Source organism: Myceligenerans cantabricum, from assembly GCF_054777735.1.
In genome coordinates, this window is the sequence record NZ_BAAHAJ010000009.1 from 912,869 (window position 1) to 970,539 (window position 57,671).

A 57,671-nucleotide genomic window follows, 5' to 3' on the forward strand; every position below is an offset into this window, starting at 1 on the left:
CGTCGGCCAGCCGGATCAGGTAGGTGCGTTCCGCCCTGCCGCGGCCGAGGTCCAGCTTCTGCATGGCCGGCGCGCGCTCGACACCCGGCTGCGGGACGGTCTCGGCCGGCGTGAGGCCCTCCGCGACGAGCTCCCGCGGGCCGGACTTGTCCGCCCCTGGCGGAGCCGGTGGTGGGACAGCGACGGCCGCGGGCGCGAACGCCGCGGCCAAGGCTGTGACAGCCGCTGTGGCGAACAGGGGCATTCTGGACCGGTGTGACATCTACGGCTCCCTTGGTGGGCAGCGACGGAACGTTCACGTACAGGTGCCCGCTATTCCTTGCGCAGGTCAAAGGGGTGCGTCAATGCTTTCGCGCTAGTTTCACCCGCGGCTCCTGCTTCCGTGCGGGAGGCGCGCCGGAACACGAGAGCGACGAGAATGGCCGGATGATCGAGCTCGACGGCACCGCGAGGCCGGCGGACGTGGCCGCCGTCGCCGCCGGTGCGACCGCACACGTACCTGACGACGCCGTCGGCAAGGTGGCCCGGGCGCACACCCTGGCAGGGCGGCTGAGCGCGGACGTGCCCACCTACGGCCGGACGACGGGCGTGGGGGCGAACAAGGGCGCCGTCGTCGGCGACGACGAGCACGGCCTCCGGCTCCTGCGCAGCCATGCCACGGACGCCGGGCCCCCGATGCCCGCCCGTGCGGTGCGCGCGATGCTCGCGGTACGGCTCAACCAGCTCTGCGCGGCCGGGTCGGGAGTGGACCCCGTGGTGCTGCGCGCGGTCGAACGCATGCTGAACGACGACGCCCTGCCCGCCGTCCGCACGTACGCCTCCGTCGGGACCGGCGACCTGAGTGCCCTCGCCGGCACCGCCCTGACGCTCATGGGTGAGCGCCCCGCCACCCGGCCGCTCGCGCCGACGGCACCGTGGGGCACGGACAGCGCGCTACCGTTCATCAGCTCGAGCGCGCTCACCATCGGCCGTGCCTGCCTCGCGGCCGACGAGCTCGACCGGCTCGACCGCGCCGCCGCCGTCGTGTACGCGCTCGGCCTCCGAGGGCTCGACGGGAACCCGTCGCCCCTCTCGCCCGCGGCCGTGCGGGCCGCTGCCTCACCCGGGGTCGGCGTCGTGGCGGAGCGTGTGCGGCGGCTGCTGGGGGCTCCGGAGCCGGGGACGCCGGAGCCGGAAGGGCCGGAGGGGCCGGAGCCGAGTGCGCCGGAGCGTGCCGAGGTGTGCCCGGAGTGGCACCCGGCGTGGCACCCGGCGAGGATCCAGGACTCCTTCGGCCTGCGGACGTTCCCTGTCGGTCAGGGAGCCGTCACGCACGCGCTCGACGTGCTGACGGGACAGGCCGGCCGCCTGATGGGCGCCGCGCAGGAGAACCCGCTGTTCGACCTCTCCGGTGCGGAGGTGGTCCACCACGGCGGCTTCCACCAGGTGGCGCTCGGGCTCGCGCTCGACGCGTGCAACCTGGCGGTCGCCCAGAGCGGCCCCCTCGTGACGGCCCGGATCGGGATGTTCAACGAACCCGGCCTCACCGGGCTCCGACCCTTCCTCGCGACCGGTCCGGAGGGCGCGTCCGGGCTGATGGCGGTCGAGTTCGTGGCCGCCGGCGCGCTCGCCGAGCTGCGGGCGTCCGCCCAGCCCGCGTCTCTCGGGTCCGCGGTGCTCTCCCGGGGCACGGAGGAGGACGCCAGCTTCGCGCCCCAGGCCGTCGTCCAGGCCGAGCGGGCCGTCGCGGCCTACCGCACGCTGCTGGCCTGCGAGCTCGTCGGGGCGGTACGGCTGCTGCGCCGGCGAGGCCTCGACCTGCCGGCGGGCCCGCTGCGCGACGCGCTGGCCCTGGCCGACGCCCTCCCGGACGACGACGCGGACCGCGACCTGCGCGACGACCTCGAGATCGCGCAGCACCTGCTCGACGGGCTCGCGCGGCTCGCACCGCCGCCGTCGCCGTCCGCGGGCTCCGGCTCCTAGTCCCGCGCCCGGACTGGTCATCGAGTCGGCCCGGCGAGGCAGACCAAGTCGGTGGACAGCGGGAACGCCATCGACACCGCAAGTTTCGCCGAACTGTCCACACAAGTGCAGTGGCACGGTCCCGTGGCCGCCACTCGTGGCGCCACCCCCTCTTCAGCGACGCGACTTCGGCTGCTTCGGCTGCTTCGGCTGCTTCGGCTGCTTCGGCTGCTTCGGCTGCTTCGGCTGCTTCGGACAGCAGACCGCGCGACGCCGCGCTTCCAGGAGTGATCATGAGACGTACCGCATTCTCGTCGGCACTGGTTCTCCTCGTTGCCGCGATGCTCCCCGCCAGCTCGGCGCCGCACCCGCCGGACGCGGGTGCGTGGGGCTCGATCCTCGCGGAGCGCGCGGCGGATTCCACCGACGTCTACCACCCCTTCCCGGAGTCACTGACCTCCGCGATGCCGTCGACCCGCTATCTCGCCGGCTCGGATGCCGGCATCACCCTGTCGCACGCCGTCGTCTCCGGCCGATTCGTCCACAGGGAGCCGGGGACCGCGGAGGTGTGGCCCGAAGGCTCCGACGCCGGCGTCCCCGTCGCCTGGGACGGCGAGGCCGACACCCGAACACTCGACCTCGTGTTCGACATCGATCACGTCCTGGACCTCCGTGCCGGTGTCTCGGTCGACGACACGACCACCGTCTCGATCCGTGTCGACGGGGACGAGTCGGCCGGGGCGGTCGCCGCCGGCCTCCTGCGACTCGGTGAGGGCGAGAGCTGCCTCGTGTTCCTGCGACCGGGCGTGGACGGCGGCTGGACCGTCGCTCTCGACTCGGCACTGATCGGCGTCGTCTCGGCAGACGGCTCCCTGCGGATGCCCGTCCTCGACGAAGCCGCGGAGTCGGATCCCGCGGGAGAGCTGGCCGCGATCGTCATCGATGCCACAACTCTTGGGGAGATCACGACCGCCGCCGCCGCCGACCGCGAGATCGACCTGCTCGCCGAGTAGTCCCCTCCAGTCCCGCACGGCCGACGCGGAGACCGTCACCGTCGACACGGGCGCCCCTGCGGGCGCCCTCTTGCGGGAGAGACGCCGACGGGACGCCTGTGGATAGATAGGTTATGAACAGATTCTGACATCAAATGGCATGTCGAACGAATGTTCGCTAGCGTCGGTCGTGGCGGCGCGGAGTGCGTCGGTTCCGGTCGGGAGGCACGAGGGCGGGGGTGAGTACGAATGCCGACGAGCTGGCGCACGGCGGCTGGCGGTGGCCGTCCCGTCGAAGGGCTGCTCGCCGACCTGGAGTCCCTGGCCACCGAGCTGATCGCGGTCGTGGGTCCCGAAGCCCTGGAGGCCGATCCTGCTCGCGGTGGTCCCGATGCCGTGGCGACGCTGGTGAACGCCTCAGTGCGCCTGCGGACGGTCAGCCACCGGCTGGATGTGCTGCGGACGACGTTCCTGCCCCTGATCGACGACGCCGGGCTGTGGGCCCTGACCGGTGCGCGCACGTTCGCGACCTGGCTGGCGGCGACCGAGCAGGTCGGCAGGGCGACTGCGCGGCGTGAGGTGCGCACGGCGACGGTGCTGCGCGACGTGCTGCCCGCAGCATGCGAGGCTGCGCTGGACGGCAGGATCGGGGCGGAACACCTCCGCGCGATGGTGGACGTCGCGCCCACCAGCCAGGCACGCAGGGACGCACTGGCCGCTCCCACCATCGATGAGCCGTTCGACGACGAGCGCGACGGTGGCGACGGCGGTGACCGCGACAGCGGGCACGACGACGGCCACGCCGAGAGGCACGACGAGAATCGCGACGAGAATCGCGACGGCGGCGAGAGCCGCGACGAGAATCGGCACGTCCAGGGCACGGACGCCACGGGTGGCACGAACACCGGAGCCGCCTCGGGCGGGGCCGCGGACCCGGACACGATCGGCGGTGACGACGTGGCGACCGGTCGTTCGCGCGTGCCCACGTGGGAAGACCAGCTACTCGCGTGGGCTGATGGGCGCCAGGCTGAGGACTTCCGCGGGCTGGTGCGGTACTTTGCGCATCGCGCCGACCCCGAGGCGGACGAGCGCGGACTGAGGAAGGCCCGGGACAAGGAGTACCTGAACGTCTCGCCGACGATGGACGGCTTCCACGTGGCGGGCTTCCTGACCCCGGAGCACGGTGAGCTGGTCACGACAGCCGTGGGCTCCGTGATGGGCGCGCCGGCGGCGCAGGACGACCGCACCCCCGGGCAGCGGCGCGCCCAGGGGCTGGCGGACCTCGCGAGGATCGCGCTGGACAACGGGCACACGGGAACGGGCGCGGCAGTACGTCCGCATCTGAACGTCGCCGTGTCCTGGACCGAGCTGCGGCGTCTGACCCACCCGACGGACCGGACGCCCGGCACGGCGGACGGCGCCCTCTTCGGCGCCCACGGGCAGATCGGCCCGCCGGAGCGGTGTCCGGGCGGTCCGGTGCCGACACCGGCGGTGGTCGCGGGCACCAACACCCCTGTGCCGACAAGCCTGCTGCGGCGGATCACCTGTGACTGCGAGGCCACTCGGATCGTGTTCGGTCCGGACGGAGCCGTGCTGGACGTCGGGCGTGCCCGGCGCACGGTGACCGGGCCGATGCGGCGCGCGGTCATCGCGCGCGACAAGCACTGCGTGTGGCCGGGCTGCGACCAGCCGCCCGCACGCTGCGAGGTCCACCACGCGGTCCGCCACTGGGCCGACGGCGGCCACACCTCGGCCGACAACGCCGCGCTCCTGTGCTGGCACCACCACGACCTCGTCGACGGTCAGCACATCACCATGCGCTGGGCCGGTGATGTGAGCGGCACCCGCCACTCGGGCTGGTCCCTGACCGACCGGAACGGCCGCGAGATCACCCTCGCGGGCCGGCAACCAGAACCTGCGGAAGAGAGCAGCGCCCGGCCACGAGACGCTTGCACCGACAGGCCCTCCGCCGAGCTGCCGCGCGGGAGCTCTCCCGGTACCGCCACGGCCGCCGGTCGGCGCGGCGCGAGTCGTCCCCGTGAGCTCGCCGCTTGACGTGCGGCGCGGTCCGCGGGCCTCACCGCCGCGGGCATCACCCCAGGAACGGGTTGGTCGCCAGCTCCCGCTCGACCGTCGTCGCCGGCCCGTGGCCCGGGACAACGGCGAGCCCGGGGTCCAGGTGCCCGACGACGTCGCGCAGCGTCGCACGCATCGTCGCGCCGTCGCCGCCGGGCAGGTCGGTGCGTCCGATCGACCCGGCGAACAAGACGTCGCCGACGAAGGCGATGCCCGACGGCGCACCGCTCGACCCGGCGCCCTGCGCAGCGGAACCCGGCGCCACAGGACTGGCCGGGCCACCGCCCGGCCACGGCACCTCCGCGCCCCGCCCCGGCACCTCCGCGCCCGGCCCCGGCACGTCCGCGCCCGGCCCCGGCAGTTCCGGCAGCCCCAGCAGATAGAGCGTGGATCCTTCCGTGTGACCCGGCGCGTGCACGGCCCGCAGGGTCAACACGCCGAACCTGAGGTCCACGGAGCCGCCGCTCGTCTCCAGGACCTCCACGCGCACGGGAGCCCGGTAGGTCTCCGGGGCGAACCCGAGACCGGCCAGCTCCTGACCGAGCGCGCTCGTCACGGCCGCCTCTCCCCCGCGGCCGACCAGGGTGCCGAACGGGTCGTCGATCCGGTACGCGTCGGCGGCGTGCAGCCGCAGCGGCACGCCGTACCGCTCGCACAGCTCGGCCGCGTCCCACGTGTGGTCCACGTGTCCGTGGGTGGCCAGGACCGCGCGAGGGCGGAGCCCTTGCTCCTCGACCACCCGCGCGACGCCGTCGGCCACGCCCGCTCCGGCGTCGACGATCACGCAGTCCCGCGGTCCGGCGTCCGCGTCACCGGCCGCCACGACGCAGCAGTTCGTCCCGAACACGGGCGCGACGACGACATGGACCTGGGCAGGGACGCTCATCGGGACACCGTACGACACCCTCGCGCAGCGGCCCGGGGATGCCCGTGCGCCCACCCGAAGATCACCCGGAGGTCCCCCGGAATCTGCCCGGTGACCTGCGAAGACGAGCGGGGGAGATTCTTGGTGCCGCCGCTGCGCGGTGAGACAATGACGTATGCGGATCGGAACGATCGACGAACTCTTCGACACCCTCGACCGGACCATCGCCGCGCACGAACGTGGCGACCGCACCCGCGCCGACGCCGCGGGATTCTGGGAGCGGCTCCTGCGCGACGAGGACCACCCGCTCCACACCGACCTTCCCGACGAGCCGCTCGTCGACTGGCACGAGCGCGGCCTGCTCGCCGACGTCGACGGCGCCCGGGTCCTCGACGTGGGCTGCGGCAACGGACGCAACGGGCGCTGGCTCGCCGAGCGCGGCGCGCACGTCGTCGGCGTCGACCTCGCCGCGGCCGTCCTCGACGAGGTGCGCCCGACGCTCCCGGACCGTATGGCGGTCCACGCCCTCGACATCCTGCGCGAACCGCTCCCGGGCGGGCCGTTCGACCTGATCTACGACTCCGGCTGCTTCCACCACCTCGCACCGCACCGCCGCATCACCTACCTCCAGCGGATCCTGCCGCTCCTGAGATTCGGCGGCCGCTACGCGATCGTCGCCTTCTCACAGGAGCGTCAGCCCAGCCCGGGCGACCGTGAGGTTCTCGCGACGGGCGACACCGCGGGCGGGACGGCGTTCACGCTGGAGGACCTGGAGCGGATCTTCGCGAACCTGCGGCCCGTCGAGGTACGCGCCGTACGGCCTGAGGTCAACGGCACGCTGGGCGCCGACTTCCTCAACGCCGGCCTGTTCCGCCGCTGACCCGCACGGCAGCCCGGCCCGATGTCGCAAAGTGGACGAATCGCGCCTAAATCTCGGTAGGCTCCCGCTCACAGCCGAGGAGCCGCCATGAGCATGCCGCGCGTCCTGGATCGCGCACCGTTCAGATACCTCAAGATCGTGGTGCGCTCGGTCACCTACACGATCGCCGCCGTCATGAGCTCGGCGTTCGTCGAGACGCTCAGCTCCGGGCAGTTCCTCACCGATGCCGCGTTCTGGCTCGCGGTACTCGCCGTCCTGGCCCCCGAGGTCCTCATCCAGCTCGGGCAGGGCAGCACGGCGAGAGCGCGCCTGCAGCAGACGCGCAGCGCCGTCGCGATCGTCTACGACACGCACGACCGGTACGTGGGGCTCGGCGTCGTCGTGACTCCCCGGCGCGTGCTGGTCCCCCGCCGCGTCACCTCGCCCGGCCCGGCCCCGCAGCCGCCCGGCCTCGCTCTGCAACCTTCCGTCCCGGCCCCGCGGGAGCCCGGACCGGCCGCGCAGCAGCCGGCCCCCTCCCCGCAGCAGCCGGCCCCCTCCCCGCAGCCTTCCGTGTTCCGGGTGGCCTTTCCCCTGATCGAGGCCGCCGCGAGCCCGTGGGACTTCCAGCGCACGGTCCGCCACGTCGGCGGCGACGACCACGGCATGATCGCGGCGCTCGACGTGCCCGACGGCGAGCGCCTCCCCCGCCGCGTCCTCCCGTTCCGCCTCACGACGCCGAGCGCGGGCACCGCCGTCCACGTGTTCGGCCGCCCGGGCGGCGGCACCCCGTGGGGGACGGCCGCGCTCAGCGGCCGTGTCGAGCTCAGCGACGACCGCGTCACGATCCTGGTCGCCCTGAACCCTGGCACGGCGGTCCCCGAGGACGCCGACTACGCGGGCGCGCCCGTCGTGGACGACGAGTCCGGCCGCCTGCTCGGCATCCTCGACGTCGCCCCCGCACCGGGCGCGACGGCGCTCGCCGGGCGCTCCGCGCCGAGCTTCGCCACCCTCAACGTGCCCGCGCCCCGGCTGGTGCGGGCCACCCGGACCGTCGTCTCCGGCGTCGACCTGTGGGCGACGCTCCGGGTCGCGCGCGTCCGCACGTGGGCGAACCGCAACCGCCGCGGCCTCACGACCGCGGCCGTCGTCGTGCTCACGGTGGCCGTCACCCTGTGGGGCGTGTCGGCGAGCCGGCTGCTCCCGCCCTGGCTCACCCCGGGCCCCGACGACTGCGTCGCCCTGAACGTCAGCAGCTCCACCGAGAAGGACGAGATCGTCGCCGAGCTGGCGGCCGAGTTCTCGCGATCCCGGTACGTCGGGCTCGGTTGTGTCGACGTCCGCGTCCACGGGCTCACCTCGGGCGCGACGACGGAGGCGCTGGCAGGGGGCTGGGACGGCCGGGTGATCCGGGAGCACGTCGGGCCGGGCCAGTCCGTGACGCCGCCGCAGCCGGACGTGTGGCTGCCGACGTCGTCCCTGTGGCACGGCCTGCTGGCCGACGAGCAGGCGCCCGAGTTCACCACGCTCGGGCCGGTGACCGCGAGCGTCATGGCGGTCGCCGTCCCCGAGTCACGGCTCGGCACGTGGCCCGAGGTGTCGTGGGCGGCGATCCACGAGAAGGCGGTCTCCGCGCGCGACGACGACGTCCTGCTCGGCCGGGACAACCCGCTCTGGTCGACCTCGGGCCTGGCCGAGACCGTCGCCGTGTACGACGCCGCCGTCGGCGCCACCCGGGGCCGCCGGCAGCCGGTGACGACGGACCTGCTCCGCGACCCCGACGCCATCGGGTGGGTGCGGTCGCTCGAAGGGTCCTCACGGATCCACAGCACCGAGGCCACCCTCTACCTGGAGAACCTCTACTGCGGCGCGGTGCCCCCGGTCGACGCCGTCGTGATCGAGGAACAGCTCGCCTTCCAGTACAACCGCGGCCGGCCTGCGGGCCGCCCCGCGCCGTGCCCCGGCACGCCCGCGCCGCCCGGCGCGGACGACCCGCTCGTCGCGCTCCAGCCGTCCGAGGGGACGGTGCGGCTGGACCACCCGTTCCTGGTGCGCACCGGGCTGAGCGCGGACCAACGGCGGGCCGCGGAGCGGTTCCACGCCTTCCTGGCGCACGAGGACCAGCAGGAAAGGTTCCACGCCGAGGGCTTCCGCGACCGGGACGACGCGACGGCGACGACCGCCACGCTGCGCGGCGCCGTCGGGGCGGAGCCGGCCCGGCTCGTCTCCCTGCCCACGACCGACGTCGTCCGGACCATGCGCTACGGCTGGAAGGGCTTCACCCAGCGGGCGCAGGTCGTCGTCCTGGTGGACGACTCCCCCTCCATGGCGGGTGCCCCGCTGGAGGGGGCCGTGGCCACGACCTGCCAGATCGTCGCACGCCTCGGTGCCGACGACGAGGTCGCCGTGTGGTCCCTCGCCGCGGCCCGCGCCGACCGCCCAGGCCTCGAACGGGCCGATGACGGCGGCGCGGGCGGCCTCTGCGACCCGGTCGGGGCCGCCCCGGACCCGGCCTGGCGGGACGCGCTGCCCGTGTCGACGGGCCGGGGGGACGGGACCGCGCTGCTCGACGCGATCGGCGACGCCCACGTCTACCTGGGCGAGCGGGTTCCCGCGACCGCCGAGGACGAGCGGGTCCAGGCGGTCGTCGTCATCACCGACGGGCACGAAGGCTCGCCTCCGGGGCGGCCGGTGGACGAGGTGACCGCGCGTGGGAGGGCCGTGGACGAGGCCCTGGACGCCCTCGCCGCGGTGGAGCGCCCGGTCCGGGTCTATCCCGTCGCGGCAGGTCACGAGCCGGACCACTGCCTGCTCGCCCGCATCGAGGACGAGACCAGGGCCCGTCCGTCGCTCGCGGCGTCCGGCGCGGGCGGGATCGACGACCTGATGCTCGCGGTCTTCAGCAACGTCGGCGGCCTCGGCAGCCCGGGCGACCTCCCCACGCTCCGCGACGACGCCCTGCCGGCGGCGACCCAGGCCTGCGCCGGCTGACCCCGCCACCGCGGCGACCCCGCCACCGCGGCGACGCGGCAGCCGCGCCCGTCCCGGCCCCGTCAGTCAGGGACGGGGCGTCAGCCGAGGGCGGCTGCGACCCGCTCACGCAGCTCGGGCACGACGTCGGTCAGGAACCACGGGTTGCGGGCCTGCCAGCGGAAGTTCAGCGGGGACGGGTGCACGACCGGGACGACCCCGGGCAGGTGGTCACGGAACGCGCGGACGGTGTCGGTGAGCGTGCGCCCGGCCCGGGCGCCGAGGTAGTGCGCCTGGGCATAGCTCCCGACCAGGACCGTGAGCCGGACGCCGGGCATGAGCTCCAGCAGCGGCGGGTGCCACCGCTCCGCGAAACCCTTGCGGGGCGGCAGGTCCCCGCTCGCCCCCTTGCCCGGGTAGAAGAAGTCCATCGGCAGCAGGGCGAACCGGTCCGGGTCCCGGAACTGCGGCTCGGTCACGCCGAGCCAGTCCATCAGCTTCTTGCCACTGGCGTCGTTCCAGGCCAGGCCACTCTCCTGCGCCTTCCGCCCCGGCGCCTGCCCGACCACGACGACCCGGGCCCCCGCACCCGCCTGGTACAGCGGCTCGTACCCGAGCTCGCGGGCCGCGGAGCTCTCGGCGTCGCCGACGATCGCCTGCCGGATGGACTCGAAGGTCGCGGCGCTCATGGGTGCCAGTATCCGGCCGACGTCACCAGGGAAGCGATCCGAGCCGCGATGCGCCGGGATCTTCTGGTGTGACGCCGTATCGGTGTGGGATGGAACCTATGGCCATCTGGCCGCGTGGTGTAGGACTGACCGGGTGAGACAGCTCCCGCCGGATGAGTACCACGCCAATCTCCCGCGAAAGCGGATCGGAGCCGGCGTCCTGCTGCGAGGCACTGGCGACAGGATCGTCGCGATCAAGCCTTCCTACAAGAGTGGTCTGGAGATACCCGGTGGGGTGGTGGAGTCCGGCGAGGCCCCCTGGGTCGCCGCGGAGCGAGAGCTCCGGGAGGAGCTCGGCATCGTCCGTCACGGCATGCCGCTGCTCGTGGTGGACTACGTCCCGGAGTCGGTGGAGGGCGTCCCGGAAGGGCTCCTGTGGATCTTCGACGGCGGCTGGCTCACCTCCACGGAAGAGGCTGACCTGCGGGGAACCGACGAGGAGGTGGAATCGGTCGCCCTCTACGAGGTCGACGACGCCACCCGCCGCATGACGCCTTGGCTCGGCCTCCGCGTCGGGCTCGCCGTCGGGACAGCCAGGTACGGGACCATCGCGCCCGTGGTGTCGGAGATGGGCCGCGAGCGGTACGTCCGGCCGCAAGGTCACCGGCCTCTCCCGAGAGCGGGACAGCGGAGCAGGTTGGACCGAAGAATGATCAGTGGGCTGTCGTAGCGGCCTTCGAAAACGAAGCAACACCGACATGTGTTACTTGAATGCGCTCTGGTAATTTAAGGTCAGCCTGTGCATATCGCAGCGACGCTTTCGGGAGACGCTCCCAACCAGGACCGGTACATCGTCGGCGAGGGTTTCGCCGCGGTGCTCGACGGATCGACGTCGGTCGCCGGAGACCGGTCCCACGACCCGGGATGGTATGCCGAGCAGCTGGGAGAAGCGCTGCAGCACCTCCTGCCCGGCGACGAGTCCGTCGCCGAGGCCGTCAGGAGAGCGATCGCCCAGGTGCAAGATTCCGCAGGGCTGGTCGCCGAGACGAGCCCCACCAGCACCGTCGCCGTGGCGCGCTGGAACGACAACGACGTCGAGACCTACACGCTGTGCGACAGCACCGTCGTGATCCTGAACAGTGATGGCAGCGAACGCGCGCACACCGACGACCGGGCCGCCGAGGCCGTCGCGGAGCATCGAGCCGCCTACAAGGCACATCTGGAAGCCGGCCACGGGTATGACGAGAGACTCCGGGAGATCCTGCTGGCCCTGCAGAAAGAACTCGCCCGCCGCCGCAACCAGCCCGACGGGTACTGGGTGGCCGGTGCGGACCCGGCGGCCGCGCTGCACGGAAAGGTCCGCGCCTACAAGCGGTCCGACGTCGACGGAGTGATCCTCGCGACCGACGGCGTCGCCCTGGAGCGGCACCCGTGGGTGGCAACCTGGCGCGGCCTCTACGCGGAGGCCCGCAGGCACGGCGCGGACAGCCTGCTGCGCGACCTGTACTCCGCGGAGAAGGACGACTCCGACGGGGTCCGGTGGTGGCGCTCGAAGCGCCACGACGACAAGACCCTCGTCGTCGTCCCCCTTCGCTGACGCGCTACCGCTCGGAGGACGGGGCGGGAGCACGACTGATGCCGATCGACGCCGCCTCCTCCCGGAGGCTCCGGGCCGTGGCCACACGACCGGCTTTCTCCAGGAGCACCGCGGCGCGCTCGAGGGCCGACCGGAACCCGCTCAGGAAGAGCAGCGATCTCATCCCCTCGGCACGGCGGCGCCGGTAGAGATCGAGGGACTCGGCGAAGACGTCGAGCGCGGCGGCGTCAAGCCCTTCGTCCGCCAGGGACGCCGCACTGCTGCCCAGGCTCCAGGCAAGATTCGGTTCGAATCGCCGGGCCGGGAAGTTCGTCACCAGCTCACGGTAGATGTTGACCGCCTCCCGATGGGCGGCCCGTGAGTCGTCGAACCGTCCGACGTGCGCATAGGACGTGGCGATGTTGGTCAGAGAGCGCGCGAGCCCGGACAGGTGCCGCTCGGGGACGCGGACGACGAGGCTTCGCCAGAGCGCCGTCGCTTCGTCATGGATGTCGAGCGCCTCGTCCGACCTCCCGAAACTCTCCGCGGACACACCGAGGTCCCCCAGCGCGTAAGCCAGGTCGGGCTCATAGCGGCTGGTCGTCCGTGCGTCCAGCCGGCGCCAGATCGACAGCGCCTCGAGGAAGGCCTCCCGAGCCGCGGGAAGGTCACCGAGATCCACGAGGCAACGCCCGACCGATCCGAGCGTCCGGGCCAGCTCCGCGGTGTGGAGCTCGCTCTGCTCCGCGAGGACGCGCCAGATGGCGAGCCCCTCACGGTGGGTGGTGAGGGCGAAGTCCGACTGCCCGCGGTCCCGGTAGGAGATCCCCAGGCTCCGCAACGAACGGGCGAGCTCGGGCCCGTACCGGTCCTGCGGCGCCCTGGCGCGGCCCTCCCACCGCCGTACCGCCTCCCGGCGCACCATGAGAGCCTCTTCGTAGCGACCGAGCGAGGCGTAGGAATCGCCCAGGCTGTCGAGGGAGCGCACGAGACGCGACCCGTATCGGCGCAGGTCCCGTGCGGCGAGCACACGATAGGCCTGCACGGCACGCTCCCGTGCGGTGAGCGCCTCGCGGAAGTGGCCCAGCGTGTGCTCCCAGTTCCCCAGGACGTAGTGGGCGTGCGCGGTGTGCTCGGGGGTCGTGATGCGAGAGCCCCAGGAGAGGCAGGCGTAGAGCCGCTCGGCGAGCCGGTGCCCCACCGCATGCAGCGAGCTCGGGGGATCAGGCCAAGGGACCACCTCGTGCACCGCGGCGATCAGGGACCGGCGTGCCGGGAGGCGTTCGACGAGCTCCAGGGCGAGCAGCGCGACGTCGTCGCCCCACCGTGGTTCACCCCCGCGCAGTGAGCGCGTGCCAGGCGTCCCGCCGCCGTGACGAGCCGGATCCGATGCCGCACGGGTCAGGATGATCATGGCCCGGACCGCCTGACGCGCGTTCAGACCCTGCAGCAGGACCGCACGCCGCTCGGCACTCGCGAACCGGCGGGCGTCGGCACCCGCGTCGGCCGCGGCGAGCGCCGAGACCGCCAGGTGCTCGGCGAGCCGGTCCGGATGGAGGCTGCCCAGCCAGCTGGGCGTACCGGGATGGTCGCCGGGATCGGGCGGCGGGTACTGCTCGCGCAGCCAGCGCGCGGCGGCAGCGGGGTCGGGTGCGGCGTCATGCGTGCACAGTCGTGCCACACGGCGTGCCAGATCCTCGGCCTCGGTCTGGTCGGCAGCCCCCAGGAGGCATCCTGCCGCGACCAGGGTGCGCAGAGTGTGGCTGTCGGTGCGGAGGCCGGCGCGACGCGCGGATCGCTCCCAGTCCCGTGCCTCGTGCCGCAGCAGCTCGTCGAAGACGGCGTGGATGGAGCGTCCGGTCCCGTCCGAGCCCGCCGGGCGTGACTCGCCCTGCTGGCGCAGGACCTGGATCAGGGCGATGGACAGGAGGTCGAGCATGCGAGCGCCCGGCACGGACTCGGGCAGAGGAACGGTCGGCACCGCGATGCCGAGGTGGCCCGAGAAGTCGCGGGCGGCAGCGCGGACGATCGCCTGCTGCTCCGCGAGCAGTCCACCCGCGGCATCCCTGGGCAGGACGCGGGGCGAGAGCTCCAGCGGATCGGCCGCCCCGGCGACGGCACCGACGCCGGGGAGCTGGCAGAGGTCGGTCCACCACTGGCCGCTCTGGCGGGCGAGCAGGAGGACGCGGACGGTTCCGGCGTCGTCGTTGGCGTGCTCCAGGAGGGTGGCGAGCCCGTCGTGGCGGTTCTCGGCGTAGTCCACGACGAACAGGACGGGTGCGTCGCCGTGCCCTTCCCGGAGCACTCCCATGGCCTCTGCCTCGACGCCGGTGCGCAGGTTCCGGCATTCCCAACCCTCGTGCCGCATCGTGGCCTGGAGCTCCTGCGCCAGGCGGGTCTTGCCCACGCCGCCCGGCCCCGTGACGAGTTGCACCCGCAGCGAGTGACCTCCGGGCACGACACCGTCCGTGCACCAGTCACGGAGGTCCCGGAACTCTCGTTCCCGGCCGAGAAAGGTGACGACCTGGCGGTCACCGTCACGGACCGGGGAGAGCAGACGTCCAGGGGCGTCTGCATCGCCCGGAGGACGCACCGCGAGGTTGACGGAGTCGTCCCGGGCCTTCTGATGCTGGACGGCGACGGCCCGGCGGCGGTCGTCGAGCGAGAACCAGCGTTCGACCAGGATGGCACCGAGGCAGCTGCCCACGATCCCCGCCGTGATGATGGTCTGCCGGACCCACTCGGGGACGGACGCGGGAAGGACCGTGGCGACGACGCCTACGACGATCGTCGCGGACCCTGCGAGCCCGTAGACCCACATGCGCCGCACGATGCCCCGGCCGACATCTCGACCGTTTTGCCGGTCCGTGTCCATATCGTGAAGTGTACCCGGAACGGACATTTCTCTGAGGAGAACCCTGCCCGGTTCCCGACCCGGGCCCGGCAGCCAGGCGTCGGCGACGGCCACGACGAGCAGGCGGCCGGGGCGCGGCGGTGCACCGGGGCGCAGCGCCCGGCGCACGATCTCGGACGCCCGACCGTCGCACGACGGCGCCCCTCAGACGTCCGGTTCGTCGTCGGACGGGCGCCGCCTGCCGCGGCGACCCTCCGAACCACCCTCCGAACCCGGGCCAGCCCCCGAACCGGGCTTCCCGTCCGGACCGGGCCCGCCGTACGGGCCCGGGCGACCGTGCGGACCGCCCCGCCCTCGGCGCCCGCCACGGCCGGGGCGTCCGCCCGGACCCCAGCCCCCCGAACCGAACCCGCCCGGGCCGAACCCACCCGGCCCGAACCCACCGCGGCGCCGCATCTCCTCGAACGCCTCGCGCCGCTCGCCGAACGCCTCGCCGAGCTCGCTCTCCGCGTGCTCCAGGATCCGGCCGAGGTAGGCGCTGAGCCGTGTCACCTCGTCGTCCTCGAGCACGTCGAGCAGCTCGTTCGCGGGGGTGTGCGCAGCGGTCTGCTCGGCGTCCCGGCCAGCCTCGGTGAGCCGGACGACGACGACACGCTTGTCGTCCGCCGACGGCTCCCGCTCGACCAGCCCTTGCTTCTCCAGCTTGGCCAGGAGCTCGGCCAGCGACTGCCGGGACATGCCCAGCAGGAAGGTGAGCTCCTTCTGCGTGGTCTCGGGCTGCAGCTTCAGCAGGGCCAGCACCCGGCCCTGCCCCTGGCTCGGGTCCTGCCACGGCATCCTGCGCCCCGGCATCCTCCCGCGCCACATCTGGTGCTTCTGCAGCATCCCGACGGCCACGAGCCTCTGCCCGGCCTCCTGCCGCACGTCGTGCTCCTCAGTCATGAGGACTTCCTCTCGGTGATCAAATCTGTCAGGTGCCTGACATCAACCACCGTGCACCCTCCTCTCGGCTTTGTCAAGCACTTGACTGTCCATGGCTTGACAAACGGCCGAGCATGCCTGCACCCAGCCAGAGCGCCCGGCCGTTCGCCCTGTCCGGCCTATGCCGACCGGCCGGCCGTCGCGAGGACGCGGTCGACGAGATCGGCGATGAACACCTCGTCGGCGGGCCGCGCCTGGAAGGCGATCCGGAACAGCACGCCCCCGTTCAGCAGGGCGAGCGCGGGGTCGACGGCGTCCGCGGGGAGGTGAGCACCGAGGATCGCCGCCATCGGGCCGGAGCCCTCGGCGACGAGCTGCCGGCGCACGTCGTCGACGCCGGGGTCGCTGCCGGCACGCTCCAGGATGCCACCGAAGATCCGGGCCAGCTGCCCCTCCGTGAGCGCGACGGCCAGCCCGGTGAGCTCGGCGATCAGGTCGGCACGGAGATCTCCGGTGGGTACAGGGTGCTGCGAGGTGGAGCAGATCCGCCCCACGGACGCCTCGACCAGGTCCAGCCGCGTCGGCCAGTGCGCGTAGACGGTCGCCTTCGAGTACCCGGCACGGCGAGCCACAGCGGCGTGGGTCACCCCGCCCCAGCCCTCGGCGCGCAGGAGGTCCGTCGTGGCGTCGACGACGTCGCGCCGCGTCCGGACGATCCGCGGATCGACAGCTTCCGTCTCGGGCTCCGCCATGTCGACCACCTTACGCGGCACTGAAAGGATCGAGAACTTCTGAACATCTTGTACAGTATCCTCCGACCCGATCATTAGATCAGCCACCGTCGTCTCACGAGGAGCAACGATGACCGCGACCGCAACGACCCGGACCACCACGCCCAGGGCCCTGAACGTGACGCTCTGGACCGCTCAGGCCCTGCTGGCCCTCATGCTGACCGGCAGCGGGCTGTTCAAGCTGCTCACGCCGATCGGCCAGCTCGCCGAGACCTTCCCGTGGGCCGGCGACGTCGCGCCGGGCGTCGTCTACGCGGCCGCCGTGTTCGACATCCTCGGCGGACTCGGAGTCCTGCTGCCGTCCCTCACTCGGGTGGCACCGTCGCTGACGGTGGTCGCCGCGCTCGGCTGCGTCGCCCTGCTGACCAGCGCGGCCGTGTTCCACTTCGCGCGCGGCGAGGGCGCCGACACGCCGATCAACGTCGTGCTCATCGCCCTGGCGGTGTTCATCGCGTGGGGCCGCCGGGCGAAGGCCCCCGTCGCGCCGCGCCGCCAGGCAGACTGATAGGACCGGCTGCCGGGCGCCCTCGCCCGGGTACTCGCCCGGCGCGCCGCCGGGTGCCCCTGCCCGGCGCCCTCCCCGCCCGGGCGAGGGGCGGTCCCGGTCAGGCCCGGTGCGCCGCGGCGTAGTCGGGAGCGCTCTTGTGCTGCGGCCACAGGGCGATGGCCAGGCCGGCCGCCGCGCTCAGGACGTGCAGCACGTTGTCCGCCGGGTTGATGTTGAGGATGTTGATCTCCGGGATGTTCACCGCGAAGAGGCCGAACGCGAAGGCCGCCCCGTACCCGACGGTGAGGAGCCAGCCGAAGGCGCGCGCCCGGGCCGGGCCGGCCCACAGGACGATCCCGACGATCCCGATCACCAGGTGGACGATGTTGTGCAAGGGGTTGACGGCGAACCCGAGCAGGGTCTGGTCGTGATCGTGCTCGGCGAACCCCTCGAATCCGGTCACCAGGAAACCCAGGACTCCCACGAGGAGATAGACGGCGGCGATCATGAGCGCGAGCCGCTGGTGGACTCCTCGGGCGCTCCGTACCGACATGGGCTGTGACATGGCGATGCTCCGTTCCGGTCAGTCGATCGTCTCGGCTCTCGAGACGTGAGCCCGCCGGAGAGCACCCCGAAGCGTGCCGCGGCAAGCGTCATATCGGTGATTCGTCACGGACGCGACATCGGATGGGTCGCCCTCGGCAGCTCCGACACCATCGCCACCCGGCCTCGGGGACCGGGCGGTCCGCGCGCTACGCGCTCCGCAGGATCGAGGTCATCTTCTTGCCGCGGGCGACCTCGTCGACCAGCTTGTCCATCCAGCGGATCTGCTGCATCAGCGGGTCCTCGATCTCCTCGACACGCACTCCGCAGACCACACCCTTGACGAGGGTGGCGTCCGGGTTCATCGCAGGAGCCTCGGCGAAGAAGGTCGTGAGGTCCACCTCGGTGGCGGCTGCCTTGTCGAGGCCGACGGCGTCGTAGCCGGTGAGCCAGCAGATGACCTGGTCCACCTCGGCCCTGGTGTGGCCCTTCCGCTCCACCTTGGCCACGTAGAGCCGGTGGATATCGGCGAAGCTCGTGCCGAAGATCCGGTGTTGCGCCATGTCGTGCCTCCTCCGTGACTCAGCAGCCTCCCTGCTGGAGGCCAGTGTCGCACCGCGGCCTGCGGCGCCCACCCTGCCGGGCACGCCAGCCGTGCGGGTTCGTCGTCACCGAGCCGTCGTCGACACGGAAGCTGCCGGCCGGCAGGTGCAGCCGCCTCGCCTCGTGCGCGGCTGACCGCAGCGTGCCAGGATCGCTCACCAGGACGGCTCCTCGATCCGGCGTCAGGCCGACGTGCGTCACCCGCCCGACCGGGCGCGCTCCCCCGATGAGCACCACGGCGTCGGAGACCGGATCGGCACCCAGGCTCGCGTAGCCGGCACCGTCTCCGGCACCGGCACTGTCGTCACCGCCACCACCGCCGCCGCCGCCGTCGCCGTCGGCACCGCCGTGGTCCGGAACGCCATAGGTGACCGTGATGCTCGCGCCCGAGCCGGGCGTCGTCGCCTCGAACGTGACCGGGTCACGGTAGTCGGCGTCCGCGCGCACGACGTCGAGCACCTCGCCCGCGACAGCCTGCGACTCCTCGGGCCCCGGCAACGGGGTGGCAAGCTCGACGACGATGCCGGCACCCGGGACGCTACGACCCGGGTCCTCGCCGAAGGGCCGCGCCGCGGCGACGCCGTCGACCCGCTCGATCTCCCCCAGCAGCGCGACGGGCTCGCGCATCACGGCGGCCTGATCCGACGACGACGGCGGCGACGAGACGGCGAAGGGCAGGTTCCGGACGTCCGCCGCGGACGCCAGCACGGCCTGCGCCACGGCGACGGTCGCGACCAGGACGACCAGCACCCCGCCCAGCCATGCGACGACGGTGGCGGGGCGCCAGGCGGCCGACTCGGCTTCCTGCGGCTCCGGTTCCCGCGGCACCGACTCTTGCCGCTGCAGATCCTGGAGCTGCGGATCCTGCGGCTCCGGTTGCTGGGGATCCGGCTCCTCGGGCGCCGAAGACCCTGACGGGCCGTACGGCCCTGGCGTCCCGGCCGGGCCCGCCACCGGCACCTCCGCCGAAGCGCCGGCGTCGGGGCCAGGCCCGTAGGCAGGGCCAGGCCCGTAGGCAGGGGTGGGCATGTAGGCAGGGGTGGGCATGTCCGGCGCATCTGGGGAGTCACTCACGTCGCGCACCCTGTCGAGGGGCCACGCCGGCAAGCGCCCGTTCGAACCCGGTCTCGCTCACCACCGTGATCCCGTACGCGTCGGCCCTGCGGGCCTTGCCCGACATCGAGTCCGGGTCGGCCGCGACGACGAGCCGCACCTTCCTGGTCACCACCGGGTGCGGGACGAGGCCGGCGGCGCGGGCTCTCCGCTCCCACACGTCGCGCGGTTCGCGCATCGCACCGGTGAAGACGACGAGGTCGCCGGGCGCGAGGTGCGCACGCCTGGCGCCGACGGCGGTACCGGTGGCGGCGGCACCAGTGGCGCTGGTGCCGGTAGAGGCGGTAGCAGTGGACGTGGTGACACTGGCGGAATGGGCGCCAGCAACGGCCGCCCCCACGGCCGCGCCCGTGCCACCCGCGCCCCGGTCCGTGCCGCCCACGCCCCCGCCTGGGCCGCCCGCGATCCCGTCCGCGCCACCCGCGCCCGTCGTCGTCCCTCGGCCTGCGGCGAGCAGCTCTTCCGCCTCCTGGGCGGGCACCTGGAGCATCGTGGCCACGGAGCGGAAGTCGGCCCGTTCGCCGGAGGTGAGGACGCCGTCGGCCCAGGCGGCGCCGGCCAGCGCCGCGAGATACTCCCGGTGCAGCGCGTCCGCCTCCGCCCGCCCGATCCCGGCCTCCACGCAGTGGGCGGCGAGCTGGTCGTGCTCACGGGCCGAGATGTGCCGGTCCAGGAGCGCCCGGTCCACCAGCTCCAGGTACTCCTCCTTCGCCCAGGTGGTGATCGGGCGGTTCCGGCTCGTCGCGAGCCGGGCGAGGAAGTGGGTGTCGCGCAGGGTCGCCACCCCGCGGGCGACCGGTGCCGCCGTCCCTGCCGGGACGACGGGCCACGGGGTGGTCTCCGCCAGGTCGACGACGTCGTCCCAGCCCGGCACCGTCCGCCTCGAACCCCGGTCGAGGAACACGCGCAGCAGCCCGGCGGCGGCCAGCGCGTCGGACAGCGCCTCGTGGGCGTTGCGCAGCTCGACCCCGTGGTGACCGCAGCTCCCGGCGAGCGACCGCGGCGCGTGCGGCGAGAGCAGTGATCCGGTGCGCATGGTGCACAGCGACGTCGGCTCGATCAGCGGGACGTCGACGCCCTGGCGGGCGAACTCCTGCCACACGAAGCGGCGGTCGAACTGCGCGTTGTGCGCGACGAACGCCCTGCCCCGCAGCAGCCCCGCGACGTGTCCGGCAACCTCGGCGAACGGCGGCGCGTGCCGCACGTCGACCGCCCTGATGCCGTGGATGTCCTGGCGTCCGAGGTCGCGTCCCGGGTTGACGAGCGTGGACCAGGTCTCCTCGACGGCGCCGTCCGGCGCCACCTGGACGACGGCGATCTCCACGACCCGGTCATGTGCCTCCGGGATCAGTCCCGTGGTCTCGACATCGACGACGGCATATCCACCCACTCCGGCCCCTCATCCCTGCTCAGCGGATCGAATGGGGGCAATCGTGGCACGTGGGGCGTGCGGCGGACAGCGGGGGCGCGGGTGAACCCGTACAGCGCACGACTACCTCGCGGCCCACACCGTGCTCGAGTCCAGCGCCGACGGGCGCGGCAGTGGCCCGTTCGTGCCGGAGGCCCGGAACGCCTCGACGGCCAGGGCGGCGAACCGCCGCGCCGCGCCGACCGTCCGGGTCGACGGGGTCGCGGCGAGCCCGCGGCCGGCCAGCAGCACGAGCACGAGGTCGTCGAGCACGAAGTCGCTGCGGAGCCCACCGGCGGCCTGAGCACGCCGGGCCAGGTCGGCGAGCATCGCCAGGAGCGCGGCGCGGTGTGCGGCGAACGAGTCGCTCTTCGGGTTCTCCGACATGAAGGCGTCGACGAAACCCTGGTTCCCGACATTGAGCACGCTGATCCGTTCGACGACCGAGCGGAACCCGCGCCACGGGTCAGGGTCCGCGCAGCCCTCCTCCACGATGCGGCGGCACGCGCGGAGCTCGTCCGCGAAGACCGCGTCGAGGAGCGCCTGGCGCGCCGGAAATCGGCGGTAGAGGGTCGCCGGCCCCACCCCCGCCCGGCGCGCGACCTGCCGCATCGTGACCTCGAGACCGTGCTCGGCGAACAGCTCCCGACCGGCCTCGAGGATTCTGTCGCGGTTGTCCCGCGCGTCGGAGCGCAAGTGGTGCAGTGCATCGGTCATGGCTCTCACTTCCCGGAAGTGGACGCATGCGTCCGTTAACGTCGCCACCGTAGCGCCCACCACAGCACGACGGAGACAGATGATGCGAGCAGTGACGATCGAGCAGTTCGGCGACCCGAGCGGCCTGGTGATGACCGACGCCCCAGCACCGGCGCCCGGCCCGGGACAGGTCGCCGTCGCGACCGACGCGATCGGCGTGGGCGGGGTCGACGCCGTCATCCGGCGCGGCACGCTCGGCGGGTACGGCTTCACCACGGGGCTGGTCCCGGGCAGCGAGGTCGCCGGCGAGGTCACGGCGGTGGGCGCCGGCGTCGACGAGTCGTGGGTGGGCCGTCGGGTATGGGCGTTCACCGGCCGGGGCGGCGGATACGTCGAGCAGGCGCTCGCACGGGTCGACGACGTCGTCCCGCTTCCCGAGGACCTGTCGTCGATCGACGCGGTGACCCTCGGCGGCTCGGTACCCGTCGCGCACTTCGCGCTCGCGCACGCGCACTTCGCTCCCGGGGAGTCCGTGCTCGTACGAGGCGCCGCCGGGAGCATCGGCATCGCCGCCGTGCAGCTCGCGGCACGCGGTGGTGCGAGCTCCGTCGCGGTGACGACGTCGTCGCCGGAACGCGGGCGCCGGCTCCGGGACATCGGCGCGACACAGGTGCTCGACCGGATGGGCGACGGCGGTCCGGAGGCTCCCGCGGCCTATGACGTGATCGTGGACATCGTCGGTGGCGCGGGCACCCCGGAGTTCGTCGACCGCCTCGCGCCCAACGGGCGCCTGGTGCTCGTCGGCGCGATCGCAGGGCTACCACCGGCAGACTTCGGCACACGCCTGCTGCGTGCGTTCCAGCAGTCGCGCTCGTTCGGGACGTTCAGCCTCGACTCCATCCCCGAGCCGGCCACGAACACCGTCCGAGCCGAGCAGTTCGCGGCCGCCGCACGCGGTGAGCTGCACGTCGTCGTGCACGACGTCCTGCCCCTCGACCAGGCCGCCGAGGCGCACCGCCAGATGGACGCAGGCACGGTGTTCGGGCGGATCGTGCTGGTGCCCTCCTGACCCTGCGGCAGTGCACGTACAGCGCGCAGGGCGCCGGCACCGGGCTCGTCGTCGGCCGCGAGCCCGTGCCGCCGAGCCCCGCAGGCTTGTCCGGGACGAGCAGGAGCAGGCAGAATGCCCCGTCGACCTGCGCGACCTCTTCGACCGCGCCGACACCGAGAGGCGACTTCATGACGACCTCGCACGTCTCGCCGACCCACCCGATCGTGTCCGCCGCATGGCGGATCGCCGTCGCCGTCCTCGCGCTCGCCGCAGGCCTCGTCCTCCTCATGGTGATCCTGCCCGCCGGACCCGATCCCTCCGACCCCAGGACCCTGGCGACGCGGATCAGCGGGGGCATCATGCTCACCGGCCTGGCGCTCAGTCTGACCACGCTCCTGGTCGGCCGGGCCGACCGCACGAGCCTGCGCGACGCCGGGCCAGGGGCCGGGAGCGCCCGCGACAACTGGCGGCTCGCCCTGTGGGGCGCACTCCTCTGGCTCGCCCCGTCGGCCGTCACGTTCGCCGTGCTCGCGCTCGTCGGCGCATCGATCTCCGTGACCGTGCCCGCACCGGAGCTCGTGCGGACCGTGGTGCTGCTCCTGCTGGCGGTGCTGCTCGCCGAGGCGATTCCCGAGGAGCTGGTGTTCCGCGGCTACGTCACGACCGTGCTGGGCTCGGTCACGCGCGGCTGGTGGGTCATCACGATCCAGGCCGTGCTGTTCACCCTGTTCGCGGGCGCGCTGCGGCAGCACTGGGACCCCGCGGACCTCTCCCTCTTCCTCGCGATGGGGATCGGGTTTGGCTACCTGCGCATGATCACGGGGTCCGTGTGGATGGCCGTCGGCTTCCACACGGCGTTCCAGACGGGCTCGCAGCTCGTCCTCACCCACGACGCCGTGGAGCTCGCCGGCGGCCGGCTCGCCGGGATGCTGGCCCTCGGCGCCATCCCCTTCGGCGTCGCCGCCGTCGTCGTCTCGAGTACCGGCATCCCCCGCTTCGTCGCCCCACCTCGGCCGCCGCACGACGGGTAGAGCGGGCTCGTCCGGATCGAGCCCGGTATCGCCGACCTGATCAGGTCACCGGCCTGGTCAGCCGGAACGCCGGGCACCCTGCCGCGGCCGTGGCGGCACGTCCGCCGTCACAGCCACCCGTTCTCGCGGGCGATCCGGACCGCCTCGGCCCGCGCGCGCCGGTCTTCCCGATCGACGACGACAGATGGTTGCGCACCGTCCCCTCCGACAGGTACGCCTCAGCGGCGATCCCCGCCGCGGTGCCGCCGTCGGCCGCGAGCGCCAGGACGTGCGCCTTGCGATCGGTCAGCGGGCTGGCGCCGACCGTGAGCGAGGCGACGGCGAGGTCGGGGTCCACGACGCGCAGGCCGGAGTGGACGCGGCGGACGGCGTCGGCGAGGCGTTCGGCGGGTGTGTCCTTGACGACCAGCGAGTCGGCGGCCGCCTCGACGCGGACGTGCCGGGCGCCGGCGTGCAGGCCGCCACGGCCTCTGCGGGCGCCTGGCCGAGGACCTCGATGCTGCCGGACGTGGGGCGGGGCGGCCCAGCAGTATGTCGATGGTGGTGGTCTTGCCGGCCCCGTTCGGGCCGAGGAAGGCCACCACCTCGCCGCGGGCGACCCGGAGGTCGACGGCGTCCACGGCGCGGATCGTTCCCGCGGGGGTACGGAAGTCCTTGACGAAGGAGCGGAGGTCGAGGGTCGGCGGGTCAGCAGTCGGTGCCGGCGGGTGTGGTGAGGTCATGGGTCCAGCGTCGGCGGGCGGCGCGGGCCGGGCCCGGGCCGTGCGTCTTCGACGGGACATGACATCCGTCATGGGTGAGGTGCGCAGCGTGCCGGCGACGGTGCGGACGGCCGGGGTCTGTCGTCGGCCACCTCACGGTACCGCCAGACCTTGCCGCCATTCGTCCTGGGACCGAGCTGCTCGACGTCACAGGCGGTCGTGCTTGGTGCTCCTCCCACGCGCCAGCTCGACCGGGTACTTCCGCTCGGTCACCGCGAGCTTGTCGAGCACGATCTGGTCGGTGTCGAGACCCAGCTCGTCGGCCAGCAGGATGCAGTAGGTGAGGACGTCGGCGAGCTCGCCCTGCACGTGGTCCGCGTCGGAGTCCGGTCCCCACTGGAAGCACTCGAGCAGCTCGGCCGCCTCGATGGAGATGCTCTTCGCCAGGTTCTCGGGGTTGTGGAACTGGTTCCACTCCCGCGCGGCCATGAACGCCCGGATCTCCTGTATGACCTGGTCAGAGGACATGCTGCGAAGTTACCACGGGCCAGGACCGCGCACCTGGGCGGCCACCGCCCCTCGCGCGGTAGACGACGTGCCCGCGCTCTGCGTTCCTGCACACCGGGCCACGAAAGCCATACACTCGACCCCGCCATCGCGGCATCGACGGACTTCCCCCGCACGACCCGGACAGGTCCCCCGCCGCACGATTCTTCGTGCTGCCCAGGGGACATCCGTGTCGGTCATCCGGTACTCCGCGGCGTCGCTGTCGACGTCGCTCAACTCAGATCCGTCGGTCGTGGAGAAGCATCTCGCGGACCAGCTCGCCCGCAGTGGCGTTCATGTCGGCGCGAGCGAGAGGCGCTCCTGGAGCAACAGCCTCCCGGCACTCGCCAGGGACCTCCATGACGCCGGCCTGGACCGGGTGGAGGTGATCCTGGAACACCGCATGCCGCTGACTTCCAAGCGCACCGACGCGGTCCTCGCCGGAGTACACCCGCGCACGGGCAAGCACTCCTTCGTGGTGGTCGAGCTCAAGCAATGGAGCGAAGCCCACCTGTGGGAGGACGACGACTCGATCATCGAGGTCGAGGGAGCTCGCTACAAGTCGTCCCACCCCAGCACCCAGGTCGCCGACTACGTCGACTACCTGCGCGACTTCACCCAGACCTTCGAAAGCTCCACGGGCGAGCTCCAGGGCGTCGCCTACCTTCACAACGCGACGGACTTCGCCGTCGGAGACCTGCTGGCCAGCCCGGAGGTCGCACGCGCGCCCATGTTCACCGGGGAACGGCGCGGGGAGTTCGTCAAGCACCTCCAGTCGCTCCTCGCGCAGGACGAACCTGGTGCCCCAGCCGCCGACCGGCTCCTCGGGTCCGCGATCTCACCATCGCGTCAGCTCATGACGGTGGCGGCCGACGAGATACGCACACGGGAGCAGTTCGTACTGCTCGATGAGCAGCGCACCGCACGCGACATGGTGCTCCACAAGGTCAGACAGGCTCGGACAGCGGACACGAAGTCCGTCGTCCTGGTCACCGGCGGCCCTGGGTCGGGCAAATCGGTGATCGCGCTCTCGCTCATGGGTGAGCTCGCACGCGAGGGGCGGGCCGCCGTTCACGCGACCGGCTCGCGGAGCTTCACGCAGACGCTCCGAAAGGTTGCCGGCAAGGGCTCCACCCGCACGAAGAACCTGTTCAAGTACTTCAACAACTTCATGGAGGCTGAGAAGAACGGCTTGGAGGTGCTGATCCTCGACGAGGCCCATCGCATCCGAGAGAACTCGGTCAACCGCTACACGAAGAGCACGCTCCGTGCGAGGGCGCGCTCACAGATCGACGAGCTGCTCGACGCCGCCCGCGTCCCCGTCTTCCTCCTGGACCAGCACCAGGTCGTCCGTCCCGGCGAGCTCGGAACCCCCGATGACATCAGACATGCCGCGCAAGCGCGCGGTTTCACGGTCGAGCACATCGACCTGACCGATCAGTTCCGCGCGGGAGGCAGCCTCGCATATGTCCAGTGGGTGGAACGACTGCTCGGCCTGCGCGACGCCGAGTCCGGCCCGCAGCCCTGGGACGGTACTGGCGAGAACTTCGAGGTCGCGGTGGTCGACTCAGCACAGGAGCTCCAGAACCGTCTTGAGACACAGTTGCCGAAGTACGGCGCCCGGATGACCGCCGGCTACTGCTGGCCCTGGTCCGACCCACGTCCCGACGGCTCGCTGGTCCCCGACGTGAAGATCGACTCGTGGGCACGCCCGTGGAACCTCAAGGAGAACCGCTCGGTGGGTGGCGCCCCTCCCTCGGCCCTGTGGGCGACCGACGCGGCGGGCTTTGGTCAGGTGGGGTGCGTCTACACGGCGCAGGGCTTCGAGTACGACTGGAACGGCGTGATCCTGGGCCCGGATCTCGTGTGGCGGCAGGCAGCCGACGGCGGGCGCGGCGCCTGGGTGGCGCAGCGGGAAGAGAGCCGGGACCCGGTGTTCACCAAGCGGGTATCCGACGTCGACGTGGACCGACTGATCAGGAACACCTACAAGGTGCTGCTCACTCGCGGGATGATCGGCACGCTGCTGTACTCCACCGACGCGGAGACGCAGGAGTTCCTGCGGGGTCTCGTCGCAGCGCCCGTCCTCGCGGACTCGGCCGCATAGCCTGCACCTCGGCCGAATCGGTCCGGACAGCCGCCGGTTGACGACCTGGGGCCGCCCCGCGCCGCTGCCACCACGGTCGTTCCGGCGCATCGAGGACGCGGCGCTCCTGACGAACGCTCGCCGCGGCCCCCCGCCCGTACCCGTCAGCAGGAGGCGGTCACCTTGCCGCCGGACCACCGGCACTTGTCGATCAGCTTCCCGTTGGAGGCCTTGAGCCGGGCGGTGTCGCCGTCGTTGTTCCATACGGCGGTGTTCCAGCGGGCGTACAGGTGCCCGGTGCGGTTGGCCCCCTTGCCGGAGTGGACGACGACCGTCTTGCCGGCGCCAAGGGCGTAGTACGGCAGGGTGTACCGGTGCCCGGCGGGGTCGGACAGCCGGACGTTCCGCAGGTTCTTCTTCGAGCCCGTCACGTTCTTGATGTAGACCTTCTCGGTGTTCGGGGCGTACCGCTCGTCCCCGCTCGGGTTGTAGACCACCTTGGTGATCCTGATCCCGCCGGTGATGGACGACGTCGCGGCCTGCGCGCCCGGTGCCGTCGACAGCGTCAGCGGGATCATCAGCGCGGCCAGCAGTCCGCCCAGGAGGGCCAGGGCGAGCAGCCGCCGGGGGTGCGTGACAGTCATCATGGGGTGGGTCCTTCGGGGCTGGGAGGGAGGAGTACGGAGCACGTCACGCTCGGCGCGTGCCGCGCCGTGGTTCCACGGCCCCGCCAGGACGACGTACCGGTGCGGCCAGACGACCCATCCTTCCCCGCAGGCGACCGGGCGTACCAGGGACCAACGGCCCGGACTTCGGGCCAAAGGTCCCGCCGGCGGACGGACGGGCGCCGGCCGCCTCGGGTCTCAGCGCGCAGCCGCGGTCGTCAGCCTCTCGATCAGAGCCCGCTCGTTCTCCGAGATCGCGACCCGCTTGCTGAAGAAGCCGCCCTCCTTGGTGATGGTGGCCTTGGCCACCTCCGTGGCGATCCCCACCAGCCACGCGCCGTAGGCGTCGACGTCCAGGTCGTCGGCCCGTCCCCGGAGCAGCGCGATCGACTCCTCGGTGCACTCGACCGCCCGAGCGGCCTCCCGCTCCGGGTCAGGATGCGTGAAGTCCTCCGACCCGGAGGCACCGGCGCCCTCGCCGCCCTCGCCGTCCTGCTCGTCGCGGCCCCGCGTATCCCGCTTGTGGTCACGCAACGCGAGCGCGAGCGCGCGCACGAACTCGTTCTCGTGGTCCTGGGCCAGCCGGAACACCTTGGCGGCCCGGGAGCCCGCCTTCATGAAGCTGACAGAGCCCGGGCGCCCGTCGGCGAGGATGACCGCCTTGAGCACCGCGCCCGGGGCCTCCAGGAGTCGGGCCAGCTCGGCATCGCTGAATTCGGTCAGGGTCGTCATGCGCACACCTTCTGTCGTCGCGGCGGAAGGAGGCACAACATACCGCCTGCTGAGAGCACCGTGGCGTGCGACGCACGGTTCCCGGCGAGCCGGCGGCCGCACCTGGCCGGGGACTCGCCACGGGCCGGCCTCGACGCCACGCCGGTCCTGTCGAGGGCCGGACGGCCGCGACCCTATGGAGTAGTTGAACTTTGAAAGTAAACGTTTTGCGAAGGTGGTCGCGCAGCCTGTCCGATCTGCGCACGGTAGGAGCGCCGCTCGATATCAGAACGGCGATCACGGTCCGCAGCACCCGTCATGCTCGAGGAAGAGGACGTGTCACCCATGAGGATCAAGTCATCGATGAGGCCGGCCGCCGCGCTGGCCACACTCACCCTGACGTCGGCCGTCGTGATCGGCGCGGGCGGCGCGGCCGACGCGGTGCCGAGCGCGACGCCGCCGGCCCTGAGCGGAACGTCGACGACGGCAGGGCGCTCCGCCCCGGCCGAGGTCACGATCGAGTGGGTCAACCAGGGTGCGTACGGCGGCGGCACCGAGGGTGTGACCCCCGAGGACGCGCCGTCGTTCCAGCCGCTCACCGTCACCGTGGGCCCCGCCGGGGCGGAGGGCAGCGTGCACTTCGTCGCGGTCGGGAGCGGGGTCGAGTTCGACCTCGGCCTGCAGCCGGTGGCCGACGGCGAGGCCGTCGCGCCGACCTGGGTGCTCCCGGGCGGCCGCGTCGAGGGCGACACCTCGTACGCGGAGTGGTACGGGATCAGCGCGGAGTTCGTCCCGGACGACCCGTCCGCGTTCCAGGGCGCGGTACCTGAGCGGGAGGTGTTCGGCTGGGTCCAGTTCGGCAACCGGGACCTGTGACGCGGTAGCCGCGCACCACCGGCAACGGCCGCGCGCCACCGACCGACGTCCTGCCGCCCCAGGAGCACCGGGGCGGCAGGACGTCGTCGTGTCGCGCCGGCGCTCCCTTGCCCCGGCCAACCGTCTGACAGGATGACGGCGTGACAGGAACGGACGGCGCAACGGCAGAAGCGCCCTTCAGCTTCCGGGACATCGCCCTCGTCGCCTACCTGCCGTCCGTCGTCAGCTCGATCGGGCACGGCGCAGTGCTCCCCGTCCTGGCGCTCCACGCGCGCGACCTGGGCGCGAGCACCGCGGTCGCGGCGTTCGTCGTCGCGCTCATGGGGATCGGGCAGCTCGTCAACTCGCTCCCGTCGGGCGCCGTCGTCGCCCGTCTCGGCGAGCGGCGCACCCTGGTGATCGCCGGGCTCGTGGACGCGGTCGCGATGCTGGCCGCGTTCTTCGTCCCGTCGGTCTGGGCGCTGTGCGTGTGCGTGGTCGTCAGCGGGATGAGCTGGACGGCGTTCCTGCTGGCGCGGCAGGGCTTCCTGATCGACGCGGTACCGGTCACCCACCGTGCGCGCGGGATGGCCCTGCTGGGTGGGTCGATGCGGGTCGGGATCCTGATCGGGCCGCTGCTGGGCGCGCTGCTGATCCACCTGCTCGAGACGCGCTCGGTGTTCGTGCTCGCGGCGGGCGCGTCGCTCGCCTCGGCCGTGATCGTGACCCGGATGCCGGACTTCGGCCGCGTGGCGCGCGACATCGTCCCGCAACCGGTGCACACGGTGCTGTGGGAGCACCGGCGCACGCTGCTCACGCTCGGGGTCGCCGTCGTCATCATCGGGGCCTCCCGGTCGGTGCGGACCGGGCTGCTGCCGCTGTGGGCCGACCACCTGCACATCGACGCGGCGGTCGTCTCGCTGCTCTTCGCGGTCGCGGCGACGATCGACATCCTGCTGACGCTGCCGGGCGGCTGGCTGCTGGACAAGCGCGGCCGACGGGTCGTGGCGGTGCCGGTGGTGCTCGCCGTCGGCGTCGGATGCCTGCTGCTGCCCCTGACGGACTCCGCGCTCGGCGTCGGCGCCGTCATGGCGCTCATCGCGCTGGGCAACGGGCTCGGTTCGGGGATCGTGATGACGCTGGGCGCCGACGCCGCGCCCGAGGAGGGCCGCTCGCAGTTCCTCGGCGGCTGGCGGCTGTGCGGGGACATCGGCAACACCGGCGGGCCGCTGCTCGTGTCCGCCGTGGCCGCCCTCGCGCCGCTGGCCGCCGCGCCGGTGCTGATCGGCGCGGCGGCGCTGGCGGGCGCGGTGTGGGTGGGCTACTGGACCGGGAAGGCCGACCGGCTCCGCCGGGGACGCTAGCGGAACCAGGGACGCCGGCGGGCTACCACGTCGACGCCGCGTATCTCGTGCCGTCGATCACCACGGCCACCGAGGTACCCGGGTGCCCGTAGAAGCATCTCAGCTGCGTCGTGCCGGACCCGCCGAAGCTGACGTCCTGTCCGGACCCGCCGGGGCTGGTCCGCCCGTCGACGATGTTGTGCCACCCGGGGGCGCTGCTGGGGTTGGTGCCGGACCAGCACTCCACCCGGTGGGTACCGCTCGGGAAGTCGCTGTAGTTCACCTTGTAGAAGGAGCACGACGGGTCGCTGCACTGCGAGTTGTTGACCGACGAGCCGCGCACCACCGTCGCCGCCGGGTTCGGCTTCGCCTTGGAGGTCCCCGAGGCGCAGGCCCGGGCCTCCTGCCCCTCGGAGTCCCGGACCACGACGCACGCCTGCTTGGTGTCGCTGTAGCCGGCCGAGACGCTCTTGGACCCGTTCTTGGCCGTGCTGGAGAACGCACCCGAGACCGTGACCGTGGTGGGACGGCCGTTGGTACCGCGGGCGTCCCACGTGAACGTCACCTGCTGGTCTCCGCCGCTGGCCGAGATCGACGGCGTGGGCGGCGGCCCGTAGGGCACCACGGCGCCCGACGCCGCGGACCATGCCGAGCACACGCCGTGGTCGTTGCAGGCACGCACCTGGAACGTGTAGCTGGTGCCGTTCTGCAGGCCCCGGTACGTGTACGACGTCGTGTTGCCGACGTTCCGGCTGCCTCCCGCGTCCGGGCTGGACGCCACCTCGTAGCTGCCGCCGCTGCCGCGGAAGTCGCCGATGGCGTTCCAGCTGACGTCCGCCTGCCCGCTCGTGGTGCTGCCGAGCCGGGCCGAGGGCGTCCCCGGGCGGTCCGGCGTGCCGTAGGGCTGCACCGCGTTGGACTGCGGGCTCGGGCTGGACGTGCCGGCCTTGTTCTCGGCGGCCACCTGGAAGGTGTAGCTCTTCTTGGTGCTCAGGCTCCCGAACTTCTGGCTCGTGCCGGTCACGGTCTGGGTCCTGACCTTCGAGCCGTCCTCGAACACGTCGATGTGGTAGCGCTTGACCGCGTCGCCGTTGTTGGCGGGCGCGTTCCAGGTCACGTCGATCTCGCCGCCCAGCGCGGTGTTCGCGCGCGTCGCGACCGGTGCGCCCGGAGTCTCCGGCGGGCCGGCGGGCACCTCGGGCGCCGACGGCTCGGACCATTCGGACGGGTCCGGGGCCTGGTTCTTCGCCTGCACGCTGACGCGGTAGGCGGTGCCGTTCTCCAGCCCGTCCCACGTGGTGCCGCTGCCCGCGACGCAGCTCTTCTGCGTGGCGCCGTTCGGCGGCGCGGGCGAGATCTGCAGGTTCACGCAGTCGATCGGTGAGCGGTCGGTGTAGTTCCGGTTGGTCCAGCTCACCTCGAGCGACGTGTCGCCGAACGTCAGCGTGGGGGGTGCGGGCCGGTCCGGCTTCTGGTCCGGGCGCGCCTCCTGGGACGGCTGGGACGCCTCCCCCGGGCCGACCTCGTTCTCCGCCTGGACGGTGAACGTGTAGGTGACGTTGTTGGTCAGACCCGTGACGGTGCACGTCGTCGACGGGCACGCGTGCTCGGTGCCGTCGGAGTCCTGCACGATGTAGCCCGTGATGGGCGCGCCGTTGTTGTTCGGCTCGTCCCACGTGAGGACCACGGTCTCGGACCGCACCTCTCCCACGCGCGGTGCCCGCGGGGCGTCCGGCTTGCCCAGCACGGTGAGGTCCACGACGCCGTCGACGTGCCGGTCCTCGTCCTGGGTGGCGTCCTGCACGGTGTACTTCACGCGCATCGCGCCGTGGAAGCCCTCGGCCGGCGTCACGACGACCCGGTCACCGCTGTAGTCCGCGGTGCCCTTGCCCGTCTCGACCACCGCCGTGCCGACGAGCTCGAGCGGTGTCTCCGGGAAGGGGTTGGTGTCGTTGGCCAGCACGTCGACGGTCTCGGCCACGCCCTCGTGGGCGCCGTCCACCTTGTCGTCGCCCGTTGCCGCCAGGGGCCGGGTCGAGGCGACGACCTGCACCTGGAGCTCCCCCTCGACCGGGTCGGTCTTGCCGTCGGTCACCGTGAAGGGGATCGTCCGCGTGGTGCCCTTGGGCACGGACGCGTCGGCCTGCGCGGTCACCGTGCTGCCCTGCGCCGAGGCGTTCAGCCCCTCGGCGCCGGCCTGCACCTTGAACGTCAGGTCGTCGTTCTCCGGATCGGTCACGTAGGCACCCAGGTCGACGGCACCCTCCTCGGCAGCGGGCACCTCCAGCACCGGGGACCCCTTGATCTGCGGAGGCTGGTTGTTCGTCGGCCGCACCTCGATGGGCAGCGTCAACGTCGCCTTGCGCCCCTCGGGGTCCTCCGGCCCGTCGCCGTCGGTCACCTCGAAGCTCACCGACGCCGGGCCGAAGTAGTCCTTCTCCGAGACGTACGTGAGGCTCGCGCTGCCCGTGACCTCCACCGCGCCCTCGACGGCGCTCACCGTGGACTCCGAGGTGATGCTCGGCTCCAGACCTTCCTCGACCACGACGTACTCGTTCAGGTCGATCTCCAGCGGCTCCCCGCTGAACGCCTCCAGCGGATCCAGACCCGGCTTCAGGTGCGGCGTCAACGAGTCACCGGGCACCCGCACGAACGCGCTGGACTCCAGCCCGTCCATGTCCGTGACCGTGTACGTGAGGATCTGCAGGTCAGACCGCACCTCGACCTGCACCTTCCTGTCCTCCGTCAGCGTCGCCCCCTCAGGCGTCCCGTCCAGGCTCACCTCGAGGTCCGCGCCCACCCCGTCCGGATCCACATCGTTGGCCAGCACATCGACCGTGACCGAGTCCTTGCCCACCACGTCCGGGACCGAGAGCACGTCGTCGTGCGCTACCGGCCGCAGCAGCGGCGCATCCCTGGCAACCTCCACCGTGATCGTGCCCTGCGCGCGCGCCTTGTAGACGTCCTGGATGCCGTAGTAGAAGGGATGCTGTCCCTCCTGCGACGGCGCGGTCACGACCACGTCGTCCTCCACGACCGCCGGCTCGAGGGCCGCGGTGCTGCTGAACAGGGACTCCACCAGGCCGATCTCGTCGCCGTCCGGGTCCGTGTCGTTGTCCAGCGCGGCGATCGCCACGGTACGGTCCGGCCGCACCAGCGTCTCGTCGTCCTGCGCGACAGGCTTCTGGTTCGTCGCCGGCAACGGCGCGACCCCCACCCGCACCGTCCCGATGCCCACCGCGCCACGGCTGTCCGTCGCGCTGTAGGTGAACGTGTCCGTCCCGACCGCGTCCGGTGACGCCTCGAAGTCGATGAACCCGTCCGTGATCCGGGCGCGACCCTTGGTCGGCGCGCCGGAGATGTCCGAGAGCATGACGTAGTCGCCGTCCGGGTCCACGCCGTCCAGCGGGACCTCGATCCTGACCGTTCCGCCCGAGAGCACGCGCGCCTCGACGTCCGGGAGCTGCGGCGCCGTGTTGTCCGCGTTGTCGCGGACGTTGATGGTGATCTGTGCGGAGTCGCGCTGCCGGTTCGGGTCCGCCACCTCATAGACAGCATGCGCCACACCCGCCTCGTCACCCGCCCTGAAACGAACGACCTCCTCCGACACGAACGCCTCACCGAGCCCGGCCTCCGGCTCCTCCACCAGCTCCTCAGCCAGCTCCACCGGCAGACCGTCCGGGTGAGAGTCGTTCTTCAGCACCGGGATCGTCACCGTGTCACCCACATGCACATCCACCTCGTCCGCACCCGCCTCCGGCGGCCGCAACCGCTCCGACGCCGGAATCGGCACCACATGCACCTGCCCCGTAGCCGTCGCCTCACCATTCGACACCGTGTACCCGATCGTCGCCGTCGACTCCAGACGCCGGTTCTCAGTGACCTTCAAAACATGATGGTCCAGCACCGCGACCGTCAGACCGGAGTCCTCCGGGACGTCGACCTCCTGCACCACCAGCACACCACCAGACGGATCGGTGTCGTTCGCCAACACGTCCACCAGACCCTCACCACCCTTGGGCAGCAACACCCGGTCCGACACCACGGTCGGCGTGCCCACGTCGCTCGGCGGCTCGATCACGTCCACCCGGACCAGCCCGGTCACCGCGGGGTTGGGCCCGTCCGTGACCTCGTAGGGGATGTCGTAGGAGCCAGCCTTCTCACTCAGGAGACGGAAGGTCCCGGCCGTGTGGTTCGGCGTGATCTCCGCCGGCCGGGCGCCGCCGACCCCCGCCAGCTGGATCTGGTCCCCGTTCGGGTCCGAGTCGTTCTCCAGCGGCTCCACGGTCACCGGCTCGCCCACGAGGGTCGTGACGTGGTCCTGCACCGGGATCGGCGGCTGGTCGTCCGCGACGACGTCCACCAGGACCCGGCCCTCGGCCACCGCACCCTGGCCGTCGGAGACCGTCACGTCCACGATCTTGCGGCCCGTGCCGCCTCCGCCGTCGAGGAACTCCAGCGTGCCGTCCGGACGGGAGCGCACCTCGTCGGACGGGTCCTGGGTGGTGGCCGTGGACAGGAACAGGTCGTCGCCGTCCGGGTCCTTGAAGTACGGCAGCACCTGGATCTTCGCCGTGCCGGCCTGGGCCACCTCGAGCACCGGCTCGGCGTCCGGGTCGGCCACCGCCGGCGGCTCGTTCTGGTCCGGCGGGCGGACCTTCAGCGTCACGTCCGCCGTCGCGGTCCCGCCCTCGCGGCCGTCGTCGACCTCGTACGTGAACGTGACGGTCCCCGTCGCGTCCTCCGGCACGTCCGCCTGCAGCGCCGCGCCGTCCAGCACGCGGTCCACGGCGATCCCCGAGCCCGTCTCCCGGCCGTCCGGCACGGACACCGTCATGACGTCCCCGTCCGGATCGACGTCGTTGCGCAGCACGTCCAGGACCGTGGTCCGGCCGGGGCGCACGCCCAGGTCGTCGGACTTCGGCTCCGGCGGGTTGTTCGGCTTGTCGCGGTCGGCGACCACCTGGTCCACCTGCTCGTAGACCGTCTCCTCGGACTCGGACCTCTCCCCCTCCTCGTCCTGGTTCTGCTTCAGGTCCCAGTCGTCGACGAGGCGGAACTCGTCCGTCGGCAGCCAGAGGTCGCCACCGATGACGTCGTTGAGGATGATGTGGCCGCGGTTCACCCGGTACTGGAGCACGGCGTTCGGCGAGATCCCCTCGAGGGTCTGCCGGTCGTCCGAGTCCGTCCCCGGGCAGTCCCGCAGCACCTCGCCGGTGCTCGACCACGCGCCGTAGGTGCACCCGGCGACCTGTGCCGGAGCGACCGGACTCCCCGACCCGGGCTGCATGAGTGCGTCGCCGCCGCCGAGAGGCTGGCTGATCAGCTCGTCCGTGGTGGCCACGGCCACCGTGTCGGAGTCCTCGGACGGGAGCTGCAGCATGGCCGCGGCGAGGCCCTCGATCCGGACCTGCTCGCCGCCGACGACCGTCAGGGTCTCCCCCGTGCGGTCCAGCACCACGGGCTGGTCGCCCACCGCCGAGACCTGGAGGTCCGCACCCTCCTGGGCGCTGATCGGCTCCGTGGCGACGGCCCCCGGCGCGCCGTTCCCGTTCGTCGGGACGACCGTGAGCTCCCCGCCCTCGCCCGTCGTGGCGACGTACACCGTGCCGTCGACCCCGACGGCCAGCGTCCCGCCCTCGCCGGTCTCCGCGGTCGGCTCCTGCTCCTCCTCGTCGAACGCCAGCGCGCCGTCGAACGGCAGCACCCACAGGCGCCCGGACTCGCCGTCGTACACGGCCGCCGCCGCACCGCCGGACGCCACCTGCGCCCCGGCAGGCAGCGTGAGGTCCTGGCCGAACTGGAGATGCGCGGGGTCGACCGGACGCGCCTCACCGTTGCCGTCGTCGTCCAGGAGCACCCGCCCGCCGTCCTGGGAGACGTCGAAGCTCGACGAGCCCGCCAGCATCACGCCGTCGAGCGTCCCGGCCTCGAAGTTGAACCGGCCCAGCTCGTTGTGACCCGTCCGGGTCACCCAGATGCCCGAGTCGTCGAGGACGACGTCGGCCGTGGCCTCGCCGTCGTACCAGAGGGCGAGGCCCAGGAGGGCGCCGGAGAAGATCGTGACGGCTCCCGCAGACGCGATCGCACGCTTGTTCTCCCTGAACCGGAACGCGGGCACGAAGCTTCCCCTCAGACGCAACATCCTGGCCACAGACCGGGCGACGGGCGCCTCGATCGTGAGGGGCCCGTCGCTCACCGGTCCACGATGTCCGGGTCAGTCCGCACCCGGATCGGGCTTCACCTTACAAGCACGACCCACGCGCCCACAGCAAGCAGGCATGGGGAGATGTCCCCATGCCCCGGCCGGCCCCGACAGCGGGACGGCCCCCTCCGTGGGGGCCGTGGCCGTCACCGCCGCCACGGCCCCCACCCGACGGTCACATCTCCGCCGTCGGCTCCGCGTCCAGCCTGTCGAAGCTGTTCAGCAGGCGCAGGTATCCCGAGAACGCCTCCTCGACCCGGGCCTGCTCCAGCCCGTAGTCGGTGATGTCGTACCGGTGCGGGCGGGTGCCGGCGGGCCGGGCGAGCACCTCGTCGAGCTGTGCCGCGTCGCTCGCCGTCCAGGTCGCCCCGATCGCCGAGTACACCCGCGGCACCTCGGTGTGCGGATCGGCGCTCAGCTTGTGGTACGGCACGTCCACGATGGCCGACGGCGGCAGGCTGAGCCGCGACTCCAGCGCACTGTCGATCCACGCGACCATGGTGTCCAGGACGAGCTCCCCGACCGCCACCCGGTCCGGGTCCTTCTGATACATCGCCCACATCGTCTCCACGAGACTGCAGGTCGAGCCGACGACGGAGGACGGGTCACGGTGCGTCCACACGAACGTGGCGTCCGGGAACACCTCCCTGATCGCCGCCATGTCCCCCAGGTGTCCTGGGTACTTGACGACCCAACGCTTGCGCTCGCGCCCGTGCTGCAGCACCTGCAGGCCCTGCTTCAGGTACCGGTAGTCGTCGGCCACCTCCTGCGCGCCACGGCGGGAGTACCAGTCGCGGTAGGACGGCATCGTGCCGTACAGCAGCGGCCAGTAGGCCCCGTGCGGGAGCAGCATCATCGACTCCTCCGGCTGCTCGGCGCGGCTCGGGTGCATGTGCTTCAGGCCCGGCGCGAACAGACCCGTGACGAGCTTGCTTCCCTGGTCGAGCTTCTTGATCTCCCGCTCGGCGGCGACCGGGTCCTCGAGCCCGGTGTGGGACATCTCCCACATGAGCGGGCCACGGTGGGCGGGCGACGCCGCGAGCACCCGGTGGGCGAGGGTCGTGGCCGTGCGGGGCAGCCCGAGCACGAACACCGGGTCGGTGACGGGCTCGTCCGCGATCTCCGGGCGCTCGGCGAACAGGGCGTTGATCCGCAGCCGGTTGGCGTACCGGTCCTTGATCTGGCTGAGCGCGAAGGTCCAGCCCAGGGGCGTCATTCTCGGGTCCTCGCCGACGCTCGCGGCGACGACGCCGAGGCCGTCGGCGAACCTCCGGTCCTGAGCGCCGGCTTCCTCCTCGACCTGGGCGACGGCCTTCGCCCAGTCGTTCGCGGGATCCTCGTGCCCCTTCATGACGGGGCCGAGGACGGTGTTGAGAACCTTGGAGGCTCGGGTGGTGCGGGTCACGATGTCCCTTCTCGTACGATCGATGTGGCGGGGCGCGCGGCGCTCGCGATGGCTGCGCCCGCCGGCGCGCCCTCCGGTGTCACAGCTCCGCGGTCGGCTCCATGTCGAGCCTGTCGAAGCTGTTCAGCAGGCGCAGGTAGGGGGCGAACGCCTCCTCGACCTCAGCGGGCTGCAGTCCGTAGCGCGTCATGTCGTACTTGTGCGGGCGGGTGCCGGCGGGCCGGGCGAGCACCTCGTCGAGCTGTGCCGCGTCGCTCGCGGTCCAGGTCGCCCCGATCGCCGAGTACACCCGCGGCACCTCGGTGTGCGGGTCGTGGCTCAGCGCGTGGTAGGGGACGTCCACGATGGCCGACGGCGGCAGGGTGAGCCGTGCCTCCAGCGCGTTGTCCACCCACGTGACCATGGACTCCATGATGAGCCGCCCGACCTCCAGCGGGTCCGGGTCCGACTGGTACGGCGCCCACAGCGTCTCCACGAGGCTGCACGACGAGCCGACGACGGCGGCGGGGTCACGGTGCGTCCACACGAACGTGGCGTCCGGGAACACCTTCCTGATCACCGGCATGTCGTTCAGGTGCGCCGGGTACTTGAGGACCCACCGCCGGGGCGCCCGACCGTGCTGGAGCACCTGCAGGCCCTGCTTCAGGCACTCGTAGTCGCCGGCCAGCTCCGCCTCGCCGCGCCCCGCGTACCACTCACGGTAGGAGCGCATGCTGCCGTGGAACAGCGGCCAGAAGGTCCCGTGCGGCATGAGGACCAGCGACTCCTCCGGGTCCTCGGCACGGATCGGGTGGATGTGCTTCAGGCCCGGTGCGAACAGACGCGTGACGACCTGGATGCTCTGGTCGAACCTCTTGCTCGCCTGCTTGGCGGCGGCCGGGTCCTCGAGGCCCGTGTGCGTCATCTCCCACGCGCGCGGCCCGCGGTGCTCGGGCGACGCGGCGAGCACCTTGTGGGTGAGCGTGGTCGCGGTGCGCGGGAGCCCGAGCACGAACACCGGATCGACGATCCGCTCGTCCGCGATCTCCGGGCGCTCGGCCAGCAGGGCCTTGACGCGCAGCCGGTTGGCGTACCGGTCCTTGACGACGTTGAGCGCGAAGAACCAGCCCAGCGGGGTGAGCCTGGGCTCCTCGGTGATGCTCGCGAACACGCGGAAGAAACCGTCGGCGAGCTCACGGTCCTGGATTCCTGCCTCGTCCTCGGCCTTGGCGGCGGCCTTCGCCCAGGCGCCGGCCGGATCGTCGCGGCCCCTGACGGCTGGGCCGAAGACGGTGTTGAGAACCTTGGAGGCTCGGGTGGTGCCGGTCACGACGTCCCTTCTCGAACATTCGATATCAGAGGTCGCACGGTGACCACGCGGGTCACGGAGCGAACCGCTCGGGCTCCGGAGCGATCTGCTCCGGGCGGAAGACGACGGGAAGCGCTTCGAGCCGGCGGAACCGGAAGTCCGGCGCCCACCGGAGCTCGTCGGTCCGCAGCGCGAGCGTCGGAGTGAGGCGGTGGTGCAGCGTCTCGGCCGCCGTCCGCACGATCAGGCGGGCCAGGTGCGGCGCCGGGCACGCGTGCGCGCCGACCCCGAACGTCAGGTGGGCCCGGCTGCTGGACCCGTCCCACGACCCCTCGCCGCGGATGGCCGGGTCCGTGCCCACGGCACCGACGGCGAGCAGCACCGCGTCCCCTTGCTGCACGAGCTTGTCGCCGAACAGGAAGTCGTCGGCGGCGATCCGTGGCGCCAGCGTGCTGACCGGCGACGCCGTCCACAGCACCTCGTCGAGCGCCTCGTCGATCCCGAGCTGCCCGCCCGTGAGACGCCGGCCGAACCGGACGTCGGTCAGGGAGAGGTAGAGCGTCTGAGCCAGCCAGGCCTCCAGCCCGAGGGCCGCGGTGGCCGTGAGCGACAGGATGCCGAGCGCTGCCTCCGCGGTGCTCTCGTAGGCGCCGTGCCGCGCGAGCCGTCCGGCGGGGGTGGGCTCGCCGTCGGGCCGGCGGGCCGCCGTCTGCCCGGTGAGCAGGAAGCTCACCTCGTTGACGGCCGCGGCGGCGTCCCGACCCGTCGCGCCGCGCGTGGCAGCCTCGAACACCTGCTGCGAGGTCGCGGCGTCGAACCCGAGGACGGCGCCGAGCGTCAGCCGCGGCATCGGCGCGACGTACTCGCGCACCAGGTCGGCGACGCCGGTCCCGGCGAACCCGTCGATCAGCTCCTCGCACCGGGCGCGGGTCGTCCTGGTCACCTCGGCCTCGTCGACGACGCCGAGCACCTCGTCGAGCGGACCGCGGAGCCGCTCGTGCGCGCTGCCGTCCACCTGCTCGACCATGGACCGGTCGGTCGATGCCAGCGGGCGCAGCAGAGGAGAGTCCACGGCCGACACCTCGCGCCGGTGGCCGCTCCAGGTGCCGGTGGTCGCCGTGAGCGGAAGCTGCCCGCGGGCCATCGCGACGATGGTCCGGTACCCCGTCACGAGCCAGGCGCGGGCGCCGGGCTCGATCTCGACGGGGGCGAGGTCCCCCCACTCCTCACGGAGTCGCGCGTGGAGGGCGCCCACGTCCTGGGCTGCGGTCAGTTCGGTGATGGTGGTGACGGTCTCAGGGTCATCGAGCCGCAACGGCGGTCGAGTGGCGTGATCACCGCCGACGGCGCCGCCGATACCGGCGGTGCCGTCAAAAGTGGTCGAGCTGGTCATCATGTCCCCGTCTGGGTCGGGTACAGGGTGCTGTGTGGTTTGACAGAACTCTGCCGGACATATGCCCCTGTGTCGAGATAGGTCTGGCATCTGACGTGCGGGAACAGGGTACGACGGCGCCGCGCCCGGTGCGGCCAGGTGAGCCGCCCGCCGACGGCGGGCGAGGATGTCGCCATGGACGACACCGCACGCTGCCCCTGCCTGTCCGGCGAGCCCTACGGCGTCTGCTGCGGCCGGTACCACCGTGGCGCCGGCGCCGCGCCCACCGCGGAGGCCCTGATGCGGTCGCGGTACTCGGCCTTCGCCGTCGGTGACGCCGGCTACCTGCTGGCCACGTGGTCGCCGTCGTCCCGCCCGGGCACGCTCGACCTCGACGACGACGTCCGCTGGCGGCGTCTCGACATCCTCCGCGCCGAGGCCGGCGGACCGTTCGACGACACCGGCGTGGTCGAGTTCGTCGCCCACTACCGTGCGGCCGGCGAGCGCGGCCGGCTGCACGAGGTGAGCCGCTTCGAGAAGGCGGCCGGGCACTGGTACTACCTGGACGGGACGACGAGCCCCTAGAGACGGGTCCCGCACGCCGGCTGGTGCGGTGGCCCGCACGCCACAGCTCGGATTGAAACGGTTCACACCGGCCCTGCCGGATTGACGCGCGCGCTCCGGATCCCTACCGTCACCCACTCAGGTAACCGCTTTCCGAGCACCACGACTTCACGATGGAGTGAAACGTGTCCACACCACTGAGCAGACGGCTGAAAGCCCTCCTGTCCCTGGCGGCCGCGGCCTGCGTGACCGCCGCTCTCCTCGTCGCCGCCCCGACCTCGGCCGCGGCCCAGGTCGAGCCAGGCACCTGGTACGTCGTCCAGTCCCGGCACTCGAACCTCGTGCTCGACATCGACGGCCGCTCCACGGAGCCGGGGGCCGAGCTGGTCCAGCAGGACCGGACCGACGCGACCAACCAGCAGTTCCGGTTCCTCGACGCAGGGAACGGCTACTACCGCATCCAGGTCCGCCACTCCAACCAGGTCCTGGACGTCTGGGAGTGGAACGCCGACAACGGCGCGACGATCGCCCAGTACGACGACCTGGGCGGCGCCAACCAGGAGTGGCAGGTCACCGAGAGCTCCGACGGGTACCACACCTTCGTCAACCGCTTCTCCGGCAAGGCGCTCGACGTCTGGGAGCTGTCCACCACGGCGGGCGACCGGATCTCCCAGTACGACCCGACCGGCGGCGCCAACCAGCAGTGGCGCCTCGTCCCGGTCGACGACGGCGGCACCACCGACCCGCCCGGCGACGGCACCTACCAGGCCGAGGCCCTCACCCGCGGCGTCTCGGTGATCCCGACCGGCTCGGGCCACCTGGTCAGCTGGCGCCTCCTGGGCACCGACTCCCCCGACACGGCGTTCCACGTCTACCGGGACGGCGAGCGCCTCACCTCCGCCCCCTTGACGGGTGCGACCAACTACCGGGACGACGGCGGGTCGTCCGGCTCCACCTACTCGGTGGCGGCGGTGAACGGCGGGACCGAGGAGACGCCGTCGGACGCCGAGATCCGGTTCGGCGCAGGCGGCTACCAGGACGTCGCGATCCAGGCGCCCCCGGGCGGCTCGACGCCGTCGGGCGGCTTCACCTACGAGGCGAACGACGTGAGCGTCGGCGACCTGGACGGTGACGGCACCTACGAGTACGTCGTCAAGTGGTACCCGACGAACGCGAAGGACAACTCGCAGTCCGGGTACACCGGCAACACGATCCTCGACGCCTACACCCTGGAGGGCGACCGGCTGTGGCGCATCGACCTGGGCCGGAACATCCGGTCGGGCGCGCACTACACGCAGTTCCAGGTGTACGACTACGACGGTGACGGCGCGGCCGAGGTCGCGACGAAGACGGCGGACGCCACGGTCGACGGCCGGGGCACGGTGATCGGGAACGCCGGCGCCGACCACCGCAACAGCAGCGGCTACGTGCTCAGCGGTCCGGAGTACCTGACCGTCTTCGACGGCAGGACCGGCGCTGCCGTCGACACGGTCGACTACCGGCCCGCGCGCGGCAACGTCTCGAGCTGGGGCGACAGCTACGGCAACCGTGTCGACCGGTTCCTGGCCGGTACCGCCTACCTCGACGGGTCGACGCCGTCGATGATCTTCTCGCGGGGCTATTACACCCGCTCGGTCATCTGGGCGGTCGACTTCGACGGGCAGAGCCTGTCGACGCGGTGGGTCTTCGACTCGAACACCGCGGGCAGCCAGTACGAGGGCCAGGGCGCGCACAGCCTGTCCGTCGCCGACCTGGACGGTGACGGGCGCCAGGACGTCGTGTTCGGCGCGATGGCGATCGGGTCGAACGGGCAGCCGTTGTGGAACACGCGGATGTACCACGGCGACGCGCTGCACGTGAGCGACTTCGTGCCCGGGAACCCGGGGCAGGAGGTGTTCATGCCCGGCGAGCACTCGGACCAGCCGTCCTCGCGGCTGGTCGACGGGGACACCGGGTCGATCCTCTTCCAGACCTCGCCGACCGGGGACAACGGCCGCGCCGTCGCCGCGAACGTGGACGCCGGCAACCCGGGCGCCGAGTTCTGGTCCTCCCAGGTGAGCGGCCTGCTCAACTCCTCGGGAAGCTCGATCGGCGGCAAGCCGGGCTCGGCGAACTTCGTCATCTGGTGGGACGACGATGCCGAGCGCGAGCTGCTGGACGGCACCCACATCGACAGCTACTCGCCGGGTGAGCGGCAGCTGACCGGGTCGGGCGTGGCGTCGAACAACGGCACCAAGGCGACGCCCGCGCTGTCGGCCGACCTGTTCGGCGACTGGCGCGAGGAGGTCGTGTGGCGCACGAGCGACAGCTCGGCGCTGCGCATCTACTCCACCCCGTACGAGACGGACCTGCGGATCCCCACCCTGATGCACGACCCGCAGTACCGCGTCGCGATCGCCTGGCAGAACACCGCCTACAACCAGCCGCCCCACCCGAGCTTCTACCTCGGGAGCGACGCGACGTCCGCACCCTGGCCAGACGTCGTCACGCCGTAACCACCACGACACGACCCCGCCGCGCGGGCCCGGGCACGGAGCCCCTCCCCGGGGCCCGGGCCCGCGCGGCGGCAGCCCTCCCGGCCCGCGCGGGCGTCTCTCTCAGGCCGCGCGGACCAGGCCCCAGCGGCGCAGGAAGAGGTACAGCTCGCAGCCGAGGCACAGCCCGAACACCGAGTTGAGGGCGGCGGCGACGAACGCCACCGCCGCCGCGGCCGGGACCGCCACGAGCACGCCGAAGAGCCCGAGGACGACGCCGACCCCGGTCACGACGAGCCCGATGAGCTGGGCGAACCGCGGCGGGCGCCGGTCCTCGAGCTCCTCCGGCGGGCCGAGGCGCGGGCGCACCACGGTGCGGAAGATCCAGCCCTGCCACGTGCCCTCCGCCCCGCGCACCGTGCCGAGCACGAAGCTGAGCGCGACCGCGGTGAGCAGCACGAGCCCGCCCGTGCTCGCGCCGAACAGCATCACGATCGCCAGCAGCAGCGCGGTGATGCCCGCGCCCGCCCGGGGCCCGCGCGGGTCGACGAGCCCTCCGGCCCGCGGCGTCGACGCCGCGGTCATCGTGCCGGCCCCTGCGTCGTGCCGACCCGCTCGCCCACGGTCGCTCCTGGGCGCGTCGCCGCGGCCTGCTCCTGGCCGGTCGCCCGGGTGAGCGCCTCGCGCGCCTGGGCGGGTGTCACGGCGCCGCTCATCCGCGCCACCTCCACGCCGTCCGGGTCGAGGACCAGGACGGTCGGAGTGCGCAGGACGCCGAGGCGGTTCGTCAGGGCGAGGTGGTCCTCGACGTCGAGCTCGTGGTGCACGACGCCGTCGCCGGGTGCGGCGAGCGTCCCGAGGACCCGTGCCGTCGAGCGGCACGCCGCGCACACCTGCGCGGAGAACTGCACGAACGTGACCCGTGTCCCGACGCCCACCCCCCGGGACGCCCAGTCGACCTGCCCGCCGTCGCCGGCGGCTCGCGGTGCGCGCACCGCTCCCTGCCGTCGCGACCACGCCACGCCGACCACCACCGTCAGCGCGACCACACCACCCAGCAGCAAGATGTCCATCGCCGTCTCCGTCCGCCCGGCCGTCGAGGCCGGAGATGCTGATCTCCGCACAGCATCACATCAACATCGTCATGGTGAACCATCGTCTTGATCTATGGACAGCCGACGCCGCCGGCCGCCCGCGCCCGGGGCGCGCTCACGTCGAGGAGGTCGGTGACGAGACGCAGGAGGTCGGCCCGGTCACGGACGGGGAGGTGAGCGACCAGCTCGTCCATGGCGTCGGTGACACCGTCCTGGAAGTCCTGCGCGGCACGTCTGCCGTCGTCGGTGAGGCGTACGTCGATGGCGCGGCGGTCTCCAGGGACGGGTTCGCGGGCGACCAGGCCGCGCCGCTCGGCGCGGTCGACCAGGCCTGTCAGGGCGGCCTTCTCCACGCCGGTCGCGCGGGCGAGCTCCGCCATGCGCAGGGACCGGTGCCGGAGCTGGAGCACCATGCGGGCCTGCACGACGCTCAGGCCGTGCGCGGCAGCCACGTCGCTCATCACCTCGTACACGCGGGCGGCGAGCCGGGCCAGCGGGGGCAGGCCGACGGGATCACCAGGGTGGCAGGCGCCGGTCTCGGGTGTCACGACGACCAACAGTACACACTCATGATAGTTAATTCCGTGTACAGTCATCGCCATGGACGACAACGGCTTCACGTACCCGCACGGCACCCACGGCGCCCGACAGCCCCGGGGCGCACTGCTCGCCTGGGCGAACAGGCTCGTCGCACGCTGGGCCGGCAAGAGGTCCCGCCCGGTAGGGGGCATGAAGATGCTCGCCCTGCACACCGTCGGCGCCAGGTCCGGACAAGCGCGGCAGACCCCGGTCACCCGGTTCGACGGCGGCGACGGCACGTGGCTCGTGGTGGCCTCCGCCGCGGGCGCCTCGGGGAACCCGGCCTGGTACCACAACCTCGCCGCGCACCCGGACCAGGTCGCGGTCGACGTCGGCGGGAAGCACCTGGCGGTCACCCCCGCCGAGCTGTCGGGTCAGGAGCGCGCCGCGGCCTGGGAGCAGATCGTCACCGAGGTACCCCGGTTCGCGCACTACGGGACCGCCACCGACCGGCTCATCCCCGTCATCCGCCTCACCCCGAGACCCTGACCTCCGGCCGCGCGAGGTTCCGGCTCGTCACGCGCGGATCCTGGTAACCCGCCCGGCGCGCCGCGCGCCGGTGGTTTCGGCGTCGATCTGGCCGGCGAACCGCGACCGGGAAGACACATCGCTTCCGAGAGGGCCTCCGGGGAGCGTCCGGCCTGGTCGCCGCTCTGCCGCCCGTGCCCGACACGGCTCGCGAGCCCACTACTCATGTCCGACAATCCCGTCAAGCACCACGCCGATTGACGCGAGGTCCGTAACGCGATTGTGACTTTCGGGCCCATCAGGGTTACCGTCAGTCTCGCTCGCGGTAAATCTCGCGGGCGCTCGAGGCGGACGCCGAACCCTGTCACCGCCCCGGGGCAACTGCACCGAACAGATGACAGGGACGGGGGAACCACGAAGTGGGCACCATCGGTGTCCTTGGGGTGAAGCCGCACAGGTAGGACCGCGGCCGGGTCATTCTCCGATCCGAATCCGACAGCTCACCTCGCAGGCGTCGGGAGAACCGAACGTGACGACACGCACGCCCGGGCGCCATCGTGCTGCCCGCACCCCCATCACCCCACTCACCCCCCTCACGCGCGCCGCGGCACGCGGCATCTCGACCACGGCCCGCCGCGGCGCGGTCGTCGCGGCCGGCTCCGGCCTGCTCGTCTCCCTGCTCGGCGCCCCCGCGGACGCCACGCCGGCCGGCGACCACGACACGAGCACGGCCGAGCTCGAAGCGGTGGCCCAGGGCCTCCGGCAGGAGGGCCTGGAGAAGGCGGCCCTCCAGGGGGCCACGCTCCCGGACCTGACCCTCCAGGCCGAAGCCGTACCGGCACAGGCCGCCCAGGAGGCGGCCACCGCGCCGACCGTGAAGGTCGCCGCCGACAGCACCTTCGCCGTGGAGACGGGAACGATCAAGGTGACGCCGGCGCCCGAGCCCGAGCCGGAGCCCGAGCCCGAGCCCGTCGTCGCGGCACCCGAGCCCGTCGAGGAGACGGCCGCACCCGCCGTCGAGGAGCCCGCCGCACAGGAGGAGGCCGTCGCCGAGGAGCCCGCCGCACAGGAGGCGCCCGCCCCCACCACCAGCTCCGACATCCTCTCCATCGCCAAGCAGTACATCGGCGTCCCGTACCTCTGGGGCGGCTCGACCCCGGCAGGCTTCGACTGCTCAGGGTTCACGTCCTACGTCTACGCCCAGGTCGGCATCAGCCTGCCGCGCACCTCCTCGGAGCAGCGCTACGCCGGCACGGTCGTCTCCCGGGCCGAGGCCCAGCCGGGCGACCTCATCTGGTCCCCCGGCCACATCGCCATCTACGCGGGCGGCGACATGCAGGTCGAGGCCCCTGTCCCGGGCCAGACCGTGCGCTACACCTCGATCTGGCAGTCGAGCCCGACGTTCATCCACGTCGGCTGACACCGGACGCGCAGCACGGGGTGGGTGCCGGAGCACTCACCCGAGGGGGCGCCGCAGGCTCGGCAGACCTGGTCCGCGCCTGGCGCTCCCGCTCGGCGAAGGCCCGCACCGTCACGGTGCGGGCCTTCGTGCGTGCGGGCCTTCGTGCGTGCGGGCCTTCGTGCGTGCGGGCCTTCGCGTGTGCCGGTCCTCACACATCCCGGCGCCGGCCCGCGGAGGATCCCGGTCCCGCGGCGCCCGGCCCGGTACGGTGCCGGACATGCCCACGCTGCTGAGCAACCCGCGCCTCGCCGCGGTCGCCGCCCGCGGCGTCCAGGCGCTGCAGTCCGCCGCCGGGCGGCGGCTCGCCGAGGCCGCGCGCCACCGCCTGCCCGAGTACCCGGGCACGCCCGAACCCCTCACGATCCCCACGCCGCACGGGGAGGTGCGGGCCTGGGCGTACCGGCCCCCGGAGGCGGCTGACGCAGGGCTCCTCCCACCGGTGCACGTGAACCTGCACGGCGGCGGGTTCGTGCTCCGCGGCCCCGCCCAGGACGACCCGTGGTGCCGGCTGCTCGCCGCCGAGGCCGGCGTCGTGGTGCTCAACCTCGACTACGACGTCGCCCCGCAGGCGCCGTTCCCCCGGCCGGCGCGCCAGGCGTACGGCGTGCTGGGCTGGGCAGCCGAGGCCGACGCCGACCACGGCTGGGACGGGCAGCGGCTGACCGTCGGCGGGCAGAGCGCCGGTGGCGCGCTCGCCGCGGCGGCGGCCCGGCTCGCGCTGGAGAACGCGTATCCTCGCGTCGCGCTCCAGGTCCTGCACTATCCGCCGCTCGACCTCACCGTCCCGGCCGGGGCGAAGACCTCGCCCGTGGACAAGCCGCTCCTGCGCCCCTGGATGGGCGACCTGTTCGACGCCGCCTACGTGCCCGACGCCGCCCTGCGCGCGGACCGCCTGGTGTCCCCGGCGGCGCCGTCGGACCGCGCGGACCTGACCGGCATCGCCCCCGCCGTGGTGATCGCCTGCGAGCACGACATCCTGCGCGCCGAGGCGCGCCGGTACGCCGACCGGCTGGGGTCCGCGGGCGCGCTCGTCGTGTACCGCGAGATCCCGGGCAAGGACCACGGCTACGACACCTTCGACGACGGCGCCGGGCGCGAGACGTACACCTGGGTGGCGACGCTCCTGCGAGAGGCGCACGCGGGATAGCCCGGCCGCCGGGGCTCGCCGGCGGCGGGCGGCCCGGGCGACGAGCTCCGGTCATCACGGCCGGACGAGCATCTTCCCCGTGTTCGCCCCGGCCATCATGTCGGTGAACGCCGCGAAGGCGTTCTCGATGCCGTCCACGACGGTCTCGTCGGCCACGAGCCTCCCGTCCGCGAGCGCCTCGGCGGCGACACGGGTGAACTCGGGCCGCAGGTCCTCGTGGTCGGTGGCGATGAAGCCGCGCAGGGTGAGGCGCTTGCCGATCGCGACGGGCAGGTAGCGGGGCCCGGGCGGGAGGTGTTCCTCGTTGTACCCGGAGATCGCGCCGACGAGCGCGAAGCGCCCGTGGTCGTTCGCCGCGAGGAGGGCGGCGTCGAGGTGGTCGCCGCCGACGTTGTCGACGTAGACGTCGATGCCGTCGGGCGCGGCCCGGACGAGCTGCTTGACGACGGGGGCGGCCTTGTAGTCGAGGGCGACGTCGGCACCGTAGCGCTCGGTGAGGAGCCCGGCCTTGCGTGGTCCGCCGGCGGAGCCGATGACGCGGGACGCCCCGAGCACCCGCGCCAGCTGGACCGCGGCGGAGCCGACGGCGCCGGCCGCGCCGGAGACGAACACGGTGTCGCCGGGCCGCACCGGCGCGATCTCGGTGAGCGCCGCCCAGGCGGTGAGGCCGGGCACCCCGAGCACACCGAGGTAGGTGCTCGCGGGGGCGAGGCCGGTGTCGACGGGGGTGACGTGCGCGGCGTCGAGGAGGGCGTGCTCGCGCCAGCCGAGGAGGTGGACGACGACGGTCCCCTCGGGGACGGCGTCGGCCCCGGAGGCGACGACCGTGCCGACGGCGTGCCCGGTCATCGGCTTGCCGAGCTCGAACGGCGGCACGTAGGAGGGCACGTCGTTCATGCGTCCCCGCATGTAGGGCTCGACGGAGACGTAGTCGTTGCGCACGAGGACCTGCCCGGGGCCGGGGTCGGGCACGGTGACGGTCTCCAGGGCGACGTCGGACGGCGCCGGCGTGCCCGCCGGGCGCGCCACGAGCCGCCATTCACGACTGGTCAGGGGCATGCGTTCCTCCACTCGTCGGACGCCCGCCGGTCCGGGGACGCGGGGGCGTGTCCAGCTCGGCGATGAGCCGAGCGTTGTCCAGCAGGGTCCACGCCACCATACCGACCGGTCGGCTTTCCGTCCGCTCCGGCTACGGACCCAGCCTGACGAGCTGCGACGTGAGCCGGCGCCGCACGGCGAGCGCCGCCGCCCGCCCGGCCCGGTTGCCGCCGATGGTGCTCGCCGACGGGCCGTAGCCCACGAGCTGCACCCGCGGGTCGCGGGCCGCGGTGACGGCGGTCTGCACGTCGGCCGAGCCGGGCAGCAGCGCGATGCCGCCGTGCTCGCTGCGCAGGTGCAGCGGCCCGAGGTGGGTGACGGCCGGGCGGAACCCCGTGGCCCAGAGGATCGCGTCCGCGGGTTCGAAGGCCGGCTGCCCCGGGCCGGCCGCGTCGTCGGCCCAGCGGAGGCCGTCGGGCTCGATCCGGGCGAACACGGGGCGACGCCGGTCGTAGACGCCCAGACGGGCGGCCTCCTGCTCCTGCGGTCGCAGGGCGAGGCCGGTGACGCTCACGACGCTCGCCGGCGGCAGGCCCGCGGTCACGCGCTCCAGCACCTGCGCGATCGCGTCCCGGCCGCTGTCGGCGTCGAAGTCCTCGCGCCAGACCGGCTCGCGCCGCGTCACCCACAGGGTGTCGGTGACCGGGCCGAGCTCGCCGAGGAACTGGACGGCGGACGCTCCCCCGCCCACCACCACGACCCGGCGGCCGCGGAAGTGGTGCGCGCCGGGGTAGTCGTGGGTGTGGAGCTGCTCCCCGAGAAACGTCCCGGCGCCGGGGTAGTGCGGCACGAACGGCCGGGACCAGGTGCCGGTCGCGTTGATCAGGGTGCGGGTGAGCCAGGTGCCGGCGTCGGACCGCACCTCCAGCAGGTCGTCGCGGGCGGCCACGGAGCGCACCCGGACGGGGCGCCGCACCGGCAGGTCGTGCTCCGCCTCGTAGCGGCCGAACCACGAGGGCACCGTCCGGTTCGCGCGGTCGCCCGACCTGCCGGGCGCCGGCCCGTCCGGCAGGTCGGCCACGCCGTGGACGTCCTGCATCGTCAGGGAGTCCCACCGGTGCTGCCAGGCACCACCCGGGCGGGGCCCGGCGTCGAGCACCACGTGCCCGACACCGAGCCTGCCGAGGTGGTACGACGCCGAGAGGCCCGCCTGGCCGGCCCCGATCACGATCGACTCGTACACATGCACACGGGTGCCAACCACGGCGGAGGTGGTTTCATGCCTGCCGGCGGCCGGGCGACCGTCGGCCCGGACGCCGCTAGCCCCGCGGCTCGAACTTCACGACCTTGTCGCCGGGCCTGTTGTAGTTGCCGTAGAAGGACCAGTTGATGAAGCCGCCGTCGCCCCCGCGGGTGAACGTCCCGGAGTCGAGGCCGACCACGTAGAAGTCACCCACGTGCGCGAGATACTCCAGGCCCTTCACGTCGGGACCGAACTCCCCCCGGCCCGCGATGTTCTTGTGCAGGACGACGATGTTCTTGTCCGGGAACGCCTTGCCGTACTCCGTGGCCAGGGACTTGCTCTTCTCGCCGCGCTTGCCGGGCACGTCCCCGTCGAAGCCGGTCCCCGGGTACGGGCTCTCGTCGTCGTCGGTGTACTTCGGGTCGGCGAAGCTGGTCCCGGGGCCCGTCTTCTCCTCGCCGTTGGTGTAGTAGTCGTCGTCCGGCTCGAACTTCTCGTGCTTGCACCTCGGCGCCGGCGTGATCTTCACCTTGTTGCCGTCGGCGTCGGTGACCTCGAACGAGGACTCCTGCAGGACCCGCTCCTCGTCGATGACGTTCCAGTCGGCCCCGATCAGGTCGATGCCTTCCCAGCCGATGCCGGCCTCGCCGAACTCCTCGGTCTTCACGTCCTCGTAGGTGAGCTCACGCACGTTGCCGGAGTCCTCCAGCTCCTCACGCAGGTCACCGCCGTCCTCCTGGTCGTTGCGGTCGATCTCGATGTCGCCCTTCTTCAGCAGCCCGTCCTCGTCGCGCGGGAAGAGCTCGTCGACCATCGGCTCGAACTTATCCCGCAGCCCCGGGTACTGGTTGAAGTCGAGGATGAACTCCTGGACCGAGGACTTCCCCTCCTTCTTGTTCTTCCCCCAGCCGCCGCCTGCCGTGAACCCGTAGGGAAGGTCCGTCTCGACGTCGATCCCCGCCTGGTAGAGGGTGGTGAGGGCCTGGTCGTCGATCGTGATGTACATCTGGACGATGTCGGCCTTCCCGTCCTCGTCCTCGTCCTTGCTCGGGTCGAAGTACACCGTGGTCTTCGTGGACCCCTTCCACTCCGCGCCGACCCCGCCCTTGCCCATGAGCTTCCCGAGCTTGTCGCTCTTTCCCCAGGGACCGCCCGGTCCGAGCCCTGCCGAGACCAGGAACCCGCCGATGTCCGTGGAGGTGTAGCTGACCTCGTACAGCCCGTTGTCCCACAGGCGGTCCTCGACCATCACCTCGCCCGAGTAGCTGCCCTCGGCCTCGCCGCCGACACCCACGCTCTTCTTGTCCTTGCTGTCGCCGCCCTTCTGGCCGTCGATCCCGACGTTGACGGTAACCGTCTTGGTCTCGGCGTTGGCGTCGTTCACGACGTGGTGGTCGGGCTCCTCCTCGGCGAGCTCGTCGTACTCGTCGCTGTGGTCGGAGCCGCCGATGCACGTGGCCACGGAGTTGACCTGGGCGGAGCTCGTGCAACCGTCACCGTCCCCGACGGCGTCCCACCGCTTCTGCCAGCTGATCCACTCCTGGGCGTCGGCCAGGCTGGTGAACTCGTACGTCTTGTCGTTCGTGACGCCGTCGATGGCCGAGACGCCGAACGAGATGGGCGAGCCGAAGATGTCGTCGCCGGACACGCCGCCGCCGATGCCCTTGCCCTCCAGCATGTGCACGCGGACGCGGCCGTCTCCGAGCTGCTCGATCATCACGGCCTCGGTCGAGCTCATCCGGAAGAAGAGGAACTTCACCGTGCCCGACTCGGTGTGGGTGTTGACCTTGACGTAGCAGTCCGGCTCCATGTTGTCGTACGCCGTGGTGACGCACTCGTCCAGCCAGCCCGACGCCGCCGCACGCTCCTTGCCCGGCTCGGAGTTCTTGTAGACCTCCCACTCCTCGTCGCAGACGTCCTCCGGGACGGGGAGCCACTTGCAGCCGATCCGCACCTCCGGCGGATCGAGGCTGACGTCCTCGCTGGTGGGCATCGTCCTGTTGCAGTTCTCGTCATCCGGGTCGTCGCTCGTGTCACCCCAGCCGTCGGTGACGCAGTCGACGATCTTCTCGTCCCGGTCGACGGTCTCCGGGTCGCCGGCCGACACCTCCATCCAGAGGTCGTCGAGCTCCGTGTCGGAGAGCGCGAAGACGCACCCCACGGGGACCGGGTACCAGACGCAGTCGATCTGGATCACCGTCATGTCCCAGTCGCGGTCCTTGTCGTCGCCGTACTTGCCCTCCTGCGGGACCCGGTCCATGGTGACCGTCTCCTCGCACGGCCCGTCCTCCGTGTCGTCGTCCCCGGAGCCGCCGTCCCCGGAGCCGCCGCCGTCGCCCCCGCCGGGCTCGTCCCCCGCGCCGTCGACGCAGTCGCCCTGGGCCCCGTCCTCCTTGACGATCGGCGAGACCGCGCAGTACAGCTGCTCGGACACGTCCGCCCCGACCGGCGTCGCCGCCGCGAGCACCACCCCCACGACCAGGAGCATGATCCCGATGACACCCACGTACTCCGGCAGGGCCTGGCCCCGGTCGTCTCCGAGGCGACGCGGAAGGCGAAGGACTGGTCCGGGGGCCCCGGGCCGGCGGCCGAGGCCGGCGTGACGATTGTTCACCGGGTCAACCTATGGGGGCGTACCGCGAGCCGGCGACGGCCCGGCGTCCTACCCTGCCTGGGTCCGCGGACCCAGGCAGGGTCGATGTCCTCGAGGTGGTTCATCGTCAGCGGGACACCCTCGACCCGGCCTCGGCCTTCAGCGCCTGCAGCCAGATCTCCAGCCCTCCGCCGAGCATCGTGGCGACGGGGTCGACGTCGGCCTCGGGCAGCGAGTCCAGCAGCTCGGCGTCCCAGGACTCCTCGGTGTGCACGAGGGTGCCCTCGTCGGTCTCGGTGAAGGTCCACAGGTGGGTTCCCTCTTCGATCGTGATCGCCTCACCGATCGCCGGCCCTTCCCAGAGCACGCACTCACCGGGCTCCACCCGCAGGACGGTCGACGTGATCGTCAGGGTGTCGGCGGGAGCGAAGTCCGACTCGGGCACGGGGGTGGTCCACCGGAACCGCGAGCCGGGCGCCAGGTCGCCGGAGTCGAGACGCTCGACCGTCAGGACCGCGTCCTGCCACCGCGCCCAGCCCTCGACATCGGTGTGCACGTCCCACACCTCGTCGAGGGGCGCATCGATCACGATCTCGGTCGAGCTCGTGACGACCGCCGAGTCGTCGATGCCCATCCCGCCGCACTGGTTCTCCTGGCCCTGCGTGTCCTCCTGGACCTGCTCGGCGGACCCGGTGGCGCTCGCCGTGGCCCCGGCGCCGCCGGCGGCGTCTCCCGCACCGCACGCGGTGAGGGCGGCGGTCATCCCGACGGTGGCGACCGCGGTGGCGATCTTCGTGGTGTGGCGCGAGCTGTCGGTCATGTTCGTCCTCGATCTTCTGTGGGGTGCCGGCCGCCGGGTCGGCGACCGGATGAGCTCCTGCCCGCACGGTCGTGCGGGTGCCCGGGCCTCCGGGGGCCGGGCAAGGCTCAGTGGTGGTGCCCGGTCGGCACCGCACCGACGGTCTCGCCGTCGTCCAGGACGACGAACTGGCCCATCATTCCGTCGTCCTCGTGCCTCAGCAGGTGGCAGTGGTACATGTACGGGACGTCCGGGTCGGTGTGGTCGCGGAAGCGCATCGCCAGCCGGTAGGGCAGGCTCTGGACCAGCAGCACCGTGTCCTTCCAGCCGCGCAGGTGCGGCGGCGGCGGGTCGCCGTCGACGCTCAGCACCTGGAACTGCACGTCGTGGACGTGGAAGCTGTGCAGGTAGCCGTTGTCGTTGGTCACCTCCCACACCTCCACCGTGCCCTCCCGGACGCCGAAGTCGATGCGTTCCATCGCCATCGACCGGCCGTTGATCTGGTCGGACGCCATCACGAAGGAACGCTCCTGGACCGCCTCGGCACCGTCCAGGTCCGGCGCACTGCCGAGCACCACGGGCAGCCGGGAGTCGTCGGACAGAGCGTCCGCGGCCCGGAACCGGCAGATGTCGAGACGGTCCGCGAAGCCGTCCAGCCGGCCCGACGCGCCGCCGTGCTCGGAGGGGTAGGAGCGCAGGTCGACGGTCTCGCCGGGCTCGAACGAGACGACGATCTCGGCGCGCTCCCCCGGAGAGAGGTACAGGCGGTCGGTCTCCCACGGCTCGGCGAGCAGCCCGCCGTCGGTGGCGACGAGAGCGAAGCCCCGGTCGTCGGAGAACCCGAAGTGGTACAGGCGGGCGTTGGAGGCGTTCAGGAGCCGCAGCCGCACCAGCCGCGTCGTGACGTCGAGGTACGGGCCCAGCGTGCCGTTGACGAGGATCTCGTCCCCGATCACGCCCAGCGAGCCCGCCAGCGGGATCCGCTCCACGAACTGGTTGTCACCGTCGAACGCACGGTCCTGGACGATCATCGGGATGTCGTCGACGCCGTAGGCGGACGGCAGGTGCAGCGCGTCCGCCTCGTCGTCGTCGACGACGAACAGGCCGGCCAGTCCCCGGTAGACGTGGTCGGCCGTGGCGCCGTGCACGTGGGGGTGGTACCAGAGCGTCGCCGCCCGCTGGTCGACGGTCCACCGCGGGGTCCACGTCCCGCCGGGTGCGACCGGCTGGTGCGGGCCGCCGTCCATGGCCGCGGGCAGGTGCATCCCGTGCCAGTGCAGCGACGTCTCCTCGTCCAGGCCGTTGTGCACGGCGAGCTCCACCTCGTCGCCGCGCCGGGCACGGACCGTCGGGCCGAGGTAGGTGCCGTTCACGCCCCAGGTGCGGGTGGCCGGCCCAGCCCTGAACGAGGTCTCGCCCGCCTGGACGCCGAGCGTGAACACCCGGGCCCCCGACGCGCCGCGCTGCGGCTCGGCCAGGGGCGGGACCGCCAGGGCGGAGTCGAAGGCGATCTTCCCTACGGTGTCCCGCCGCGCGGCGGCGTAGTAGACCCCCAGGCCACCGGCGCCGAGGAGGGTTGCCCCACCGAGGCCGATGCCGAGGATCTTCAGGGCGGTGCGACGTCTCATGGGACGAACCTCCCGCGTCGGAGGAGGTCGTCGCATCGGTAGGAACTACGTAACCGGCGTCGGACCCGTGCCGAGGTCGGGCCGGTCCCGCAGCTGCCGCCGGGAGCTGATCCCGAGCTTGCGGTAGATGTTGCGCAGGTGCGCGTCGACGGTCCGCGGGCTGAGGAACAGCCTGCCCGCGACCTCGGCCGACGTCGCACCCGTGGCGACCATGCGAGCGATGTGCAGCTCCTGCATGGTCAGCTCGTCGCGGGTGGCGCCGGACCGGCTGCGCGCCGTCTCGCCGGTGGCGCGCAGCTCGTCCGCGGCCCGCCGGGCGAACGCCTCCAGCCCCGCCCCGGACAGCAGCTCGTGCGCGGTGCGCAGGTGCGGGCGACAGTCCCGCCGGCGTCCCGCGCGGCGCAGCCACTCCCCGTACACGAGGTGAGCCCTGGCCCGGTACGGGAGCAACGGGCTGTCCGCGAGCCGCTCGACGCCCTCCCGGTAGTGCTCCTCGGCGCCGGTCACCAGCCCCCGCACGGAGGCCGCGACCCCCAGGGCCGCCGCCGTCCCGGCAGCCTCGGCCCGCTCGGTCAGGTCTGCCAGGGCGACGACGGCGGCCTCCCGTTCGCCGCACCGGACGGCGGCCTCCACCAGCTCCGGCAAGGAGAATCCCGCGATGAAGAGGTCCCCGTGGGCGGTCGCCCGACGGGCCGCGGCCAGCGCGGCCGGGTACTCGCCCAGCCCGTTGTGCAGCACCGCCGCCGCCCAGTCGACGTTCGCCACGAGCTGCCCCGCGCCCGTCGTCGCCGCCTGCTCCGCGGCCTTCTCGAACAGCTCGGCCGCCTCCTGCCGGCGGCCCCGCACCGCCGCCAGCTGCAGCCGGTGGTACATGACCGGCGGCCCGCCCGTGGCGTCGGCGACCGCCGCCTCCTCCGCGATAGCGGCCATCGCCCCGTCGAGATCACCGGTCAGTGCGGCACCCGACGCCGCCTGGGCGAGGCCGAGGCGCAGCACGAGCGGCGACCCCGAGACCCGGCCGTGCTTCATCACCCCGGCGACGATCTCCGCGTGGCCGTGCACGTCCCACAGCTCGGCCGCGAGCGTGGCCGCCAGCGCGGGATGCCGCGTCCACATCGACCTGTCGGGACCGTCGAGCGCGTCACGGATCAGGGGGACCGCGGCCCGGTGACCCTCGGTGGCCAGCACGGTCAGCGCGTCCAGGACGTCCGGCGGCCCGGCCGGCGCCGGCCGGGCCGCCGCGGCCAGCACCTCGTCCATCACGCCGGTCGCCCGGCCGACGAGCAGGCCCATCTCGAGCGCCTCCAGGTAGCACTCGCGGGACCGCTCCGGCGCCGCGTCCGCGAGCCGCCGCGCGGCGCGCAGCATGAGCTCCGGGCCGTTCGTGTCCCCCGACCGCACGAAGGCGATCCGGCCGCGCAACAGGTCCGCCTCGGCGAGCCGGAGGTCGTCCAGCCCGGCGCCCTCGACGGCCGAGAGCAGGGCCGCCGCCCGGTCGGCGGCACCCGCCTCGAGCTGGGTCCGCGCCGCCGCGAAGGTCCGCTCGACCCGCTCCGCGGAGTCCAGCGACAGCTCCGCCGCGCGCTCCAGGAACGCCGCCGCGGCCACGACACCGCCCCGCGCCCGGGCACGGGACGCCGAACGCTCCAGCTCGGCGGCGACGTCGTCGTCGGGGCCCGGGACGGCCTGGGCTCGGTGCCACGCGCGCCGGTCCGGCTCCATGTCCGGGTCGGTGACCTCCGCCAGCACGCGGTGCGCGCGCCGGCGCTCGCTCGCCCCGGCCGCCCCGTACACCGCCGTCCTGGCCAGCGGGTGGTAGAAGCGGACCCGGGTGCCGAGCTCGACGAGCCCTGAGGCGGCCGCGCCCTCGATCGCCGTCGGCAGGTCGAGCCCCAGGCGCCGCGCGGCGGGCCACAGCAGGCCGGGGTCGCCGGTCGGGTCGGCGCTCGCGACCGTCAGC

At 72.7% G+C, this 57,671-nt stretch carries 45 protein-coding genes, 2 pseudogenes and 1 riboswitch (2 of these 48 running past the window's edge); of the genes and pseudogenes, 18 read left to right on the plus strand and 29 right to left on the minus strand.

The annotated features are described in order from the left end of the window. On the minus strand, positions 1 to 262 hold the 5' portion of the coding sequence (locus ACYU96_RS13240) for a S8 family serine peptidase (RefSeq protein ID WP_460754052.1). 4,268 nt of this gene lie to the left of the window's left edge; the window shows 262 of its 4,530 coding nt (coding positions 1–262); the start codon lies at positions 260 to 262; the stop codon falls past the left edge of the window. 164 nt (positions 263 to 426) lie between these two features. On the opposite strand from ACYU96_RS13240, the gene ACYU96_RS13245 reads away from it, so the two are divergent. The 3 genes from ACYU96_RS13245 (at position 427) to ACYU96_RS13255 (ending at position 4,988) form a co-directional block, all read left to right on the plus strand. Continuing rightward, on the plus strand, positions 427 to 1,962 hold the full coding sequence (locus tag ACYU96_RS13245) for an aromatic amino acid ammonia-lyase (protein ID WP_460754055.1): 1,536 nt from the start codon (positions 427 to 429) through the stop codon (positions 1,960 to 1,962). Between the two features lie 272 nt (positions 1,963 to 2,234). After that, the gene (locus ACYU96_RS13250) at positions 2,235 to 2,954 is read left to right on the plus strand and encodes a hypothetical protein (RefSeq protein ID WP_460754058.1); all 720 of its coding nucleotides are present in this window, start codon (positions 2,235 to 2,237) and stop codon (positions 2,952 to 2,954) included. 228 nt (positions 2,955 to 3,182) lie between these two features. Further along, on the plus strand, positions 3,183 to 4,988 hold the full coding sequence (locus ACYU96_RS13255) for an HNH endonuclease signature motif containing protein (RefSeq protein ID WP_460754061.1): 1,806 nt from the start codon (positions 3,183 to 3,185) through the stop codon (positions 4,986 to 4,988). A gap of 37 nt (positions 4,989 to 5,025) precedes the next feature. Here the strand turns inward: ACYU96_RS13255 and ACYU96_RS13260 are convergent, their stop codons facing one another. Next, the gene (locus ACYU96_RS13260) at positions 5,026 to 5,895 is read right to left on the minus strand and encodes an MBL fold metallo-hydrolase (protein WP_460754064.1); all 870 of its coding nucleotides are present in this window, start codon (positions 5,893 to 5,895) and stop codon (positions 5,026 to 5,028) included. Positions 5,896 to 6,049: 154 nt separating this feature from the next. On the opposite strand from ACYU96_RS13260, the gene ACYU96_RS13265 reads away from it, so the two are divergent. After that, positions 6,050 to 6,754: a class I SAM-dependent methyltransferase gene (locus tag ACYU96_RS13265; RefSeq protein WP_460754066.1), complete on the plus strand. Its 705-nt coding sequence runs from the start codon at positions 6,050 to 6,052 to the stop codon at positions 6,752 to 6,754. An 87-nt stretch (positions 6,755 to 6,841) separates the two neighbouring features. Then, on the plus strand, positions 6,842 to 9,724 hold the full coding sequence (locus tag ACYU96_RS13270) for a substrate-binding domain-containing protein (RefSeq protein ID WP_460754069.1): 2,883 nt from the start codon (positions 6,842 to 6,844) through the stop codon (positions 9,722 to 9,724). 80 nt (positions 9,725 to 9,804) lie between these two features. Here ACYU96_RS13270 and ACYU96_RS13275 read toward each other — a convergent pair whose 3' ends face one another. Next, positions 9,805 to 10,392, minus strand: coding sequence for a uracil-DNA glycosylase family protein (locus ACYU96_RS13275; RefSeq protein ID WP_460754072.1), 588 nt, complete (start codon positions 10,390 to 10,392; stop codon positions 9,805 to 9,807). Here ACYU96_RS13275 and ACYU96_RS13280 point away from each other — a divergent pair. Then, a complete protein-coding gene (locus ACYU96_RS13280; RefSeq protein ID WP_460754075.1) occupies positions 10,367 to 11,101 on the plus strand; it encodes an NUDIX domain-containing protein in 735 nt (244 codons plus the stop codon). The genes ACYU96_RS13275 and ACYU96_RS13280 overlap by 26 nt on opposite strands. Before the next feature lie 69 nt (positions 11,102 to 11,170). Further along, on the plus strand, positions 11,171 to 11,968 hold the full coding sequence (locus ACYU96_RS13285; RefSeq protein ID WP_460754078.1) for a protein phosphatase 2C domain-containing protein: 798 nt from the start codon (positions 11,171 to 11,173) through the stop codon (positions 11,966 to 11,968). 4 nt (positions 11,969 to 11,972) lie between these two features. Here ACYU96_RS13285 and ACYU96_RS13290 read toward each other — a convergent pair whose 3' ends face one another. From ACYU96_RS13290 to ACYU96_RS13300, 3 genes are all read right to left on the minus strand, one after another. After that, the gene (locus ACYU96_RS13290) at positions 11,973 to 14,768 is read right to left on the minus strand and encodes a tetratricopeptide repeat protein (protein ID WP_460754081.1); all 2,796 of its coding nucleotides are present in this window, start codon (positions 14,766 to 14,768) and stop codon (positions 11,973 to 11,975) included. Between the two features lie 237 nt (positions 14,769 to 15,005). After that, positions 15,006 to 15,743, minus strand: coding sequence for a MarR family winged helix-turn-helix transcriptional regulator (locus ACYU96_RS13295; RefSeq protein ID WP_460754085.1), 738 nt, complete (start codon positions 15,741 to 15,743; stop codon positions 15,006 to 15,008). 158 nt (positions 15,744 to 15,901) lie between these two features. Next, the gene (locus ACYU96_RS13300) at positions 15,902 to 16,474 is read right to left on the minus strand and encodes a TetR/AcrR family transcriptional regulator (RefSeq protein WP_460754087.1); all 573 of its coding nucleotides are present in this window, start codon (positions 16,472 to 16,474) and stop codon (positions 15,902 to 15,904) included. A 109-nt stretch (positions 16,475 to 16,583) separates the two neighbouring features. On the opposite strand from ACYU96_RS13300, the gene ACYU96_RS13305 reads away from it, so the two are divergent. Further along, a complete protein-coding gene (locus ACYU96_RS13305) occupies positions 16,584 to 17,018 on the plus strand; it encodes a DoxX family protein (RefSeq protein ID WP_460754090.1) in 435 nt (144 codons plus the stop codon). A 100-nt stretch (positions 17,019 to 17,118) separates the two neighbouring features. On the opposite strand, the gene ACYU96_RS13310 is transcribed toward ACYU96_RS13305, so the two are convergent. From ACYU96_RS13310 to ACYU96_RS13330, 5 genes are all read right to left on the minus strand, one after another. Further along, positions 17,119 to 17,565 carry a DUF4383 domain-containing protein gene (locus tag ACYU96_RS13310; RefSeq protein WP_460754093.1) on the minus strand — a complete coding sequence of 149 codons (447 nt, stop codon included), beginning with the start codon at positions 17,563 to 17,565 and terminating at the stop codon, positions 17,119 to 17,121. A gap of 187 nt (positions 17,566 to 17,752) precedes the next feature. After that, positions 17,753 to 18,106, minus strand: coding sequence for a DUF2200 domain-containing protein (locus tag ACYU96_RS13315; protein ID WP_460754096.1), 354 nt, complete (start codon positions 18,104 to 18,106; stop codon positions 17,753 to 17,755). Positions 18,107 to 18,125: 19 nt separating this feature from the next. Beyond that, positions 18,126 to 19,220, minus strand: coding sequence for a hypothetical protein (locus ACYU96_RS13320; protein WP_460754099.1), 1,095 nt, complete (start codon positions 19,218 to 19,220; stop codon positions 18,126 to 18,128). After that, positions 19,213 to 20,649, minus strand: a complete 1,437-nt coding sequence (locus ACYU96_RS13325; protein WP_460754101.1) for an exonuclease domain-containing protein — start codon at positions 20,647 to 20,649, stop codon at positions 19,213 to 19,215. The genes ACYU96_RS13320 and ACYU96_RS13325 overlap by 8 nt, the downstream gene beginning before the upstream one ends. A 102-nt stretch (positions 20,650 to 20,751) precedes the next feature. Beyond that, positions 20,752 to 21,384, minus strand: coding sequence for a TetR/AcrR family transcriptional regulator (locus tag ACYU96_RS13330; protein ID WP_460754104.1), 633 nt, complete (start codon positions 21,382 to 21,384; stop codon positions 20,752 to 20,754). 82 nt (positions 21,385 to 21,466) lie between these two features. Between ACYU96_RS13330 and ACYU96_RS13335 the strand changes: the two genes are divergently transcribed. Both ACYU96_RS13335 and ACYU96_RS13340 read left to right on the plus strand, forming a co-directional pair. Continuing rightward, positions 21,467 to 22,432 (plus strand): zinc-dependent alcohol dehydrogenase family protein, encoded by a 966-nt coding sequence (locus tag ACYU96_RS13335; protein WP_460754107.1) that lies wholly within the window; start codon positions 21,467 to 21,469, stop codon positions 22,430 to 22,432. A gap of 170 nt (positions 22,433 to 22,602) precedes the next feature. Further along, on the plus strand, positions 22,603 to 23,445 hold the full coding sequence (locus tag ACYU96_RS13340; protein ID WP_460754110.1) for a lysostaphin resistance A-like protein: 843 nt from the start codon (positions 22,603 to 22,605) through the stop codon (positions 23,443 to 23,445). A 107-nt stretch (positions 23,446 to 23,552) separates the two neighbouring features. On the opposite strand, the pseudogene ACYU96_RS13345 reads toward ACYU96_RS13340, so the two are convergent. From ACYU96_RS13345 to ACYU96_RS13355, 3 genes and pseudogenes are all read right to left on the minus strand, one after another. Beyond that, positions 23,553 to 23,863, minus strand: a pseudogene (locus ACYU96_RS13345) (LuxR C-terminal-related transcriptional regulator); the annotation flags it as partial. Positions 23,864 to 24,002: 139 nt separating this feature from the next. Beyond that, positions 24,003 to 24,239, minus strand: a pseudogene (locus ACYU96_RS13350) (hypothetical protein); the annotation flags it as partial. Positions 24,240 to 24,353: 114 nt separating this feature from the next. After that, positions 24,354 to 24,674, minus strand: coding sequence for a nucleotide pyrophosphohydrolase (locus ACYU96_RS13355; RefSeq protein WP_460754112.1), 321 nt, complete (start codon positions 24,672 to 24,674; stop codon positions 24,354 to 24,356). A gap of 208 nt (positions 24,675 to 24,882) precedes the next feature. Here ACYU96_RS13355 and ACYU96_RS13360 point away from each other — a divergent pair, with 208 nt between their 5' ends. Further along, positions 24,883 to 26,799: a DNA/RNA helicase domain-containing protein gene (locus ACYU96_RS13360; RefSeq protein WP_460754115.1), complete on the plus strand. Its 1,917-nt coding sequence runs from the start codon at positions 24,883 to 24,885 to the stop codon at positions 26,797 to 26,799. A 143-nt stretch (positions 26,800 to 26,942) separates the two neighbouring features. On the opposite strand, the gene ACYU96_RS13365 is transcribed toward ACYU96_RS13360, so the two are convergent. Then, positions 26,943 to 27,425, minus strand: coding sequence for a lamin tail domain-containing protein (locus ACYU96_RS13365; protein WP_460754118.1), 483 nt, complete (start codon positions 27,423 to 27,425; stop codon positions 26,943 to 26,945). Positions 27,426 to 27,641: 216 nt separating this feature from the next. Further along, a complete protein-coding gene (locus tag ACYU96_RS13370; RefSeq protein WP_460754121.1) occupies positions 27,642 to 28,175 on the minus strand; it encodes a hypothetical protein in 534 nt (177 codons plus the stop codon). 324 nt (positions 28,176 to 28,499) lie between these two features. Here ACYU96_RS13370 and ACYU96_RS13375 point away from each other — a divergent pair, with 324 nt between their 5' ends. Together ACYU96_RS13375 and ACYU96_RS13380 are read left to right on the plus strand one after the other, a co-directional pair. Further along, on the plus strand, positions 28,500 to 29,030 hold the full coding sequence (locus ACYU96_RS13375) for a hypothetical protein (RefSeq protein ID WP_460754124.1): 531 nt from the start codon (positions 28,500 to 28,502) through the stop codon (positions 29,028 to 29,030). Positions 29,031 to 29,170: 140 nt separating this feature from the next. Beyond that, positions 29,171 to 30,373, plus strand: coding sequence for an MFS transporter (locus ACYU96_RS13380; RefSeq protein WP_460754126.1), 1,203 nt, complete (start codon positions 29,171 to 29,173; stop codon positions 30,371 to 30,373). 22 nt (positions 30,374 to 30,395) lie between these two features. Here ACYU96_RS13380 and ACYU96_RS13385 read toward each other — a convergent pair whose 3' ends face one another. From ACYU96_RS13385 to ACYU96_RS13400, 4 genes are all read right to left on the minus strand, one after another. After that, complete coding sequence (locus ACYU96_RS13385) at positions 30,396 to 36,551, minus strand: Ig-like domain-containing protein (protein ID WP_460754129.1); 6,156 nt, start codon at positions 36,549 to 36,551, stop codon at positions 30,396 to 30,398. A gap of 181 nt (positions 36,552 to 36,732) precedes the next feature. Next, positions 36,733 to 37,962, minus strand: coding sequence for a sulfotransferase family protein (locus ACYU96_RS13390; protein WP_460754132.1), 1,230 nt, complete (start codon positions 37,960 to 37,962; stop codon positions 36,733 to 36,735). Positions 37,963 to 38,041: 79 nt separating this feature from the next. Next, entirely contained in the window at positions 38,042 to 39,271 is a 1,230-nt protein-coding gene (locus ACYU96_RS13395; protein WP_460754135.1) for a sulfotransferase family protein, read from the minus strand. Between the two features lie 52 nt (positions 39,272 to 39,323). Then, entirely contained in the window at positions 39,324 to 40,643 is a 1,320-nt protein-coding gene (locus tag ACYU96_RS13400; RefSeq protein WP_460754138.1) for a cytochrome P450 family protein, read from the minus strand. A 174-nt stretch (positions 40,644 to 40,817) separates the two neighbouring features. Here ACYU96_RS13400 and ACYU96_RS13405 point away from each other — a divergent pair, with 174 nt between their 5' ends. Together ACYU96_RS13405 and ACYU96_RS13410 are read left to right on the plus strand one after the other, a co-directional pair. Beyond that, on the plus strand, positions 40,818 to 41,207 hold the full coding sequence (locus ACYU96_RS13405) for a YchJ family protein (protein WP_460754141.1): 390 nt from the start codon (positions 40,818 to 40,820) through the stop codon (positions 41,205 to 41,207). Positions 41,208 to 41,371: 164 nt separating this feature from the next. Next, the gene (locus tag ACYU96_RS13410; RefSeq protein ID WP_460754143.1) at positions 41,372 to 43,681 is read left to right on the plus strand and encodes a rhamnogalacturonan lyase family protein; all 2,310 of its coding nucleotides are present in this window, start codon (positions 41,372 to 41,374) and stop codon (positions 43,679 to 43,681) included. Positions 43,682 to 43,783: 102 nt separating this feature from the next. Here the strand turns inward: ACYU96_RS13410 and ACYU96_RS13415 are convergent, their stop codons facing one another. From ACYU96_RS13415 to ACYU96_RS13425, 3 genes are all read right to left on the minus strand, one after another. Continuing rightward, positions 43,784 to 44,245 carry a DUF4395 domain-containing protein gene (locus tag ACYU96_RS13415; RefSeq protein ID WP_460754144.1) on the minus strand — a complete coding sequence of 154 codons (462 nt, stop codon included), beginning with the start codon at positions 44,243 to 44,245 and terminating at the stop codon, positions 43,784 to 43,786. Continuing rightward, a complete protein-coding gene (locus tag ACYU96_RS13420; RefSeq protein ID WP_460754147.1) occupies positions 44,242 to 44,733 on the minus strand; it encodes a thioredoxin family protein in 492 nt (163 codons plus the stop codon). The genes ACYU96_RS13415 and ACYU96_RS13420 overlap by 4 nt, the downstream gene beginning before the upstream one ends. Positions 44,734 to 44,825: 92 nt before the next feature. Then, positions 44,826 to 45,302 (minus strand): MarR family winged helix-turn-helix transcriptional regulator, encoded by a 477-nt coding sequence (locus ACYU96_RS13425; protein WP_460754149.1) that lies wholly within the window; start codon positions 45,300 to 45,302, stop codon positions 44,826 to 44,828. 52 nt (positions 45,303 to 45,354) lie between these two features. Here ACYU96_RS13425 and ACYU96_RS13430 point away from each other — a divergent pair, with 52 nt between their 5' ends. The 3 genes from ACYU96_RS13430 (at position 45,355) to ACYU96_RS13440 (ending at position 48,410) form a co-directional block, all read left to right on the plus strand. After that, positions 45,355 to 45,822, plus strand: a complete 468-nt coding sequence (locus ACYU96_RS13430; protein WP_460754152.1) for a nitroreductase family deazaflavin-dependent oxidoreductase — start codon at positions 45,355 to 45,357, stop codon at positions 45,820 to 45,822. Between the two features lie 353 nt (positions 45,823 to 46,175). After that, a riboswitch (cyclic di-AMP (ydaO/yuaA leader) is annotated at positions 46,176 to 46,329 on the plus strand. Position 46,330: 1 nt separating this feature from the next. Then, positions 46,331 to 47,221 carry a C40 family peptidase gene (locus ACYU96_RS13435; protein ID WP_460754155.1) on the plus strand — a complete coding sequence of 297 codons (891 nt, stop codon included), beginning with the start codon at positions 46,331 to 46,333 and terminating at the stop codon, positions 47,219 to 47,221. Positions 47,222 to 47,480: 259 nt separating this feature from the next. Next, positions 47,481 to 48,410: an alpha/beta hydrolase fold domain-containing protein gene (locus tag ACYU96_RS13440; protein ID WP_460754157.1), complete on the plus strand. Its 930-nt coding sequence runs from the start codon at positions 47,481 to 47,483 to the stop codon at positions 48,408 to 48,410. 54 nt (positions 48,411 to 48,464) lie between these two features. On the opposite strand, the gene ACYU96_RS13445 is transcribed toward ACYU96_RS13440, so the two are convergent. From ACYU96_RS13445 to ACYU96_RS13470, 6 genes are all read right to left on the minus strand, one after another. Continuing rightward, the gene (locus tag ACYU96_RS13445; RefSeq protein ID WP_460754160.1) at positions 48,465 to 49,469 is read right to left on the minus strand and encodes an NADP-dependent oxidoreductase; all 1,005 of its coding nucleotides are present in this window, start codon (positions 49,467 to 49,469) and stop codon (positions 48,465 to 48,467) included. A gap of 130 nt (positions 49,470 to 49,599) precedes the next feature. Further along, the gene (locus tag ACYU96_RS13450) at positions 49,600 to 50,697 is read right to left on the minus strand and encodes an NAD(P)-binding domain-containing protein (RefSeq protein WP_460754647.1); all 1,098 of its coding nucleotides are present in this window, start codon (positions 50,695 to 50,697) and stop codon (positions 49,600 to 49,602) included. A gap of 70 nt (positions 50,698 to 50,767) precedes the next feature. Continuing rightward, positions 50,768 to 53,305, minus strand: a complete 2,538-nt coding sequence (locus tag ACYU96_RS13455; protein ID WP_460754163.1) for a hypothetical protein — start codon at positions 53,303 to 53,305, stop codon at positions 50,768 to 50,770. Between the two features lie 106 nt (positions 53,306 to 53,411). Then, positions 53,412 to 54,104 (minus strand): SRPBCC family protein, encoded by a 693-nt coding sequence (locus ACYU96_RS13460; RefSeq protein ID WP_460754166.1) that lies wholly within the window; start codon positions 54,102 to 54,104, stop codon positions 53,412 to 53,414. Between the two features lie 107 nt (positions 54,105 to 54,211). Beyond that, positions 54,212 to 55,711: a multicopper oxidase family protein gene (locus tag ACYU96_RS13465; protein WP_460754169.1), complete on the minus strand. Its 1,500-nt coding sequence runs from the start codon at positions 55,709 to 55,711 to the stop codon at positions 54,212 to 54,214. Between the two features lie 45 nt (positions 55,712 to 55,756). Then, on the minus strand, positions 55,757 to 57,671 hold the 3' portion of the coding sequence (locus ACYU96_RS13470; RefSeq protein ID WP_460754172.1) for a helix-turn-helix transcriptional regulator. Its footprint extends 791 nt past the window's final position; only the last 1,915 of its 2,706 coding nucleotides appear in the window; the start codon falls outside the window, past its right edge; it ends in the stop codon at positions 55,757 to 55,759.

Excerpts from the sequence above, each read along its gene's own strand:
- ACYU96_RS13270 (WP_460754069.1), top strand. The coding sequence starts at position 6,842 with ATGAGCATGCCGCGCGTCCTGGATCGCGCACCGTTCAGATACCTCAAG.
- ACYU96_RS13330 (WP_460754104.1), bottom strand. The coding sequence starts at position 21,384 with ATGACCGATGCACTGCACCACTTGCGCTCCGACGCGCGGGACAACCGC.
- ACYU96_RS13400 (WP_460754138.1), bottom strand. The coding sequence starts at position 40,643 with ATGACCAGCTCGACCACTTTTGACGGCACCGCCGGTATCGGCGGCGCC.
- ACYU96_RS13340 (WP_460754110.1), top strand. The coding sequence starts at position 22,603 with ATGACGACCTCGCACGTCTCGCCGACCCACCCGATCGTGTCCGCCGCA.
- ACYU96_RS13460 (WP_460754166.1), bottom strand. The coding sequence starts at position 54,104 with ATGACCGACAGCTCGCGCCACACCACGAAGATCGCCACCGCGGTCGCC.
- ACYU96_RS13275 (WP_460754072.1), bottom strand. The coding sequence starts at position 10,392 with ATGAGCGCCGCGACCTTCGAGTCCATCCGGCAGGCGATCGTCGGCGAC.
- ACYU96_RS13365 (WP_460754118.1), bottom strand. The coding sequence starts at position 27,425 with ATGATGACTGTCACGCACCCCCGGCGGCTGCTCGCCCTGGCCCTCCTG.
- ACYU96_RS13430 (WP_460754152.1), top strand. The coding sequence starts at position 45,355 with ATGGACGACAACGGCTTCACGTACCCGCACGGCACCCACGGCGCCCGA.
- ACYU96_RS13315 (WP_460754096.1), bottom strand. The coding sequence starts at position 18,106 with ATGGCGCAACACCGGATCTTCGGCACGAGCTTCGCCGATATCCACCGG.
- ACYU96_RS13420 (WP_460754147.1), bottom strand. The coding sequence starts at position 44,733 with ATGGACATCTTGCTGCTGGGTGGTGTGGTCGCGCTGACGGTGGTGGTC.
- ACYU96_RS13305 (WP_460754090.1), top strand. The coding sequence starts at position 16,584 with ATGACCGCGACCGCAACGACCCGGACCACCACGCCCAGGGCCCTGAAC.
- ACYU96_RS13260 (WP_460754064.1), bottom strand. The coding sequence starts at position 5,895 with ATGAGCGTCCCTGCCCAGGTCCATGTCGTCGTCGCGCCCGTGTTCGGG.
- ACYU96_RS13310 (WP_460754093.1), bottom strand. The coding sequence starts at position 17,565 with ATGTCACAGCCCATGTCGGTACGGAGCGCCCGAGGAGTCCACCAGCGG.
- ACYU96_RS13370 (WP_460754121.1), bottom strand. The coding sequence starts at position 28,175 with ATGACGACCCTGACCGAATTCAGCGATGCCGAGCTGGCCCGACTCCTG.
- ACYU96_RS13465 (WP_460754169.1), bottom strand. The coding sequence starts at position 55,711 with ATGAGACGTCGCACCGCCCTGAAGATCCTCGGCATCGGCCTCGGTGGG.
- ACYU96_RS13250 (WP_460754058.1), top strand. The coding sequence starts at position 2,235 with ATGAGACGTACCGCATTCTCGTCGGCACTGGTTCTCCTCGTTGCCGCG.
- ACYU96_RS13445 (WP_460754160.1), bottom strand. The coding sequence starts at position 49,469 with ATGCCCCTGACCAGTCGTGAATGGCGGCTCGTGGCGCGCCCGGCGGGC.
- ACYU96_RS13335 (WP_460754107.1), top strand. The coding sequence starts at position 21,467 with ATGCGAGCAGTGACGATCGAGCAGTTCGGCGACCCGAGCGGCCTGGTG.
- ACYU96_RS13405 (WP_460754141.1), top strand. The coding sequence starts at position 40,818 with ATGGACGACACCGCACGCTGCCCCTGCCTGTCCGGCGAGCCCTACGGC.
- ACYU96_RS13375 (WP_460754124.1), top strand. The coding sequence starts at position 28,500 with ATGAGGATCAAGTCATCGATGAGGCCGGCCGCCGCGCTGGCCACACTC.
- ACYU96_RS13290 (WP_460754081.1), bottom strand. The coding sequence starts at position 14,768 with ATGTGGGTCTACGGGCTCGCAGGGTCCGCGACGATCGTCGTAGGCGTC.
- ACYU96_RS13245 (WP_460754055.1), top strand. The coding sequence starts at position 427 with ATGATCGAGCTCGACGGCACCGCGAGGCCGGCGGACGTGGCCGCCGTC.
- ACYU96_RS13280 (WP_460754075.1), top strand. The coding sequence starts at position 10,367 with ATGGACTCGAAGGTCGCGGCGCTCATGGGTGCCAGTATCCGGCCGACG.
- ACYU96_RS13300 (WP_460754087.1), bottom strand. The coding sequence starts at position 16,474 with ATGGCGGAGCCCGAGACGGAAGCTGTCGATCCGCGGATCGTCCGGACG.
- ACYU96_RS13355 (WP_460754112.1), bottom strand. The coding sequence starts at position 24,674 with ATGTCCTCTGACCAGGTCATACAGGAGATCCGGGCGTTCATGGCCGCG.
- ACYU96_RS13415 (WP_460754144.1), bottom strand. The coding sequence starts at position 44,245 with ATGACCGCGGCGTCGACGCCGCGGGCCGGAGGGCTCGTCGACCCGCGC.
- ACYU96_RS13265 (WP_460754066.1), top strand. The coding sequence starts at position 6,050 with ATGCGGATCGGAACGATCGACGAACTCTTCGACACCCTCGACCGGACC.
- ACYU96_RS13295 (WP_460754085.1), bottom strand. The coding sequence starts at position 15,743 with ATGACTGAGGAGCACGACGTGCGGCAGGAGGCCGGGCAGAGGCTCGTG.
- ACYU96_RS13255 (WP_460754061.1), top strand. The coding sequence starts at position 3,183 with ATGCCGACGAGCTGGCGCACGGCGGCTGGCGGTGGCCGTCCCGTCGAA.
- ACYU96_RS13440 (WP_460754157.1), top strand. The coding sequence starts at position 47,481 with ATGCCCACGCTGCTGAGCAACCCGCGCCTCGCCGCGGTCGCCGCCCGC.